The organism is Cupriavidus oxalaticus (assembly GCF_038900635.1).
Lineage (GTDB): Bacteria > Pseudomonadota > Gammaproteobacteria > Burkholderiales > Burkholderiaceae > Cupriavidus > Cupriavidus oxalaticus_B.
The window spans coordinates 225851-283521 of sequence record NZ_JAYMRX010000007.1; the positions used below are offsets into that span (position 1 = coordinate 225851).

Here is a 57671-nt window from a genome sequence, read left to right on the forward strand (position 1 = left end):
CCGACCAGGAATGCCGGATAGCTGCCGGCATTCGCGCACAGGACCGCACCGAGCGCCGCGGCGCCCAGCGCGGCCTGGACATAGCGGCGCCATCCCATGCGTTCCACCATCCAGCGCTGCAGCGCGATCATGACCACCGCCACGCTGGCGTAGGCCGCGGCAACGGTGCTGTATTCCTCGGGGCTGGCGCCGATTTCGCCCATGATCGGAGCGGCGGCAAAGGCGACCATGCCGTTCTGCAGGAAGTCGATCAGCGTCAGTGAGCCGATCGTCAGCAGCAGCTGGCGTGGGGGCTTGGCAGGCGGCATGGCAGAGTCTCCGGTGATGTGGCTGGCTTACAGATTCGCTTCGACAATGCGGCGCACCACTTCATCGGCACGCGCCAGCTCGTCGGCAAACACGGTGGTGCGGTAGTTCTCGCTCTCCGCATCGGCGGCGACCAGCCGCTTGCCGTCGCGGACGCTTGTATCGATCGTGACCTTCATGGACAGGCCGATCTGCAGCGGATGGGCGGCAACTTCGGCAGGTGCCAGCGCGATGCGCACCGGCACGCGCTGCACGACCTTGATCCAGTTGCCGGTGGCGTTCTGCGCCGGCAGCAGCGCAAAGGCGCTGCCGGTGCCGGCATCCTGCCCGACGACACGGCCGTGGAACACCACGCCGTCGCCGTACAGGTCGGTGGTCAGCGTGACCGCCTGGCCCAGGCGCACATCGCGCAGTTGCGATTCTTTCAGGTTGGCCGTGACCCACAGGTGGTGCAGCGGCACCACCGACATCAGCGGCACCCCGGCGCTCACGCGCTGCCCCACCTGGACCGAGCGCTTGGTGACCACACCTCCCGTCGGCGCGGGAATGCGCGTGCGCGACAGCGCGATGCTGGCATTGCGCACTTGCGCCGCGGCCGCCTGCACATCGGGGTGCGAGTCCACCGAGGTGCGCTCGACCAATGCATGATTGCGCTTGAGCTGCTCGCTCGCCATGGCCAGCGACGCCTTCGCGGTGCGCACGGCCTGCCTGGCATGGATGAGTTCCTCGCCGGAGATGGCGCCGCTGGCGGCCAGCGCCGTGCGGCGCTCCAGGTCCTCCTGCGCGCGCGCCAGGTCCACCGAGCGCAGCTCCACGTTCGCACGATCCTGGCCTGCGGCGGCGAACTGTCCGCGCACCTGGCGCACGGTGCGCGCCAGCTGGGCCTGTGCCGCGGAGAGAGCGAGCTGCGCATCGACGCCATTGAGTTCGATCAGCGTCTTGCCGGATTCCACCATATCCGTGTTGTCGGCAAGGATCGCAGTGACCACGCCTCCGACCTGCGACGTCACCTGCACCACATTGCCTTCGACATAGGCGTTCTCCGTCGATACCTTGTGGAGTCGGTATTGCACCCAGTAGCCCGCAGCCGCGGCAAGGCAGACCGCGACCAGAAAGCCGGCAACGATGCGCCGGCCCCGCGGCGGGCGCGGCGCGGGCGGCTCTGCCTGGGTGGCGCTGGGGGGATTCGGTTGGCTGGCGGGTGTCATGATGCGTTCCTGGTTGAAGGGGGCGTGGCCGGAGCGGCGCCGATTGCGGGCACGGTGGCTGTGTCGTATCCGCCGCCGAGGGCGCGGATCAGTTCCAGGTGCAGCGAGCGCTGCTGGGTCTCCAGGTCGATCAGCAGCTGCTTCTGCTGCAGGACCTGGCCTTCGGCCGAGAGAACCTGAAGGTAGTTGCCGACCCCGCTGCGGTAGCGCGCAACGGCCAGGTCATAGGCTTCCTGCGTCAGTTGCAGTGCCTGGTGCTGTTCGCCAGCGCGCTCGGCGTGCCAGCGCAGCGACACCAGCTGGTTGACCACGTCGTGCAGCGCGGTGACCAGCGTGGCGTTGTACTGCTCGACCGCGGCGTCATACTCCGCTTGCCTGGCGCCAAGGTTGGCGCGCAGGCGGCCGCCGTCGAAGATCGGCAACGAGAGCGCCGGACCGATGCCGAAGGTGCGGCTGCCGGCCGTCAGGAAGTCGGACAGGCTCAGGCTCTGCAGGCCGGCAAAAGCGGTCAGGCTGATGTTGGGATAGAACTGGGCCTTGGCCGCCTTGATGTCATGGCCGGCGGCCTCGACCAGCCAGCGTTGCGCCACGACGTCGGGCCGGCGGCCGATCAGCTCGGCCGGCAGCGAAGCCGGCAATGCGGTGACAAAGCTGTCGCGAAGCTGCGGGCGGTGGATATCGGCACCGGCGTCCGGCCCCTTGCCCGTCAGCGCGGCCAACTGGTTCTGCGTGAGCGCAATGACCTCGTTGACGGCAGCCAGCCGTTCGCGTGTGGCCGGCAGCGCTGACTCTGCCTGCTTCATGTCGAGCCGCGAGTCGAGTTGTGCCGCCACACGCTGGCGCGTCAGCGCCAGCGTGTTCTCGCGCTGCCGGTAGGTCTGCTCGGTCAGCTCGCGCTGCGCGTAGGCGGCGTCGAGCCTCAGGTAAGTCCGCACCACGGAGGTGGTCAGCACCAGTTCCGCCGCGTCGTAATCGACTCTGGCGGCGTGCGCGCGATCGAGCGCGGCGTCGAATGTCGCCTGGTTCTTGCCCCAGAAGTCCAGTTCGTAGCTGAGGCCGAACAGCACATCGGTGTTCCATCGCCAGCCGCCTGCCAGCGGCGGCGGGGCGGCGCCGTTCTCGCTGTAGCGCTGGCGCGTTGTCCTGCCGCTCAGGTTGCCCTGCGGATACAGCGCGGCTTCCGCGCTGCCTGCCAGCGCCCCGGCCTGGCGCACACGCGCCGCGGCAATACGCAGCGTCGGCTGTCCGGCAAGCGCCGCTTCGACCAGCGCATCCAGCTGCGGGTCGCCAAAGCCCTTCCACCACGCCGGCTTCGGCCATGCCGCGGGCGAGACGGGCGTAACACCCAGCGACTCGGTCGCGGCAAGGCGGTTGGCATCGTCGATGCTGGCCTGCGTCTTCATTCCTTTCATGCTGGCGCAACTCGTCAACAGAAGGATTGCGCCAAGTACGCCAAGGCGCTGCAAGGTCCCGACGGTGGCCTGTGGTTGCATCGCCGGCACCGACCTGTGCGACACGGCCGGCGATCGATGCCTGGCAAGTGGCCTGCGAAGGAAAGCCGCCAGCCGGCTTGCGGTGGCAGTGATCACGACGGACTGGATAGAGAAAAACATGATTAGGAGCGCGGATGGCGCGATCTGTGAGCGCATGGAAGCTGGCGACTGACGCTGATCGATGGAATGCGATGGCGAACCACCGGCGCCGCTTCACTTGTCCATTCGGCCGCAAGCCCTGAGACAAGGGTAGGGGGCGAGCAGCGTAATGCCCATGCTACGGAGGGGTTGCGCCCACCCTACATAGGCTGAGTGCGCTCATACGCGGGTATTAGCCCCGACGGCATGGCGCCACATGCAGAGTCTGGAAATCGACTGGCAATTCAGGAAGCATCATCGAATCTCACATACATGCCTAGGCTAAATATGCCTAGGCAGATAAATACGCAAAAAAAAACCGCTCAGCCTTCGCTCGAATTGGCCAGGATGCGATGGAGCAGGCCGCGCAGGGTCTCGGCCTCGGTTTCGCTAAAGCCGGCAAGCATGCGGCGAAACGAGGATTCGGTACCCTGCCGGGCCTGCGGGAACACCGCCTTGCCTTGCTCGGTGAGCTCAACGATGTAGCTGCGCCGGTCCGCCGGGTTTTCCACCCGGCGAATGATGCCCTTGGCTTCGATCCGGTCCAGCAGGCGCGTCATGGCGCCCGAATCGTAGCCGAGCAGCTTGCAGAATTCGCTGAGTGTGCGGCCTTTGCCAGACACGATGCTGTTCAGGACCACGAACTGCGCCGCGGTGATCTGCAGGGGCGACAGCTCGCGCTCGATGCCGGCAAGCAGGTGATTACGGACTTCGGTGACGAGATAGCCCAGTTCACCGGTACTCAACTCCGCGATGACCGAACGTTTCCTTGCTTGCATGGCTGCCCCTTTGGTTCGACGCAATATAGCTGCCTGGGCAGATAATGTCAATGCAAAGGCGCGGCAAGCGACGGCTACTGCGCGCGGACAAGGCGAAATGCGCTTTGCGTCGCTACGAGGAACTTCCCGCCAGCTGCTTCACGGACTCTTCGGTGCTCCAAAGCGCGTTGGCGATATAGCGGAAGTTGACCAGCGCGGCGAGATAGCCATCGCCTTCGGGCAATTTGGGCCCCGCCACGGCGTCACGTACAAGCACGACTTCGAACCCCTGCTCGAGCAGATCGCGCAGATGGGATTCCACGCATAGGTTGGCGGCCATGCCCGCAAGGATCACCTGATCGACGCGCTGCTTGCGCAATTGCAGCACCAGGTCGTTGGCTTGTGGACCGTACAGCTTGTGGGTCGAGCAGATGATGGAGGTTCGGCGCCGGACACCCTGCGGCGTCCGGCGGCCGTGGCACCGGCTTCAGCTGCGGATGAATGCCAGGAGATCGGCGTTGAATCTGCTTTTATGGGTGTCGGTGAGCCCGTGCGGCGCGCCGGGATAGACGATCAGCTTCGAATTCCTGATCAGTTTTGCCGAAGCGCGCCCGGCGGCATCGATCGGCACAACCTGGTCGTCGTCGCCGTGAATGATCAGGGTCGGCACGTCGATCTTTTTAAGGTCTTCAGTGAAATCGGTTTCGGAGAACGCCTTGATCGAGTCATAGGTGTTCTTGTGTCCGCCCTGCATGCCCTGCGCCCACCACGCGTCGATCAGTCCTTGCGAAGGCTTCGCGTCGGGACGGTTGAAGCCATAGAACGGCCCGGCCGGGACATCCTTGAAGAACTGGGACCGGTTGGCGAGCTGGGCGGCGCGCATGCCGTCGAATACCTCAATCGGCAGGCCGAGCGGATTGGCGGCCGTCTTGAGCATCAGGGGCGGCACCGCCGATACCAGCACGACTTTGGAGATCCGCCGGGTTCCGTGCCTGCCGATATAGCGGGCGACCTCGCCTCCGCCTGTGGAAAAGCCCACCAGAATGGCGTCGGTCAGGCGGAGGGTTTCAAGCACCGTGGCCAGGTCGTCGGCATAGGTGTTCATCTCGTTGCCATGCCAGGGCTGGCTCGAGCGGCCGTGGCCACGGCGATCATGGGCAACGGCGCGATAGCCTTGCGAGGCAACGGACATCATCTGCGACTCCCAGCTATCCGAGCTGAGCGGCCAGCCATGGCTGAACACAACGGGGCGCCCCGTGCCCCAGTCCTTGTAGAAGAGCTGGGTGCCGTCCTTTGTCGTGATGTAGCTGCCTGCCGCCTTGCCAGGTTCCCTTGCGTGACGCGCCTCTTTTGCGGATTCAGCGGCCGTTGCCGGGCCCGGCAGGCCCGCCGCAACCAGCGAGCCAGCGGCCGCGGCGCTGCCGAGAAGCAGATCGCGTCGCGACACGCCCGGATTGGACTTCCGATATGACGGCATGGTGAAAACTCCTATTGGTGACCGCACGCGGCGGCGTTGGACAGTTGCTCGATCGCCTGGGCGCTTGAACGCATATTAATAGCCGACCAGTCGTATATTTAAAAAAGCAAAAAAAATCAATTCAACAACCGCTTGAGCGTGGCTTGCAGAAAGCGGTGGCAGGCGTCGCCATTGCCCTCGACCTTGCTACGCAGCACCGCGCCTTCCCACGCCTCGACAATGATGGCCGCCAGTTGCTTTGAATCGCGGCTTCCGTCCAGCTCCTGGCGAATCATGGCCTCATCCAGGCAGGCGGCGATCATGCCTTCCCAGCGCGCGAGGATTCCCGCCAGCGCTTCGCGGACTTCCGTGCTGGCATTGGACAGTTCCAGGGAAAGATTGCCCACCAGGCACCCGAGCTGGAACCGCTGCGCCGCGTGATCCTCCACGAGCAGCTCGAACAGCCTTTCGATCCTCGCCAAGGGCTTGATGCGAGCGTCGTACATGACCTTTCCATGACGAAGCTCGATCGAGTCCCAATAGGCCTGAACCACTTCCGCGGCAAAGGTCTCCTTGCTTTCGAAGTAGCTGTAGAACGATCCCTTGGGCACATTCGCGGCAGCCACGATGTCCTGCACCCCGGCACCATTGAAACCCAGCCGGTGGATCACATGGCCACCATCGCTCAGCAGGCGGTGGCGGATCTCCGGGTTCGAAGGCCTTGGCATCTCGTTTTCATCGTACAAGTTGGATGGCTGGATCGTAAACGACTGGTCGGTTATTGTCAAAGCGATTCGCTTGCCGTTCCGGTCTGGACGCCTTGGCCCAAACAGCCTTGCGGGCGCGCCATCCGGGTGGCGATTCGGTCGCCGAGGTGTATTCTTGGGAGACGCCTGCTGCTGCTGCGTCGATGCCGCAAAACCGCCGTGGGCTAGGAATGGCCCTCTGAGCGCTTGCCGGCTAATTTGACGGACAAATGCAGCGTCCTCTCGATTCAACAAACGCCAGCAGCCTGCGCCAGGGTGCGGGATCAACCCTTCAGGTGATTTCCAGCAACGATGGGTAACGGCCCAAGCCTTCAAATCTTGTGGGAGGACGGCGAGCTCGCCTTCTGCCGAGGCAGGCGTCCCGGCGATAGCGGCGCCGACAGCGTTCTGATCGTGCGGCCCGCCGCCGACTATCCATCGTCCGCCAGCCTCGATCGCCTCGCTCACGAATTCAGGCTGAAGGATGAGCTCGCTGGCGCCTGGGCGGTGCGCCCGCTGGAGCTTCTGCGCGAAGACGGCCAGAGCTTTCTGGTGCTTGAGGATCCCGGCGGCGAGCCGCTGGTGTCGCAGCTCGGCGCACCCATGGAGACGGGAAGTGTCTTGCGCTTCGCCGCCGGCATCGCCGCGGTGCTGGGCCAGCTCCATCGGCGGGGCCTGGTCCACAAGGACCTGAAGCCTGCCCATATCTTCGTGAACTGCACCGACGGACGGGTGCGGCTCACCGGCTTCGGTATCGCCTCGCGGCTGCCGCGCGAGCGCCAGGCCCCCGAGCCGCCTGAAACCATTGCCGGCACGCTTGCCTACATGGCGCCCGAACAGACCGGTCGGATGAATCGCTCGATCGACTCGCGCAGCGACCTCTATTCGCTCGGCGTCGTGCTCTACCAGATGCTTACCGGTGTGCTGCCCTTTACGGCGGCCGACCCGATGGAATGGGTGCATTGCCATATCGCCAGAATGCCGGTGCCGCCCGGCGAGCGCTGGGCGCCGGTACCGGCGCCGCTGTCGCGGATCGTCATGAAGCTGCTCGCCAAGACGGCGGAGGAGCGCTACCAGACCGCGGCTGCCGCCGAGCAGGATCTGCGGCGCTGCCTTGCTGGCTGGGAGCGCAATCGCCAGATCGAAGCGTTTCCGCTCGGAGAGCACGACACGCCCGACCGGCTGGTCATCCCCGAGAAGCTGTATGGCCGGCAGCGCGAGGTCGATGCATTGCTCGCGGCGTTCGAACGCGTGGTCACGAGCGGCGCACCGGAACTCGTGCTGGTTTCGGGATATTCCGGCATTGGAAAGACCGCCGTCGTCAACGAGTTGCACAAGGCCCTGGTGCCGTCGCGAGGGCTCTTTGCCTCGGGCAAGTTCGACCAGTACAAGCGCGACATTCCGTATTCGACCCTGGTGCAGGCCTTCCGGGGCCTGGTGCGGCCCCTGCTCGGCAAGCGCGACACCGAACTGGCGCGCTGGCGCGGCGAGTTGCTGGAGGCCCTGGAGCCGAATGCGCGGCTCATGACCGACCTTGTCCCCGAACTGAAGCTCATCACGGGCGAGCAGCCGCCGGTGCCGGAGCTTGAGCCGCAGCAGGCGCAAAGCCGCTTTCAGCTCGTGTTTCGCCGGTTCATTGGTGTGTTTGCTCGGCCGGAGCATCCGCTGGCGCTCTTCCTCGATGATCTTCAATGGCTCGACACGGCAACGCTCGACCTGCTGGAGGACCTGCTGACACGGTCGGACCTGCAGTACCTGATGGTGATCGGCGCCTATCGGGACAATGAAGTCGATGCCGCGCATCCGTTGATGCGCAAGCTGCAAACCATCAGGAACGCTGGCGGCAAGGTAGAGGAGGTCGCGCTCGGACGGCTTGCCCTCGAACACCTTGGACAGCTGATCGCGGATTCGGTGTGCTGCGAACCGGCGCGCATCGCGCCGCTGGCCGAGCTGGTGCACGAGAAGACCGCCGGCAATCCGTTCTTCGTGATCCAGTTCCTCTGCTCGCTTGCGGAAGAAGACTTGCTTCATTTCGATCGCGACGCGGGCTGCTGGTCCTGGGAGCTCGACCGCATTCACGCGAAGGGCTACACGGACAACGTCGTGGATCTGATGGTCAGCAAACTGACCCGCTTGCCAGTCGAAACACAACGGGCGGTGCAGCAGCTGGCCTGCCTTGGCAACATCGCCGAGATCACGATCTTGTCGACGGTGCTCGCGATCACGGAGAAGCAGGTCCATGCCGTGCTCTGGGAGGCTGTCCGTCAGGAACTTGTCGGGCGCGTGGACGGCGCTTACAAGTTTGTCCATGACCGCATCCAGGAAGCCGCATACTCGCTGATCCCGAATGCCATGCGCACGGAGGTCCATCTCCGGATCGGTCGCCTGCTGGTCGCACGAACCCCCGCCGAGAAGCGGGAGGAGGCGATATTCGAGATCGTCAATCAGCTTAATCGCGGTACACCGCTGATCACGCAGCAACAGGAACGGGAGCAGCTCGCCGAACTCAACCTGATCGCGGGAAAGCGCGCCAAAGGTTCTACTGCATATGCCTCGGCGCTCAACTATCTCAAGTTCGGGATGGCGCTGATGGCGGAGGATGACTGGCAGCGCCAGCACGAGATTATCTTCGCGCTCGAGTTGAACCGGGCCGAATGCGAATTCCTGACCGGCGAGCTATCGGCCGCAGACGAGCGCCTGGCGAAACTGTCCGGCCACGCCATGACAACGGTCGAACGCGTCATGGTCGCGTGCTTGCACATGGATGTCTGCATGATCCTGGCTCAGAGCCGGCGCGCCATCGGCGTTGGCCTCGATTGCCTGCGGCATTTCGGCATTGCGTGGTCACCCCATCCGGAAGACGAGGAGGTACGGCGCGAATACGAGCGCATCTGGTCAGCGCTTGGAGACCGGACAATCGAAGCGCTCATCGACCTGCCGCTGATGGAGGATCCGGCGGCGCTGTCAACTGTCGACGTTCTGATGAAGCTCTGGACACCGGCCTTGATCACCGATGAAAACCTGGCATCCCAGACGATTTGCAAGGCGGTCAGTCTGAGCCTTGAGCGTGGCAACTGCGATGCTTCCTGTATTGCCTATGTCATTCTTATCCGCTTCGCAGGACCGCATTTCGGCGATTACAAGGCCGGATTCCGATTCGGCCAGCTCGGCTACGAGCTCGTCGAACGGCGCGGGCTAAAACGCCTCGAGGCAAGAACCCTGGTTTGCTTCGCGCTTTTTGTCGTGCCGTGGATGAAACACGCGAGGGTTTGCCGTGACCTGCAGCGCCGCGCCTTCGACGCGGCGATCCGCGTCGGTGATCTCCAGTACGCAAGCTACACGCGCAACGATCTGAATTCGAATCTTATTTTCTCCGGCGAGTCGCTGTCCGAGACGTTAAGCGAGGCCCAGCAGGGCCTCGCGTTCGCTGAAAAGGCGCGGTTCGGCCTTGGCGTTGACTTCATCGCCACCCAAATCGCGCTGATAAGGATGCTTCGGGGGCTGACGCCCGAATTTGGTTGCCTGGACGACGGGCAGTTTGACGAACTTCGGATGGAGCGCCGCTTTTCAGAGAACCCGGACCTGGCGATTGCCGCGTGCTGGTACTGGATCCGGAAACTGCAGGCGCGCTGTATCGCCGGCGACCATGTGGCGGCCATAGACGCCGCGGCGAAGGCGCAAGCGCTGCTCAGGGTCACGGCCTCGTTCCTGGAGGAAGCCGAGTATCACTTCTACGGCGCGCTGTCCCGCGCTGCCTGTTCGGATTCCGCGCCGGCCCACGAACAGCAACAACACCTGGCCGCCCTGGCCGCGCACCACCGGCAACTGAAGGTCTGGGCGGAGAATTGCCCGGAGAACTTCGAGAGCCGGGCCGCGCTGGTGGGCGCGGAGATTGACCGCATCGAAGGCCGCGACCTTGAGGCGATGCGCCTTTACCAGCTGGCCATCCACTCGGCGCGCGCCAACGGCTTTGTGCACGTCGAGGCGCTTGCCAACGAACTCGCTGCACGATTCTATGCGGCGCGTGAATTCGAGGTCATTGCCGAGACCTATCTGCACAACGCTCGCCTCTGTTACCTGCGCTGGCGAGCCGACGGCAAGGTGCGGCAACTCGAGCAAAGGTATCCGCAACTCGGCAAAGCGCTCGCGCCCGGCCCAACGGGCACGATCGCCACGCCGGTCGAGCACCTCGATCTCGCGACCGTGATCAAGGTGTCGCAGGCGGTCTCGGGTGACATCGTGCTGGAAAAGCTGATCGAGATGGTCATGCGTACGGCGCTTGAACAGGCCGGTGCCGCACGAGGTGTGCTGATTCTTCCGGACGGCGGCAATCAACGGATCACCGCGGAAGCCACCACTGGCGGCGAAACTATCGTCGTGGATCTGCGAGAGGAGCCCGTCACCGCGGCGGCGCTGCCGGAGTCCGTCCTCTATTACGTCCTGCGGACCCGGGAGAGCGTCATTCTCGACGATGCCGTGGCCGATCCCGCATTTGCTGCAGACCCTTACATCGCTCAGCATCATGCTCGTTCCATCCTCTGCCTGCCCTTGATGAATCAGGCGAAGCTCACCGGTGCGCTCTACCTCGAAAACAATCTCACTACCCGCGTATTCACCCCCGCCCGCATCGCCATACTGAGGCTGGTAGCCTCGCAGGCCGCGATCGCGCTGGAAAATGCCCATCTGTACCACGAACTCGTGGAGCGCGAAGGGAAGATCCGGCGCCTGGTCGACGCCGACATCATCGGGATCGTCGTCTGGAACGTCGAGGGCGACATCCTTGAGGCCAATGACGCATTTCTTCGCATGGTGGGATACGCGCGCGACGATCTCGTCGCAGGCTACGTGCGCTGGAAGGATCTGACTCCGCCGGAATGGCGCGACGGCGACGAACGAGCGCTGCGAGAGATCAGCGAGACGGAGCGCGCGCGGCCCTTCGAGAAAGAACTTGTCAGGAAGGACGGCAGCCGCGTGCCGGTCATGGTCGGTGCGGCCGCGTTCGAGACGAGCCGGAAGGAAGGCGTGGCTTTTGTGCTCGATCTGACCGAGCGCAAGCAGACCGAAGAAATCGTCCGCGAGAGCGAGCGGCGCTATCGCGAGGTACAGACGGAACTGGCCCATGCCAACCGCGTCGCCGCGATGGGTCAGCTCACCGCCTCGATCGCTCACGAAGTCAGTCAGCCGATCGCCGCGACGGTCACCAACGCCGAGGCCGCGCTGCGGTGGCTTGGCGCCAATCCGCCCGACGTCGAGGAGGTGCGACAGGGGCTCAGCCGTATCATCAACGATGGCAAGCGAGCGGGTGCCGTGGTCGGCCGCATCCGTGAGCTGGTCAAGAAGGCACCGCCACGGAAGGAACCGCTGGACCTCAACAACGCAATCCGCGAGGTGATCGAGCTTACCCGCGGCGAAGCAAGGAGGCACGGCGCCTCGGTGCAAACGCAGCTGGCGGACGGCTTGCCGGTCATCCAGGGGGATCGGGTCCAGTTGCAGCAAGTCCTTCTCAACTTGCTCATCAATGCGATGGAGGCCACCAGCGCTGTCAGCGACGGCGTGCGGGAACTGGTGATCAGCACGGGGCAAGCGGAGGCGGGCGGCGTGCTCGTGGCGGTGAGCGATTCCGGGCCGGGCCTTGCGCCGGATATCGCCGAGCGCATTTTTGCCCCCTTCTACACGACCAAGTCCACCGGTCTGGGGATGGGGCTCTCCATCTGCCGTTCGATCATCGAAGCACACGGTGGCCGATTGTGGGCGAGCGCCAACATGCCACGCGGCGCGATCTTTCAATTCACGGTGCCCGCCCATCCGGCCGTTTCATCGTGAGTCGGCGCGGGACTCTGGTGCGAACCTCTCAGATCACCCCGCTGCGGCAGACCGCAAGTGCAAGCCCGATATTGAGCGTTGCCATCGAAATCCAGCCAATAAACGAAATGACGGCGCCGTAGCGGTACATGGTGCTCTCCACTGGTTGGTCCGGGCGTGATGACTGACAGCGTAGGCGCCGCGGCCATGCAGCAGTAGGGTCGTACCGGACTCCTCAGCGTTTCCTCGTTCGCACCAATGCATCAACGCACCAATGCACTAATGCACCATGCCAGAAGCCGCACCCTGGCGCTATGTCGGATGTGCCTGCTACGTCCGATAGGCCCATTTGCAGTGCCCCAAAGCCGTCTCCGACGCGCCTTCAACCCTATGCCGATATACGTAGGTACTACGAATACCTCTCAATGCATGAGTGAATTGCAACGGCGGCACTGCTACGCTGGATCGCACAGATCACCTCACGATTCCAGCCATGGACCCTTTCGCCAACGAACCCGCTGTCGTCAACGCGCCCGGCGATGACCCGAAGAAGTATCCGCGGCTGGCGGCCGCAGAGATCGCAAGAATTGCCCCCTATGGCAGCGACAGGACGTGGCGCGCCGGCGAATACGTGGTGCGTACCGGTGACCCGGCCAACGGCATGATCCTGGTGCTGGAAGGGCGCGTCCGTATCGTGCAGCGCGATGGCATTGGCAGCAGCGTGGTGATCTCCGAACATGGTCCGGGGAATTTCCTGGCCGATATCGGACAACTTGCCGGCATGCCGGAGCTTATCGACGGCCTGGCCATCGAGGATGTCCGGGCGATCCTGGTGCAACCGGCATGTCTGCGGGCGTTGATGGTTGCGGAAGCGGCACTGGGCGAGATCATCATGCAGGCAATGATGCTGCGCCGTGCCGCGCTGGTCCAGCGCGGGCGCGGCCCCACGCTGATCGGACATGGCAGCGAGCCTGCCATGCTTGAACTCCAGGCACTTCTGCGGCGCAAGCACTATCCCTATTCGGTTCTCGACCTGGACGCCGACGTGGATGCGGCGAGCGAGCTGCAGAGATTTGATGCCAGCGATGCGGATTTGCCCCTGGTCATCTGCCCCAATGGAACGATCCTGCGTCGTCCCGACACCATGCAGGTCCTGTCCTGCCTTGGATTGCTACCTGAATTCGATCGCACCCGGATCTATGATGTCGCCATCATCGGCGCGGGCCCGGCCGGCCTGGCCGCCGCGGTCTATGCCGCATCGGAAGGATTGCGCGTGATCGTGCTGGATGCGCTGTCTCCCGGCGGGCAGGCCGGCGCCAGTGCCCGCATCGAGAATTACCTTGGATTCCCAGCTGGCATATCCGGCCAGGCTCTAGCCGCGAACGCCTTTGCGCAAGCGCAGAAATTCGGCGCGCATATCGCGAGCCCCGTCGAGGTAGCGCAGCTCGAGTGCGGCCCGCTGCATCGGCTGAGGACCAGGGCAGGTGACACGATACAGGCGCGCGCGGTGATCATCGCGAGCGGCGCGGCTTACCGTCGTCCACCCATCCCGAACCGGGTGGCGTTCGAGGGCCGCGGCATCTACTATTGGGCTTCGCCGGTGGAGGCCAAGCTGTGCGCGAAGCAGGAGGTGGTGCTGGTCGGCGGCGGGAACTCCGCGGGCCAGGCCGCGGTGTTCCTGGGCGCGCATGCCGCGCACGTGCATATCGTGATTCGCGGTCCGGGGCTCGAGCAGAGCATGTCCCGCTACCTGATCGACCGGATTGCCGCGCAGCCCAATATTACGGTGCATGCGAAGACCGACGTGGTGGACCTGACCGGCAACGGCAGGCTCGGCGGTGTCGTGTTGCGGCGCCACGATACCGGCCGGCAGGAGATGATGCGGGTTCAGCATCTCTTTCTGTTTACCGGCGCCGAGCCGAATACCTCCTGGTTGGGTAGCTGTCAGGTTGGTGTCGATGAAAAGGGCTTCGTGCTGACGGGCCGGCTGGCCGGCCTGCCGGCCAGCACGCTGGAAACCTGCGTGCCCGGCGTGTTTGCCATTGGCGATGTCAGGTCAGGCTCAACCAAGCGGGTGGCCACCGCGGTGGGCGAGGGCGCCGCCGTCGTGGCGCAGATCCACGGCTACCTGGCTGCCACGCTGGCCGCTGCCTGAGGCCCGTTCAGGCATGGCAGGAGGTCGACACGGTCGCGTGCCGGGGGCCCCGGACCTGCTCCAGGTCGCGAAGAGCTCCGTTTCTCCGTACAAGGCTGAACCACGCCGCCAGCGAAGTCCGGCGCGCCGCACCGGAAAACCGGGTCAGCGGCCGCGGCGCCGGATCCGGATTGGTGCCAGACAGGAAACACCGTGTCGACCCGAGCCGGTCTGGCGGCGCCACATTGCCTTACCTAGCATGAGAGTGGGATCGTTCCACCTTCATCAAGGAGAAGCAGCATGAAAATCGTTGTCATCGGCGGTACCGGCCTGATCGGCAAGAAGGTTGTGGCGCGGCTTGCCGCGCAGGGCCATGACGTCTTTGCCGCCGCGCCGCAGACGGGCGTCAATGCATTGACGGGAGAAGGCCTGGCCGATGCACTGGCCGGAGCGCAGGTGGTGGTGGACGTGGCGAACTCGCCTTCGTTCGAAGACAACGCCGTGCTGCATTTCTTCGAGACCTCGGGCCGCAACCTCGCGGCAGCCGAGAAGGCGGCGGGTGTCAGCCACCACGTGGCGCTGTCCGTGGTGGGCACCGACAAGCTTTCGCAGAGCGGTTACTTCCGCGCCAAGATCGCCCAGGAGGCGCTGATCCGGAACGCCGGCATTCCCTACACGATTGTCCGGTCGGCGCAGTTCCTGGAATTCCTCGGCGGCATCGTGCAATCCGCCGGCGAGGGCGATACGATCAAGCTCTCGCCCGCACTGATCCAGCCCATCGCTTCCGATGACGTCGCGCACGCTGTGGCGGATTGCGCCGTTGCCGCGCCGGCCAATGGCATCGTCGAGATCGCCGGGCCGGAGCGCTTCAAGATGAGCGACCTCGTGCAACGCTATCTGAAGGCAAGCGGCGACGCGCGTACCGTCATGGCCGATCCGGCCACGCGCTACTTCGGCGCAGAACTCCAGGAAGGCACGCTCGTGCCGGAAGGCGAGGCCCGGCTCGGGCGCATCACCTTCGAGGAATGGATGCGCAAGGCGCAACAGAAGTAGGGAAGAGGCAGCGGCCGCCACCGCTGCCATGCGGCGCTGGCCGGCGCGCGCCAGCGGCACCGCACCAGTGGTGGCGTGGTGCCGCAGCCGATGGCCGCCTACTGGCCGAGCTGGCCGAGCTCGGCGTGCCGTCGGTGGATGTCGTGCGTGACGAACGGGTTTTCGTGCGTCGGCATGGCAAGCCACTCGGGATGCCGCAGCGTGCCGCGAATGTCCTCCAGTCCGCTCGCCCAGTGCTCCATCATGGTCAGCGGCCCGAACTGAAAATCCTTGGCGCTGCCTTCAAACGACTTGTCGCGGTAGATCAGCTGGATGACATTGCGGCGGGCGTCGCAGGCATCGGCCGCGGCACGCTGGAAGGCCTCGCTCTGCCGGCGTGCTGGCGGTACCAGTGCCAGCACATCGTTGAGCAGGCGCCGGAAGTTCTGCTGTTCGCTCATATAGTCGGTGATGAAGCGCGTCCGGCTTGAGTACTGGACATCCTTCTGGCGCGCCGCCACCGCCATCAGATTCTCGGGCAACTGTCCGCGTGCGCTCCACAGGTCGACCTGGAAAATCAGCGCGTTGCGCCTGGGCCTTGCCTTCAGGATCGCGGAAAGCGGCGTGTTGGAAACCAGCCCGCCATCCCAATAGAATTCACCGTCGATCTCCACCGCGGGAAAGCCCGGCGGCAGCGCGCCCGACGCCATGAAGTGCTCGGCGCGGAGTCTGGTCTGCGTATTGTCGAAGTAGACGAAATTGCCCGTGCGCACGTTCACGGCCCCTACCGACACGCGCATCTCGGCATGGTGGTTGATCCGGTCGAAATCGGCAAAGCGCTCGAGCGTGGCCTTCAGCGGTCGCGTGTCGTAGTAGCTCGCGCTGTGCGCGCCCGCCGGCTGCGCGAACGGCACAGGCCAGAGGCGAGGGGAGAAGAACCCGCGCTGTCCCTCCACCAGCGCGCGAGCGGCCTCGATGCCATCGAACCAGATACGCAGCGGGTCAGGCCAGTGCTGCGCGGTATCGGCGATCGTGTCGTACGGGACCAGGCTGGGCAGCCAGGGTTGCCGGCAGATATGCTCCCAGAATTCGCGCAGTTTCGTGACGCGATGCTCCGGAGCGTTGCCGGCGAGAATTGCCGCGTTCAGCGCACCAATGGAGATGCCCGCGATCCAGTTCGGCTCGATGCCAGCCTCGGCAAGGCCCTGGTAGACGCCTCCCTGGTAGGAGCCAAGGGCGCCGCCGCCCTGCAGGACCAGTGCCCGTACGGCGTAGCCGCGATCCACTTCGGTCTTGATCGTCGCGGCGCCTGAACTGCCCTGCAAGTCTTGTCTTTCGTAAAACATGGTGTTCTCCTGATGCGCGAGTGGCGTGCCGCCCCGGGTGCGATCACCGGGGCGGACATTCCGCGCTTATTGCATGTACCAGCCGTGACTCACCACGAACGACTGTCCGGTCAGCGCGGCCGACGGATAGGCACACAGGAACAGGGCGGTTTGCGCGACGTCGTCCACTGTGGTGAAGACGCCGTCGACGGTGCCGCCCAGCATCACGCGACGCACCACTTCCTCTTCGCTGATGCCGAGTTCGCGCGCCTGTTCCGGAATCTGCTTGTCGACCAGCGGCGTGCGGACAAAGCCGGGGCAGATCACATGCGAGCGGACATTGCGCTCGCCGCCTTCCTTGGCGACCACGCGCGCCAGGCCCAGCAGCCCGTGTTTGGCGGCCACGTAAGCGCATTTGAGCGGCGAGGCTTCATGGGAGTGGACCGAGCCCATGTAGATGATGGTGCCGCCGCGGTTGTCGCGGTACATATGCCTGAGCGCCGCGCGCGTGGTCAGGAAGGCGCCGTCAAGGTGAATCGCCTGCATGCGCTTCCAGTCCGCGAAGCTGTATTCGTGCACCGGATTGACGATCTGGATGCCGGCATTGGACACCAGGATGTCGACGCCGCCGAACCGGTCCGCCACGGCCTGCGTCGCACGATCGACCGCGGCCTCGTCGGTCACATCCATGGCAACGCCCATGGCATGGCCGCCACGGGCTTCGATCGCTTCGGCGACCCTGCGGCTGGCGTCCTCGTTCAGGTCAGCGACGGCCACTGCCGCGCCTTCGCTGGCCAGCAGTTCTGCGATGGCCTTGCCGATGCCGCTGGCGGCGCCGGTCACGATCGCGGCTTTGCCTTGAAGCTTCATGTTCTTTCTCCGGGAGTGGTGGGATGGGGTACCAGGTTGCTGCGCGATGCCTGTCACGATTGCAGGTAGTCGTGGACGACCTCGCCGAGCCCCAGCGTCAGGTCGGCGATGTAGTGCTTCGCGCCAATGACTTCGAGTACCGGCAGCGATGCAACCGGCGCCAGTGCGTGGGGGAAGAGGGACAGCGCCGCCGGGCCGGTCCATGCGCCCTTGACATCGACGTCCTTGAGGAAATAGCAGACCAGCTCGCAGACGCGGGCCGTGCCATCCACATGCGGCAGGATCTTGAGCAGGAAATTGGGCGTATTGGCGAGCGCGTCCCGGACCGCGTTCCTGTCGATTGCCTGGTGCTTGTAGCCCATCGTGCCGGTCGCCACCCGGACCGGGCCATAGTCGAGCGTGCCCAGCAGCGTATCGGTCTCGACGGCGAGCCGCGGGCTGGCCAGCTTCTTCGGGAATCCCCACAACTCGCGCCCGGCGGCCAGCGGCGGATGGTCATCGAGGAACATCGCGTGGGTGTAGGTGCCGCGCCGCCCCTGGTACATGACCGGGATCACCTGGCCGGATTCGGTGTAGTCGCCGAAGCCGGTCGAATCGGGCATGCGGATGAACTCGTAGTGCACCACCGGCTCGGCGATTTCCAGCGGCTCCGGCACGACGGCGCGCAGCAGGTCCGGGTCAGTGCGGTACGAGATGACAAAAAACTCCCGATGAAGAAAGCGATACGGCCCCATCGGGTAGGCCGGGCTGACTAGCGGCGTGGCAAACGCTCGCTCCCGGATGGTCTTGACGTCCATGGTGCTTGAGCCTCCTGAGGCGATACCGTGCCGTGTTTCCACTGTCCCCATGACAGCGGTGCAGCTCGGTCCGACTTATTCTGGAAGGTCAGGCGGGGTGAAACCATTAAACGTGGGTATCGATGAACACCCATGACGGAGTGGGCCGTCATACCAAGTATCGGGTGACTCATGCCTGAGTAGTACGGGATGGGGCTGAGGGATGAGCCGCCGGTTCCTCGCCTGTGTTTGCGGCTTCGGTCATTGCCGTCAGGCTTATCGTGTCCATCCAATGGAATGCCCGATCGCGGAGCGGGCTGGCGCCCGCCCCTCGACGGCATCAGAGTCCTTTGGTGAACGAGTCCGGCTCGCCGGCGCGGGCGCCGTCGGTGTACGGGTCGTACGCACGGATGCGCGCACCGTCCGTGAATGGATCGGGCTTGCGCGCGGGCGACGCGGACACACCTGTCCGGTCCATGCCGGCGACGACGGCCTCTGCTGCGTGGGCATGGCCGCCCGACAGCGCGGCAGCAACAGTCAGGGTCGTCGACGCGACAACAAGGATACGGGCGAATTGGGAAATCATGATTAGCTCCTGGATTCCGGTAAGGAAGAACACTCGTTGCGGCTTCGCTGGATTGAGTGCGTTGCCGTTGGGTTCAATGTAGGAGCCAGCTACCCGACACACTAGGGCGATGAGTAGCGATTCAATGACAACCGTTGGTTGATAATGGGACTGACGGCCAATGCAAAGCTCAACCAGCTGTCGCGCCAGGCGCTCTCAGCGCGATAGCAAATGTGGCGCCGCTTCCGGTTGCACGGGGTTCGGCCCAGATCCGTCCCGAGTGCATTGCGATAATGGATTGACTTAGCGACAGCCCGATTCCCATGCCCCAGGGCTTTGTGGTGTAGAACGCCTCGAAGACATTGGCATCCGCCGGCAAGCCGACTCCGTTATCACTGATCTGCAAGATGACCTCGGCGCCCATGGCGCAGGTGGAAACGCGGAGTACTCTGGGATTCGACCGGACCTCCGCCATCGCCTCGAGCGCATTCCGTACCAGGTTCACGAGAACTTGCTGAATCTGTATATGGTCCGCTCGTACAATGGGCAAGATCGGGTCAAAGCTTCTCTCTGTCACGATGCCGAGCCTGGACAGCTCTCTTGCAAGCAGGAACAGGACTTCGTCAGCCGCTTGATTCAGGTCGACGTCGACCAGTTCCATCCGATCGCGCCGGAACAACGATCGAAGGTTCGAGACAATCTGCGCGGCCGCTTCTGCATCCCTTGAAATGCGTTGCAGGGTAATGATCGCCCGGTCCACATTCGGAGGTTCGGCGGAAAGCCAGCGCCTGCACGCATCGCTGTTCGTCACGACCGAGGTCAACGGATGGCTGATCTCGTGGGCAATGGCGGCTGACAGCTCGCTGATTGCCGCCAGCTGCGAGGCATGAGCCAGCCGCGCATTCATTGCGCCCAACTGGGCTTCCATTCGCCTCAGATCATCCAGGTCGGTGAGCGTGCCAAACCATCTGCTGATGCTGCCATCGCTTTCACGCTGTGGAATGGCGTGGAACAGAAACCAGCGATAAGTGCCATCGAACTTGCGCAGCCGCTGCTCGAACGAGCAAGGCTCACCGGTTTCCAATGCCTTGGACCATTCGCGCGCGGTACTTTGAATATCATCCGGGTGTACGGCATCCGATTGCTTCCAACCCTGCAATTCGTCCAGGGACCTGCAGAAATAGAGCAGCAGCGTCCGATTGACGAACTCGACTTCACCCGTCGGCGTCGTTGTGAAAAGCAAGCCGGGAACGCTGTCCAGAATGATCCGGTATGCCTCCGCGCTGGCCCGCAATTCCTGCGTCGCGCGGTGGCGATGCTCGATCTCGGTATTTGTGGCATACCACTTGACTATGTTGTCATTCCCATCCAGCAGGGGGTGAACCCGTATCACGAACCAGCGGTACTCGCCATCCGCGCGACGCATTCGCAGTTCATATTCAAAGGGCTTGCACACATAGAGCGCTCGCTGCCACCACATCACCAGGGCAGGCCGGTCGTCGGGGTGAACCGCATCGGTCCAACCTCTGCCGAGTGCGGCGGAAGCCGAAAGACCGGTATAGGCAAGCCAGTAGCAATTGAAGAAATCGGCTTCGCCATTGGCTTCACACGTCCAGGCCTGCAGCGGAATGTTATCGATAATCGCCTGCAGCGTATCCGCCGAGGTGCGCCATGGCACGATGTCATCAGCAGACTCGCGGCGGATGTGATGGTCGTCGGTCATGCCCCTTTTCTCCTTGCATCGGCAACCGAAAAGCCGCACTGGACGGATTGCGCTTGCCGCTGCAAGCTCATCATGACTCGCGCCGTTGAGGCACGACGGGTATGTCCAGCATATCCGCCATCCTCACCAGGTCCGGCAGGGATCGCGCCTGCATCTTGCACATTACCCGCTGTCGGTGGATCTGCAATGTCACCATACTGATGCCCAGCTCGGATGCTGCCTGCTTGTTCAACAAACCGCTGGTGACAAGTGGCAGCACTTCTCTTTCACGTGGCGTGAGTTGGGCAAAGCGATCCTGGATCTCCTGTCGCGCGCGCCTCAGCACCCTCCGCTGATCGTCGAGCTTCAGGGCGGCTGCTACCGCCTCCAGCAATTGCGCCTCCCTGAACGGCTTGGTTATGAAGTCGACGGCTCCCGCCTTGCATGCCCTGACCGAGCGCGGCACATCGGCAAAGCCCGTCACGAAAATAATGGGCGGATGGCTACCACAGTCGAGTTGGGATTGAAGGTCCAACCCGCTGATATCGGGCAGTTCCACATCGAGGATCAGGCAGGAGCGCAGGTCAGCCCTGGCGTGAGCGAGATAGTCGCCAGCACATGCAAAAGTGGTGACGCAAAAGCCGGCCGACAGCAGCAATTCCGCGATGGCCTCGCGAACTCGGAAATCGTCGTCCACCACATAGATCGAAGTGTTCCCGGTCATTGCCGCCCCCAGATCTTGCGGCAACTGCCGCGTCACAACGCCCACGTCAGATTTCCGTTAAGAAGATCCGATAATCGGATGAGGACTCAGTGGACACGGCAACGGATGCAAGCAGGACAATTTGAGTGATGGTTAGTGCCCTTGAGATCTCCCGAGTCATGATACTGCAGCCGCTCATTTGCCATCAAGCGTCCAGGCAATTCACCTCAGCGTCGACCCGGGCGTATGGCAAACGAGTGCGCTCACCCGAGCCGGTTCAGCATGGCCGATGCCGTACGAAGATCCGCCGTGTCAAATCCTTCCTGGAAGCGTTCATACACGGGCTCGATGATATCGAGCGCTTCCTTGCCGGATCCCGATTGTTCCAGCAGTACGGCGAGGCTCATCGCGCATCGGAGTGACAGGGAAAGGGCACCCTGCTCATCCGCCATGCGCAGGCCCGCGCGCATCAATCGAGCTGCCGCCGCGACGTCGCCGCCGCTGCGCAGACGTTCCCCCTGAATCCTGAACAGTTCGGGCGTGCTCCACGGTACAACGCCAGTCCGACCCCGCTCGAAATCCACCTCGCAGGCCAGCGCGGCGTCGAGCGTGCACAGCGTGTCCCGCAACGAACGCGGCCAGCCGCCCGACACCTCCGCGGTGTCGACCTCACCGCGGCGCCGGCCGAGAACCAGCCGATAGCCCTCCCCGAAATAGCCCCAGAACGTCAGTGAATACTCCCTGGCCCGGCTTTGCAGCAGCCTGGTGTAGCGCTCGGCACGATCGATATCGCCGGTCCAGAACGCAACGGGCCCGCAGCCAACCGAGATGGCGAAGCACAGCGAGAGTGAATGGTTGATGCCCTGGGCGCGTTCAACCGCCCCCTCGGCATGGTCGAGTGCCTGTTCGGGATGCCCTTGTACCCACAGGATCCGCGCCAGCGTCATCAGCGCGGCCACACGCTGGTCGAACTGGAACCCGCTGCGGCGCGCACTGGTGTTGATGCTCAAAGGCTGACTGAGTACACGTTGGGCGTGGAGGCGCGCCTTGGCATGCTGGCCCGTGAAGTGCATGCTCAATGTCATCATCCGGTCGTGAATAATGGCGTCCGCCGGATTGTCGGTGCGGGCCGCGAGCTCGCCGAACTCGTGCGCCCTGCGCACGGTCGCGGCATAATCGCCACGGGAATTGCTGACCAGCCACAATCCCCAAAGCGCATGGAGCTGGTCGGGAATCGAGGCTGCCCGCCGCGCGACTTCGAGGCCTCGTTCGAATGTCGCGATGGCGGCGGGCGCAGCGCCGCGAATGTTCCATAGCGCATGCCCGTGCGCTTCGCGCATGGCGATCTCCCGCGCCGGGTCAAGCGCGCCCGTATCCGGCAGCAGCTCAAGCAGCCGCTCGACCAGATCGAGATATTCGGCCATATGGGAAAGCGCATACCAGAGCGGTGCGGACGCACCCGCGAGCGCGGCGCCCAGCCTGGCATCGCCGGCCGCCGACAGGCTCCAGTGCAGGGCCAGGCGAAAATCCTCAAGCAGATAGGCGTGGCGTGCGAGCCAGTCGCCACGCGCCTGGTGCGGCCGCATGCGCTCGGCCTCATCGGCCAGGCTCACCATATGCATCGCATGACGACGGGACACGGCCGCGGACTCTCCCTGCTCCGCCATCTGCGCCAGGCCATACTCCCGCATCGTTTCCAGGAGCCAATACTGCACGGATTCACCGCTGATATCCGACATGAGCAGCGATTTGCCCACCAGGTTATAGAGATACTCTTCCGTGTCTGCGCTGACCAGCCCCTGTGTCACGGCGCGGGCTGCGTCGGATGTGAATCGGCCGCGGAAGATCGAGAGGCTGCGCAGCAGTCGGCGCTCTTCGTCGGGCAGCAGCGCGTAGCTCCAGTCCAGCGCCGCCCTTAGTGTCTGGTGGCGCGGCAACGCGGTGCGGCGCCCGCGCGTCAACAACGCCAGCCGGTTGCCAAGCTGCGCCGCCAGGCCGCGCAGGCCGAGCCGGTCCACCCCCGCGGCCGCGAGCTCCAGCGCCAGCGGGATGCCGTCGAGCGCCCGGCATATTCTGACCAGCGCCGGGATGTCTGCTTCGCACAGCTCGAAGGAATCCTGGCTTGCGCGCACGCGTTCGACGAACAACTCGGCGGAAGCAAAGCCCAGGGCTTCCTGGATATCGAGCCTGTCGAGCGTGGGAGGTACCGGCAACGCGCCGAGCCGATGCACCCATTCGCCCTGGATGCGCAGCGTCTCCCGGCTCGTCGCCAGCAGATGGACCTCGGGAGCGCCGGTCAACAGGGCCTCCGCGAGTTCGGCGGCAGCCTCAATGACATGCTCGCAGTTGTCGAGAACGATCAGGATGCGGCGGTTCCTGAGGTATGCGAGCAGGCTGCGCAGCGATGCCGACTCCAGCGCGGGGACGCCGAGCGCGGCGGTGACCGTATTCGTCACCAGCGCGGGGTCGTTCAGCGGAGCAAGATTGACGAACACGGTTTGCCGGGCAAACGAATCGGACAGCTGGCGCGCTGCAGCCAGCGCCACCGTGGTCTTGCCCATGCCGGCGGGCCCCGTGACGGTCACGCAGCGCCGCAGGGGCAGCTCGCGGATCAGGTCGGCCACCACCTCGTCACGGCCAATCACGCGTGCGAGCTGAGCCGGCAGCGGCAACGCCAGCGGGAGGTCCGATGTGACGCTGGCCGGCGCAGCCAGCGGACTGGCTGGCGCCGCCGGCACGGCAGGCATGTCCGTCCTGTCCATGGTCGCGCCGGCACCGGGTGCCGATGCGCTCTCATGCGCCGCCTCGGCGAACTGCGAGACCTCCGCGACAAAGCAGTAGCCTTGAGCCGGCACATTCACAATGTACCGCTGGGACTCCCGCCCATCGCCCAGCACCTTGCGCAGCCCGGCCAGATGGACGCGCAGCGCGCCGGGCTCGATCACGACATTCGGCCAGACGCGGGCGATCAACTCTGCATTGGAGACCACCTCGCCGGCGCGCTCGACCAGCGCCACCAGCAGATCGAAGGCCCGGCTGCCCAGCCGCACCGGCACGCCGCTCTCCAGCAGGACACGCTTGCGGGGAAGAAGGCAGAACGGGCCAAAGTTCAGCGTGGCTTCAGATGACATGATCGTTTCTCATCCCGGCCTTTGCAGTCCCGGCTTTACCACCGGACGCCGCATCGGCGTCAGCCTCTGGCATCCAGTGACACCACCACTCGCCAGCGCAACCGGGAATTGACGCCGCCAGAGCATTGCACCCTCGACTCGATTGCTCCGCGTTGCGAGGGTACCGTAGCCGGGGCTTGCTTCGGAATCATAGATTTCTATTACCCCGGCCGGGTTGCACCTGGTATCCGGCCCCTGGCCCGTGGCTCTGAAGCAGGCCATTGTCTGGAACCCTTCCGGTTGCCTGCGCGCGTGCCGGCATCTCCCCTTGTTCAACCGGCGCCGCGGCCGTCCCAATTCCGAAGGCAGCATGGTCGGCACCACACGGATCCAACCAGTTAAGAGTTGTTAAGTCTTCATCCGGCTCTGCGTGGCTCGCGCCTCCTCCCTCCGCAACGTCTTAGCAACGCATAACTCGCAACCGGCCCGCCTGTCGATCCACACTAAAGGTCACAAGCCAAACATAGCGCGTTGCGATGAGCCACTCTGCCCTGCAAGACCTGTTCGCGCCACTGAAACTGGGGGCGCTGAATCTGGCACACCGGATCGTACTGGACAGTCCGCGCGCACTGCCGCATGCCCCCTTGCCTCGGACGGGCGACACCGGCACGCGCACGGCGGCAGGCGGCCTGACCATCTACGCCGTCGCGGACGAGCAGTGCGCGGAGCATCCACATCCTTTCGCGCATGGCCTGGCGAGCGCTGGCGAAGTCAATGGCTGGCTGCACGCAACACACGCCATTCATGAACGGGGCGGCATGGTCATCGCGCGCATCGGGGGATGCCCCGCGCCCGCTGACATCAGGCTCGACGCCGACCAGATCGACCTGGCCCTCGATGCGTACCGTACCGCCGCGGAGAACGCAAACGATGCCGGCTTTGACGGGGTCGAGCTGGCCGCGACGGCCGGCACCCTGCCGGACCGGCTGTGCCGGTCAGCGGCCGCTGCGCAGGCATCCACGGACGTGGCGACAACGGACTGCCCGGTCGCCACCGAGTTCCTGTGCGACGCCCTGCGCGCAATCCTGGCGGCGTGGCCCGCGGACCGTGTGGGCGTCTGCATGACGCTTCCCTCCACTGCCGAAGAGCTGCGCACGCTGCAGCGCCTGCTGTCTCCGCTGCTGACCGGAGAGCTGGCCTGGCTGCACCTGCACTCGGCCGGGTCAGGACATGCCACGTGCTGCAAACCGTTCACATCAGGCGTGCGCCTGCGCCATGCTGCGCCGCTCATCGTCACCGGACGGTGGACGGCGCAGCTTGCCGCCACCGCCGTGCGCAGCGGCAGGATCGATGCCGCCGGCGTACACGGCGACATGGCCATGCCATCCGACGAACTGGTAGCGGCATGGCGGGCGCAGCTCGGCGGTTCGGCATGAAGGATGCCACGGCGCCGGTCTGCCTTCACTTGATAAAAACACAAGCGAACCCGGCGAAATAATCGTTTGTCACCGCGCGCCCCAGCAACAACCATCCATGAGAGGACAGCTCATGACCGCAATTGCAAGCCGCTGCACTCTCTTCCCAGCCCTACTTTCGCCGTTCAGGACCGCCAGTGCTCGCGCTGTGCGGTCAAGCCAGATGACAAAGCTGTAATGCAGGTGTTCCGATTGGCAAGGCAGCCAGCCCAAAGTTCGGCGGCGCTGCCGTGCCCGCATTTCCCCACGCTCGGACTTGGAGACAGAGAAAATGGAAGACCCCACCCAAGCACCCTTGGCAGACTCCGGCATCACGCCTGATGGCGCCATAGCCACGGTCACGCGCCGTCGCTTCCTGCAGGCAGTCGGCGCCTCCGGCGCGGGCATCGCGAGCGTCGCCCTGGCACCCAATGCATCGGGGCAGTCCGCGCCCCTGCCGCCCCAACCGCCCGCGCAAACCGGTGCCCCAGGCCATCCCGTCACGCTCAAGGTCAATGGCACCACGCACCGGCTGACGGTGGCTGCCAATGCCGTCCTGCTCGATACGCTGCGCGACCAGCTGCATCTGACCGGGACGAAGAAAGGCTGCGACCACGGCCAGTGCGGCGCATGCACGCTGATCGTGAACGGCGTCACGGTCAACTCGTGCCTGTCGGTGACGGTCATGCACGACGGCGACGACATCACGACGATCGAGGGGCTGTCGCGCGACGGCAAGCTGCACCCGGTGCAACAGGCGTTCTGGGATCACGACGCCTACCAGTGCGGCTACTGTACCGCCGGCCAGATGATGGGCGCCGTGGGCATCCTGCAGGACAAGCGGATCCCGCCCGACGACGCCTCGGTGCGCGAGGCGATGAGCGGCAATATCTGCCGCTGTGGTGCCTACAAGAACATCGTCGCGGCCATCCAGGACGCGCGCGGCAAGACCCGGAGGAACGTCTGATGCGAAACTTCGACTATGCGCGCGCCGCCGATGTCGAGCAGGCGATCACGCTGCATGCGCGCGACGGCGACACGGTCTACCTGGCCGGCGGCACCACGCTGCTGGACCTGATGAAGCTCGACATCATGCGGCCCGCCCACGTGGTGGACATCCACAAGCTCAAGCTCGACAAGATCGAGCCGCTCGGCGACGGCAGGGTGCGCATCGGTGCGATGGTCAGCAACACCGACCTGGCCCGGCACGACCATATCCGCAAGCAGTACCCGGTGCTGTCCCAGGCGCTGTTGTCCGGAGCGAGCACGCAACTGCGCAACAAGGCCACGACCGCCGGCAACGTGATGCAGCGGGTGCGGTGCGGCTACTTCCGCGACGGGGTTTCTGCCTGCAACAAGCGCAATCCGGGCTCGGGCTGCGCCGCCATCGAAGGCCTGAACCGCAATGTGCACGCGGTGCTGGGGGGCAGTCCGAACTGCATTGCCGCGCACCCGTCCGACATGTGCGTGGCCATGGCCGCCATCGGTGCGACGATCCATGTGCAGGGGCCGAAAGGCAGACGCGATATCCCGTTCACGGATTTCCACCTGCTGCCCGGCGACACGCCGTGGAAGGAACACGCGCTGGAAGCCGGCGAGATGATTACGCATATCACGCTCGACGCACCGCTGCCAGGCAGCCGCTCGGCCTACCTGAAGCTGCGCGACCGGACCTCGTACCAGTTCGCGCTGGCTTCGAGCGCCGTGGTGGTCGTGCTCGACGGGAAAACCGTGCGCGATATCCGCGTGGCGCTCGGAGGCGTCGCGACCAAGCCGTGGCGCGCCGCCAATGCGGAGGCCGTGATGCGTGGCAAGCCGGTCTCCGAGGCGCTGATCCGGGAGGCCGCCGCGACGGCCATGGCCGGCGCGCAGTCGTACGGACAGAACGGCTTCAAGCTCATGCTCGGCCAGCAGGCCGTCATGCGAAACCTGTCGCTTCTCACCGCCTGAAGGGAGTTATCGCATGAACAGCACTGCTATCGGCGCATCGCCGCGCCGCATCGATGGCCGGCTCAAGGTGACCGGCACCGCCCTGTATACGGCCGACCGCTCGATGCCCGGGATGCTGTACGCCTATGGGGTCTACAGCACCGTGGCGAGCGGCCGCGTCACCGGCATCGACATGGCCGACGCGCGCCGCGTGCCCGGTGTGGTCGACATCCTGCACAACGGCAATTTCCCAACGCTCTACCGCATCCCGAAGAGCCCGATCTCGGGTGCGACGATCCTGACCGCGTCGATCACCGACGAGCACCGTCTGCCGTTCGAGGACAACACCATCCACTACGGCGGCCAGATGGTGGCGCTGGTCGTTGCCGACACCTACGAGCATGCGCGCGACGCCGCCTTCCGCGTCAAGGTGGCGTACGCGCGCAGCAAGCCGGTCACGGATCTCGAGCACGGCATCAAGGCTAACGGCCTGCGCGATGGCGGCAGGGGGCATGCGCGCGGCACGCCAGCACCGGCCTTCGACCAGTCGGCGGTCAAGGTCGACGCCACCTACCGCACACCGGTCGAGACCCATAACCCGATGGAAATGCATGCCACGCTGGCATGGTGGCAAGGGGGCGACCTGCATCTCTACGAAGCGACGCAGGGCGCCACCGTTCATCGCAATACCATCGCGCAGATCTTCGGGCTTACCCCCGAGCGCGTCACTGTCGATTGCCCGTTCATCGGCTCGGGCTTCGGCTCCAAGCTGTTCCTGTGGCCGCATTCGGTCGCGGCCAGCGCGGCGGCGCAAATGATGCGGCGGCCGGTAAAGCTGGTGGTGCCGCGCGCCTACATGTTCACCACCACCGGACAGCGGCCAGAAACGCGCCAGCGGGTGCGGCTGTCGGCAAGTGCCGATGGCCGCATCACGTCGATCCGGCACGAATCGGTCAACACCACCTCGTTCATCGAGCAGTACGTCGAGAATTGTGGCGGGATGACGCAGAGCCTCTATTCGTGCCCGAACCTCATGGTGAGCCACCACACCACCAATGTGCATCGTGGCGCGCCAACTTCGATGCGGGCGCCGGGCGCGGCGCCCGGCTTGTTCGCGCTGGAATCGGCCATCGACGAACTGGCGCTGGCCTGCCGCATGGATCCGGTGCGGTTCAGGCTTGCCAACCTGTCCACACGCGACGAAAGCCTCAACCTGCCATGGTCGAGCAACCATCTGCGCGAGGCCATCGAGCAGGGCAGCCGCAAGATCGGCTGGGACCGGCGCGATCCGCGGCCCGGCTCGATGAAGGTCGGCAGCGAGATCGCCGGATACGGCGTGGCGGTGTGCAACTGGGACGCCTGGCGTACGCCGGCGGAGGCGCGCGTGCTGTTGCGCAGCGATGGCACCGCGGCCGTGACCTGCGCGGTCCAGGACATCGGCACGGGGATGTACACGATCGTCGCGCAGACGGTCAGCGAACTGACCGGCTTGCCCTTTGAAAGAATCGACGTCAAGCTCGGCGATTCGTCCTTTCCGTCGGCACCGGTTGCCGGCGGCTCATGGGCCACGGCCAGCGTGCTGCCTGCGGTGGCAGAAGCCACGCGCAATGCGATCGGCCAGTTGCGCACGTACGCCACGCAGGAAGGCGCCGCCTTCGCGGGCGCCAGGCCCGAAACGCTGAAGATGCAGAATGGCCGCCTGACCGACGGCAAGCGCGCCGTCGACTACGCCTCGGTCCTCAATGCCCAGCGCTTTGCCAGCGCGGAGGGCTTTGCGCGCACCGGCGGCACACCGACCGACAAGCTGTCCTTCATGTCCTTCGGCGCCCACTTCGTCGAGGTGCGCTGGGATCCCGGCATTTCACGGTTGCGCGTGGCCAGGGTCGTGAGCGCGATCGATGTGGGGCGGGTGATCAACCCGGTCACTGCGCGCAACCAGGTGGAAGGGGCGATCGTGATGGGCATCGGCATGGCCTTGTTCGAGGCCACCGAATATGACGAACGCGACGGCATGCCGGGCAACAACAATTTTGCCGAGTATGCGGTGCCGGTGCACGCGGACCAGCCCGAGATCGATGTCATCCTGCTCAATCACCCCGATCTCGAATTCAATGAATTCGGCGCCCGCGGTATCGGTGAGATCGGCATTACCGGCTTTGCCGCGGCCGTCGCAAATGCTGTGTACCACGCCACCGGCAAGCGGATCCGGGAGCTTCCCATGACGAAGGAGAAACTGATGGCGTGAGCCGGTCTGGTGTGGCAGCCATGGCGCGCCACGTGTTGCATCTGGGCAAATTGACTATTTTGCAGGAGAACAAGATGAAAGCGATTCTTATCGCGGTTGCGGCGCTCGGGACCTCGATTGTCCTGCCCGGGTACGCGCAGAAGCCTGTAGACCCGTACACGCAAGGCGCCAAAGGCAAGCCGGATCCCTTTGCGGATGGCGCGAAGTCCGGGAAATTCGATGCCTATACGGATGGTGCCAGGATCTCGACACGGTCGGACCTGGTTCCCGTAGACAGAAAGCCTGATCCGTTCACCGATGGCGCGAAGACGGGCAAGCCGGACCCGTTCACCGATGGCGCGAGGACGGGCAAGCCGGACCCGTTCACCGACGGCGCCAGGAGCAAGTAGGCACCCGGAAGCCGCCTGCGCTTGTCGAAAGGCACAAGGCGGCGCCCCGCTGGTTGGGGCGGCGCGCGTCACACCTCGCGTATTCGGGGCCACGGCCTGGATCTGGTGACTCTCGGTGTGGCGACTACCGGTGTGGCGACCAGGGCGGCGACCATCGCAGCGCAAGGCTGCGCAACCGAAAGAGGATCGGCAATGAACGACAGACCGGAGCATCCCCCCGAAACGCCGTCACAGGAACTCGCAGCGGACACTGACCGCCATGGCGAGGGCCCCGATGCCGAAGATCCGGTGGTACGCGGCCATCCTCGTTACGAACAGATGTTTCCGGTTCTCACCGATGCCGAGGTCGAAAGGGTGCGTCGCTTCGGCAAATTGTGTCACTACACGGCGGGCGACCTGCTTTATCGTGCGGGCAGCGTCTGCCCCGGTGTCTTTGTCATGCTCTCTGGCAAGGTTCGGATTGTCATCCGCGACCGCGGGAATCAGGACGATGTCATCCACACCTATTCGCAACGCGGAGAGTTCACTTCCGATATCACCCAGCTTTCCAGCAAGCCTGCCATTGTCGATGCGCACGTCCTGGAAGATGTCAAGGCGCTGCTGTTGCGCCCCGATGAACTCGGAGCGCTGGTGATCAAGGAAGCCGATATCGGCGAGAAGATCATGCGCGCGCTGATACTGCGGCGCGTCGTGGCGGTGGAGCGTGGCCGGGGAGCGGTCGTGGTTGGGGCGCCCGGCAATCCGCGCTTGCTGGAACTGCAGAATTTCCTGCGCCGCAATGCCTACCCGAACATTGCGCTCGACGCGGAGCAGGACGCCGAGGCCATTGCGTTCCTGGAGCGCCTGACGCCGCAACCCGACGACTTGCCGCTTGTCGTCTGTCCAAGCGGCGCCGTGCTGCGCAACCCCGATGTGGGGCAACTGGCGTCCTGCCTCGGCCTGCTGCCTGAATTCGATCCCAGCCATGTCTATGATGTGGCCATCATCGGCGCCGGCCCGGCGGGGCTTGCGGCGGCTGTCTACGCGGCCTCGGAAGGGTTGTCCGTCGCCGTGTTCGACTGCCGTGCGCCCGGCGGGCAGGCCGGGACCAGCGCGCGTATCGAGAACTACCTGGGCTTTCCCACCGGCATCAGCGGGCAGGACCTGGCCGGGCGCGCGTTTGTCCAGGCCCAGAAGTTCGGCGTCCATATCGCCATCCCGTGCGAGGTCAAGGCCCTGCACTGCGACAAGTATCCGCGCGTGATAGCGCTTGCCGATGGGCAGCGCATTCCCGCCCGCACCGTGGTCATTGCGACCGGTGCGGAGTACCGGCGGCCTGCCCTGGATGGACTCGCGCATTTCGAGGGGTCCGGTGTCTATTACTGGGCGACGCCGGTCGAGGCGAGGCTATGCCGCAAGGAGCCGGTGGTGCTGATCGGCGGCGGCAACTCGGCGGGACAGGCGGCGGTATTCCTCGCATCGCACGCCGAGCATGTGCACATGCTGATCCGCGGTGCGAGTCTCGAACAAACCATGTCGCGCTACCTGGTGGAGCGGGTTTGCTCGCTGCCCAACCTGACCCTTCATACCAGGATGGAGCTCCATGCGCTCGAGGGCAAGGTGCAGCTCGAACGCGTGCACTACCGCGGCGCCGGTGGCATGGAAGGCAGCATGACCACACATCACCTTTTTGTCTTCATTGGCGCCGAGCCGAACAATAGCTGGCTCATGTCCTGCGGTGTCTCGCTGGATGACAAGGGATTCGTGCTGACCGGATCCGATATCGCCGACCCTCTGCTGAATGCGCTGCCGCTGCAGACCAGCGTCGAAGGCGTCTTTGCGATCGGCGACGTGCGCTCGGGATCGACCAAACGCGTGGCGGCCGCGGTGGGCGAAGGGGCAGCGGTGGTGGCGCAGATTCATCGCCTGCTGGCTGACAAGCGGCAAGCCAGTTGCCGCGTGGGAGCCTGAAGGGGCAGGCCGATTCGCCTTGTCCTGCGGGCATCCGCCACAGGGCGAGCCTGGCGGAGCCAAGGCCCGGCGCCCCGAGAAATTCCATGCAGTGGAATTGTGGGGATGTCGATCGCGCTTGCCGGGCCTAAGCTGTCTCCAACAGATCAGCGCACCCGGAGCGGACCGCTACACCGGCCGCGGGCGCTTCCTCCAGGAGACAAAGCATGCATCCGAGATACCCCCGATTCCTCCGCCGGCTTGCCACGGTAGCCCTTCCGTTGCTGGTAGCCGCCGCCGCGCCAGGGCCCGCGCTGGCCGCCTTCCCCGACAAGCCGATCCGCATGGTGGTGCCATTCGCACCCGGCGGCGGCACCGACCTGCTGGCGCGCGCGATGGGCGTCACCATGAGCTCGGATCTGGGCCAGCCCGTCATCGTCGACAACAAGCCCGGCGGCGGAACCATCATCGGAACCGATCTCGTGGCCAAGAGCGCGCCAGACGGCTACACGCTGGTGGTGGCGACCATGGCCCATGCGGTCAACCCGAGCCTGCACAAGAAGCTGCCGTTCGACACCGACAAGGCTTTCGCGCCGGTGATGCTGGTGGGGCGTTCGCCCAACGTGCTGGTGGTCAGGCCGGACAGCCCGATCAAGACCGTGCAGGACCTGATCGCCGCCGCCAGGGCCAGGCCCGGCAAGCTGAACTATGCGTCGCAGGGCCCGGGCACCTCGGCGCACCTTGCTGGCGAGTTGTTCAAGGCGATGGCCAGGGTCGATATCAACCACGTTCCATACCGTGGCGCCGGCCCGGCCATTACTGACCTGCTTGGCGGGCAAGTCGACGTGATGTTCGCCACCGCGGCCGCGGTCGCGCCGCACCTGGAAAGCGGCAAGCTGCGTGCCGTGGCCGTCACGACCGCGCAGCGCTCGCCGGCGCCGGCGCTGAGCAAGGTGCCGACCATCGCGGAAGCCGGCGTGCCCAATTACGTGGCGGATAGCTGGTACGGCCTGTTCGTGCCGGCCGGCACGCCGCCGGCGGTGATCACGCGGCTGAACGCGGCGGCGAAGAAGGCGGTGCATAGCGACGCGTTCCGCAAGCGTGCCGAGCTGGAAGGGCTTGTCATCGGTGGCGGGTCTCCGGAAGAGTTTGGCCGCTACGTCAGGACCGAAAGCCAGCGCTGGAGCAAGGTGATCAGCGAAGCCGGCATCACGGCCGACTGAGCGCGGCGTGCCAACCGATCGGATACAGGAAACCGGACAGGACCATGGACAACTATTCACTTATCGAACTGAAGATCGAGTCGGGCATCGCGCTGCTCGCATTCAACCGCCCGGACAAGCGCAATGCCATGAGCGACGACATGCGCACGGAATTCATCGATGCGCTCGAGCGCATCGCGGCGGACAAGGCGATCCGAGCACTGGTGCTTACCGGCAACGGCAAGGGCTTCTGCGCTGGCGGTGACGTGGCCGGCATGCAGCGCCGCATGGAGGCGCCGCAAGGTGAAGTCGGCTTCAACGGGTGGAGCCGCCAGCAGCGGGTGCACCACACCGTCAGGTTGCTGCACACCATGCCGAAGCCGACCATCGCGGCGGTCAATGGCGCCGCGGCCGGGCTGGGCGCCGATACCGCGCTGTGCTGCGATTTCGTGCTCGCGTCGGAATCGGCCTCGTTCAGCTGGTCGTACATCCACCGCGGCCTGATCCCGGATGGCGGCGGCATGTATTTCCTGCCACGGCGCGTGGGCCTGTCGGCCGCGAAGGAGCTGGTTTTCACGGGCCGCAAGGTCGAGGCCCGGGAAGCCAGGGCACTGGGCATCGCCGACCGCCTGAGTACAGCGGAAGCGCTGATCGGCGACGCACTGTCCTGGGCGGCGGAACTGAGCCAGGGCTCGGCCACCGCGATCGCGCTGGGCAAGAGCATCATGAACCAGTCGTTTGAACTGCCCGCCGACCAGGTATTCGCGCAGGGCAGCCAGGCCCAGGGCATCTGCTACACCAGCAGCGAGCATCGCGAGTCCGTGCTGGCCTTCCTGAACAAGACTGCCAGCAAGGAGTGACACCATGCACGCCATCGAACGACTAGTCACGCCGCGCAGCGTTGCCGTGATCGGCGCTTCCGCCGATCCCGCCAAGACCGCCGGCCGTCCGGTTTCCTACCTGCGCAAGCATGGGTTCAGCGGCGCGATCTATCCGGTCAATCCCAAGGTCGAATCGATCGACGGGCTGCGCTGCTATCCGGACATCGCCTCGCTGCCGGAAGTGCCGGACGTGGGGATCGTCCTCCTCGGTGCCGAGCGCGCCCATCTGGCGGTGCGCGAGCTCGCGGCGCGCGGCGCGGGCGCGGCCATCGTGCTGGCGAGCGGCTACACCGAGACCGGGGCCGAGGGCGCGCGGCGCCAGGCTGAACTGGTCGAGGCCGCCGGCAGCATGCGCCTGCTCGGACCCAATACCATCGGCCTGGTCAACCTGACCGACAATATTCCGCTGTCGGCGAGCGGCGCGCTGGAGATGGACCGGTTCCACGCCGGCAGCATCGGCGTGGTGTCGCAAAGCGGCGGCATCCTCGGCGCCTTGCTGTCGCGCGCCGCGGCGCGCGGCATTGGCCTGAGCAAGCTGGTTTCGACGAGCAATGAAGTCGACCTGGATCTGGCCGACTTTATCGATTACCTGGCCGATGACGAAGCCACGCGCGTGATCGCGCTGTATGTCGAGAGCGTGCGCCATCCGCAAGCGTTCCGCCGTGCCGCGCTGAAGGCGGCGCGCGCCGGCAAGCCGGTGGTGGCGTTCAAGATCGGCCGCTCCGAGAGCGGGGCGCGTGCCGCGGTATCGCATACAGGCGCGCTGGCCGGCGCGGATCGCATGTACGACGCGTTGTTCGAGCAGGTCGGCGTTATCCGCGCGCAGACCTTCTCCGACCTGCTCGACATGCCCGCGGCACTGTCCAGCGGGCGCAGGCTGCGCGGCAAGCGCATTGCCATCCTGACTTCGACCGGCGGCGCCGGCACGCTGGTGTCCGACAGCCTCGGCATGGCCGGCTTCGAGACGCCGGCGCCGGACGAGGACACCGCGGCGCAGCTGCGCGCGCTGCAGAAGGGCGACCACGCCGCGCTCGACCGCAATCCGATCGACGTGACCCTGGCCGGGCTCCAGCCGGACCTGCTGCGCGCCGCGATCCGGATCCTGCTCGACAGCCCTTCCTATGACGCGGTGTCGGTCATCGTGGGCTCGTCCGGGCTGGCCATGCCGGACCTGATGGCCAATGCCATCCGCGACTGCCTGCCGCACAGCGACAAGCCGTTGCTCGCGTACGTCAGCCCGCACGCGCCGGAAGTCGCATCGCTGCTGAACCGCCGCGGCGTGCCGGCGTTCTCCGATCCGGAAGCATGCACGGCTGCGTTCGGCGCGATGCTGCGCGCGGGCAAGTCCGTCACGGACCTTGAAGCGGGGACTGGCGCGCTGCCCATGCCCGATCTCGGCGCCTGCGGCACAGGTTCGCTTGATGAAGCCGCGGCGAAGGCCCTGTTCGCCGGCTTTGGCGTGCCGGTCGCGAAGGAGGTGGTTGTCATGCATGGCGACGAGGCGCTCGCGGCCGCGCAATCGTTCCATGGCAATGTCGTGCTGAAGGTGCTGTCGTCCGAAATCACGCACAAGAGCGATGTCGGCGGCGTGGCGGTCGATGTCCCGCCGTCCGACGTGGCAGCCAGGCTGCAACAGATGGCCGCGGAGGTGCAGTCCGCCACGGGTATCGAGCCCCGGCGCTACCTGGTGCAGCAGATGGTCAGGGGCGGCGTCGAGGTCATTCTCGGCATGCACCGGGATGCGCTCGGTACCGCGATCCTGCTTGGCATGGGCGGCGTTACTGCCGAACTGTTCAGCGATACCACGCTGCGGATGCTGCCCCCCGGCCAGGGGCTGACACGCGAGGCCGCGCTGGAGATGGTCCGGCGCCTGAAGACCGCGCCGCTGCTGCACGGCTATCGCGGCCGGCCCAGGGCGGATGTGGAGGCGCTGGCCGGTGCCATCGTCGCGTTCTCGCGCATGGTCGCCACGCTTGGCGACAGGCTGGTCGAGGCGGAAATCAATCCGGTCTTTGTCTTGCCGGAAGGGCAGGGCGTGGTGGCTGCCGACGGTGTGGCGGTACTGGCCGATCGCGACAACCGTTAGCCGGCAATGGATGTTGCGCTGGTGGCTTCCGTCGAAGGCCGCGGCATCGGATAGCATTGCCGGCAGCAGTACGCCGGCATGCTTGTGCGCCTGGCGCTCCGATCAGCAGCGAGCCTGTTCCATGCCAGACACCATCCTCAGCAGCGGGCGGGTCAAGCCCGGCCAGGGCAAGGCGACGCCCAACCGCTCGCTCGAACGCGGCATTGCCGTGCTGCGCGCGTTCCGCGCGGGCTCGTCAATGCTTGGCAACAGCGAGATTGCCGAGCGCACGGGCCTGTCCCGCTCGACTGTCAGCCGCCTGACGCAGTCGTTGATCGAGACCGGCATGCTCGAGTACATCCCGCAGTTCCGGGCCTATCGGCTCGGTGTGCCGGTGCTCAGCATGGCTCATGCGATGCGCGACAGCTCGCAGGTGCTCAAGGTCGCCACGCCGCTGATGACCGAGGTCGCCATGCGGCACAGGATCAATGTCGGACTCGCGGTCGCCGACGGCGACGAGATGGTCTATCTGGAGTCGTTTCGCTACAACCGGCGACAGTCGCTGCGAACTGTGGTGAGCGGGCAGCGCATCCCGATGGCATTGACCTCGCTCGGGCGCGCCTGCCTTGCCACGCTTGCACCCGATGCCTTCGGCGCGATGATGACGGTCATGTCCGACAAGCACCGGGGCCGGGGCTGGCCTGAGTTGCGCCGTGAAATCGAGGCCGCGGTCCGGTCTGTGCGGGAGAAGGGTTACTGTGTCGCGTCCTGGCAGCCCCAGGTCGTTGCCATGGCGACGCCCATGCGCTTTGGCGGCTATGGCGTCCACGTATTGAACGTGAGCGTATCGACGCAGCAAGGCGCCGGGGCCGTCGAAGCCGCGCTGGCCGGACCCCTGATGGAGCTTGCGGCGGCGATCCAGACGCGGATGCTGCGGCTGGAGAGTGAGCGATCCGGCTAGGAGTGAGCGATCCGGCTAATCCTCGCCGGGCGCGGCCTTGGCAAACATCGACATGTGCCGCGTGATATGGCTCAGCAGTTCGAGCGCCGCCGCCGGCAACGGCCGGCCGGCCTTCACCATCAGCCTTGCCTGGGTGCCCATGAACAGGGGGTGATCGATCGGCACGACGGCGAGCGTGCCTGCCGCGATCTCGCGATAAGCGGCAAATTCACCGATCAGCGTCATGAAATTGTTGTAGCCGACGAACTGCTTCAGGGCCGTCAGCGAATTGCTCACAAGCGTGGCCCGGATCGAGATGTTCTCGGCAAACTCGACCATGCTCAGCGCATGCCCGACGCCGAATGATGGCGGCATGATCGCGAGCGGATAGGCCTGCAAATCCTGGAGGCTGGCCGCGCCGCCGCGCACGGCGAGCGGATGGTCGGGGCGGACCAGCAGGACCACCGGCTGCGCCGCGCTCGCGCGGTACTCGATGCGCGGATGGGGTGGCGGATTGTACGCCAGCCCGATATGTGCACGGCTTTCCGCGACTTCCTGCAGCACGCCGTCCACCGCCAGGATGTCCATGCGGATATCGAGCCGGGGATACCGGGCGCAGAACTGTGCAAGGACCTCGTTGACCAGGAGGTCGACATAGCCTTCGCTTAGCACCAGCCGGACCTCGCCTTGCTGCAAGCCCTTCAGTGAATGCAGCTGGTCTTCGAGCTTCTCCTGGTGCGAACGATAGCCCCGCCAGAACTCGAGCAGGTGCGCGGCTGCCGCAGTCGGCTTGAGGCCGCGCGGCTCGCGCTCGAACAGCGTCGCGCCGAGCTCTTCCTCGAGCAGCCTGATCTGCCTGGTGATCACGGATGGCGAGGTATTTAGGCCTTCCGCGGCCCCACGGATGGTGCCGTGAGCCACGACCTCCCGGAAGTATCGCAATCGCTGCTGGTTGATCTCTCGCATTTCCAAAGGCTCCGCTTCGCTTCTGACCGCTGACGATACAGGAACCCGGATGCCCTGGTGCGGCACCTGCTGCACTCCGCGGAAAGCGCGTTGCCCAGAAGGGAACGAACCGTGGACTTAGTTGCTCTTTGCCGCCAACTTCCTGGCTGCCAGACTTCAGGCCACAAAACGTGCAAGCGACACGCAACCAAAGGAGACAGGCAGCATGCTGGCAATTCCCACCTCGAGCGCCGTTGACAACACTTCCGCGCTGTATAGCAAGATCAACTGGCGCCTGCTGCCATTCTTGCTGGTCTGTTACCTGTTCGCCTATCTGGACCGGGTCAATGTGGGCTTTGCCAAGCTGCAGATGCAAAGCGACCTGGGCTTCTCCGACGCCGCATACGGCGTGGGCGCGGGGATTTTCTTCATTGGCTATGTGCTGTTCGAGTTGCCCAGCAACCTGATGCTGCCGCGAGTCGGCGCGCGCAAGACGTTCAGCCGCATCCTCGTGCTGTGGGGGATTACCTCCGCCTGCATGCTGTTCGTGCGCAACGTGCCGATGTTCTACGCCATGCGCTTCCTCCTTGGCGTCTTCGAAGCGGGATTCGCCCCGGGCATGATCTACTACCTGTCGTGCTGGTACGGTCCGCAACGCATGGCCCGCGCCATCGCGATCGTATTCCTGGCGGGGCCGATCGGCGGCATCGTCGGGGGCCCGGTGTCGGCGTGGCTGATGACCGCGCTCGCCGGCCAGGGCGGCCTCGCGGGCTGGCAGTGGATGTTCCTGGTCGAGGGCCTGCCCTGCATCCTGCTCGGCGTGATGGCATTGCGGCTGGTGCCGGACCGGCCCGCCCAGGCCAGCTGGCTGAGCGAACAGGAACGGCGCCTGCTCGAAGCTGAAGTGAGCCCCGCGGCGGCACACAAGCATTCCTTCAAGGCCGTGGCGAAGGACGTGCGCGTCTATGTGCTGGCCCTCGCCTACTTCTGCATCATCGCGACCATCTACGCCATCAGCTTCTGGCTGCCGAGCCTCATCAAGGCGCAGGGCGTGAACGATACGGTGCAGCTTGGCTGGTACTCGGCCATCCCCTACCTGGCCGCCGCCTTTGGCATGGTCTACATGGGCCGCAGGTCTGACCGGCTGGGGGAGCGGCGCTTCCACTGCGCGGTGCCTGCGCTGGGCGCGGCGGTGCTGCTGGCGGCGTCGTTTGCGACGGATGGAAACCTGCTTGTGTCGCTGGTCCTGCTGACCTTCGCCACGATGGGACTGTGGATGGCCTACACGGTGTTCTGGGCCATGCCCGCCGAATACATCAAGGGTCCGGCTGCGGCGGGCGGCATCGCGCTGATCAACACCATTGGCCTGTCGGGCGGTTTCTGGGGGCCTGCTGTCATCGGCTGGACCAAGAGCGCGACCGGCAGCCTCGGTCATGGGGTGCTGCTGATGGCTTCGCTGCCGTTGCTCGCCGCCGTGATCGTCCTTGCCAACAAGCTGCCAGCGAAGCGCTGAGCCGGTGCCGGATGGCATGAATCAAGCTAAAAAGGAGTAGCAATGCGCTTGCATCTTTCAACCTGGGCTGAAATCGAGCAATACCTCGCGCGCAGCCGTACCATCGTGGTCCCGATCGGCTCGAACGAGCAGCACGGACCGACCGGGCTGCTGGGCACTGACTGGCTGTGCCCGGAAATCATCGCCAATGAAGCGGAGAAGGGCGCCGATATCCTGGTGGCACCGACGTTCAATATCGGCATGGCGCAGCATCACCTCGCCTTCCCGGGGACCATTTCGCTGCGCCCCTCGACCTTTATCGCCGCGATCGGCGACTGGGTCCGCTCGCTGGCGGGGCATGGCTTCGAGAAGATCCTGTTCCTGAACGGCCATGGCGGCAACGTGGCATCGATCGACGCGGCGTTCTCCGAACTCTACGCCGAAGCAAGCTTCGCCAGGCGCCGCGCGGGATTCGCGCTGAAGCTGTGCAACTGGTGGGACCTGGAAGGCGTCGGCGAGCTGGCACGCAATCAGTTCCCGACCGGCCACGGCTCGCACGCCACGCCTTCCGAGATTGCGATCACGCAGTGGGCCTTTCCCGACGCCATGAAGTTTGCCGACTATGCGCCGAAGATTGCACCGTCGGGCCCGATCCGCGAAGCGCTGGACTTCCGCGCGCGATATCCGGATGGCCGTATCGGCTCCGATCCGGGACTGGCGACGCCGGAAAAGGGTGCCGAACTGGTCAGGCTGGCCGCGCACAGCCTGGTGCGCGAGCTGGAAGCGTTCGGCCGCGAGCCCATGCCCGCCTGATCCGCTGGCGGCAGGCGGCAGGCGGCAGGCGGTCGAGCGCCGGCCTTGTGCGTGCTGGAAGTCAGCAAGCGCAAGGCCGGCCTCGGCTGTCTGCCAATAGCGCAGTGGCTTTACTTCATTGTTTTGCCTTGCGGTCCGTCGAACGCTCGGCGGCGCGGGCTCAGTCAGCCTTATCGCTACCCGTCAGGGTTTCGCTTCACGCTTCCTGCGGGCCGTGACGGACTCGCCACCAATGCCCCAGTTGTCAGTGGAAAGCTCTTCAATGACAACAACGGTTGTCGCCGGATTCTTCCCGAGCACGTCCCTGAGCAAATTGGTCACGCCTGCTACCAGCTCTGCCTTCTTCTCAGCCGTGGCCTGATCGGTGATCTTGATGTTGACGTAGGGCATGGGGTCCTCCTGACCTTGCTTGACGCACGAATGAGTATGTAGGCCGCACAGCAGCGGAGCAAGCACCTTACCTGGTGCAGGGGGCGCCGCGCACCTTCAAGCTGTCGATGACGGTCGACTTCCGAGCGCCGTGGCGCCCTCCGCGCCCTCCGCGCCCTCCGCGCCCTCCGCGCCCTCAGCAGCGCCTTCGGTGCCGGCGCCCTGCAGCAGGTCCAGCAGCGCCTGCGGCGCATACGGTTTGCGCAGCACCGCCGCGTCGCCCAGCACCTGGTGCTGGGCCGGCGTCAGCGCCAGCGGATAGCCGGTGGCAAACACCACCCGCAGCCGCGGCTGGCGCTGGCGTGCGGCCAGTGCCAGATCCACGCCCGAGCCGCCGGTGCCGCCGTGCAGCGTGACATCGGTCAGCAGCAGGTCGAAGGTGCCGGCGGCAAGCAGTGCCAGCGCCTCGATGTCGCTCTGCGCCTCGGTCACCTCGGCGCCGCAGGCGCGCAGCAGTTCTGCCGTGCTGGCGCGCACCAGCGCGTCGTCGTCGACGCACAGCACGCGTGTGCCCGCATCCGTCGGCGCGGGGCCGGCAGCCGCCACTGCCTCTGCTCCCGCTGCTCCCGCGGCACGCTGTTCCCGGTTGGCCAGCACATGGCGGACCTTGCGCGCCAGCGCTTCATGCGTATAAGGCTTGCTGAGCAGTTCGACGCCGGGATCCAGCCTGCCGCCATGAACGATGATGCTGTCGGTGTAGCCCGAGGTGAACAGCACCCCGATGCCCGGCAGCCGCTCGCGCACCTTGTCGGCCAGTTCGGTGCTGCGCAGCGGCCCCGGCATCACCACGTCGCTGAACAGCAGGTCGATGTGAGTGCCGCGCTCGACAATGGCCAGCGCAGCCTGCGCATCGCGCGCGCGCAGCACGTGGTAGCCCAGGCTGGCAAGCATCTCGACCACCGTGGCGCGCACGTCCTCGTCGTCCTCGACTACCAGCACCGTTTCGCCACCGCCGCGCACGCGGTCCCTATCGGGCTCGGTGTCGGGATCCTCGGCCATGTGCACGCGCGGCAGGTAGAGCTTTACCGTGGTGCCGCGGCCGGGCTTGCTCACGATCTTCACGTGGCCGTCCGACTGGCGGATAAAGCCATACACCATGCTCAGGCCAAGGCCCGTGCCCTGGCCTTCGGGCTTGGTGGTGAAGAACGGCTCGAACACATGTTCCTGCACCTCGGGCGTCATGCCGGCGCCGGTGTCGGTGACCGCCAGCAGCACATACTGCGCCGCCGGCCGCGGCGCGCGTCCGGGCGGCGGCTCTTCCAGCGCCTCGTCGAGCCACGTGTTGCGTGCCTCGATGGTCAGGCGCCCCTGGCCGTGCATGGCGTCGCGCGCGTTGATCGCGAGGTTCAGCAGCGCGTTCTCGACCTGGAACGGGTCGACCAGCGTATTCCACAGGCCGTCGGCCACCACGGTATCGGTCTCGATGCCGTCGCCCAGCGCGCGCCGCAGCATGTCGTCCAGCGTGCGCGCCAGCCGGCCCAGGTTGACCACGCGCGGGGCCAGCGGCTGGCGCCGACCGAATGCCAGCAGCTGCGACGACAGCTTGGCGCCGCGGGCCACGCCGGCCAGCGCATTGCGCAGCCGCGGCGCGGCGTCGGTGTTGCCGGACAGGTCGCGCGCCAGCAGCTGCAGGTTGCCGCCGATCACCTGCAGCAGGTTGTTGAAGTCATGGGCGACGCCGCCGGTAAGCTTGCCGATGGCTTCCATCTTCTGCGCCGTGCGCAGGGCCTCGTCGGCATGGCGCAGCGCCGCCTGGACTTCGAGGTCGCCGGTCACGTCGCGGCCGACGCCGTGGAGATGGCCGTTGGCCGGGTCCACCGTCAGGGTCCAGGCCAGCCAGCGCAACGCGCCGTCAGCGCGCGGCTGGCGGCATTCGAAGCGCACCGGCGTGCCGTCGTGGCGCAGTGCCGCCAGCTGCGCGGTCACCAGCACCAGATCATCGGGATAGATGAACGACAGGTATGGCCGGCCCAGCGCCTCGTGCGGGGCATGGCCAAGCGTGCGGGTCCACGCCGGGCTGACGCGCTGCAGGCTGCCGTCGAAGGCGGCCACGATCAGCAGGTCTTCGCTCAGTTCCCACAGCCGGTCGTGGTCGGTCACAGCCTGCGCGATGCGGCGCTCGAGCGAGGCATTGAGGTCCTGCAGGCGGCGCTCGGTGGCGCGCCGCAGCTCTGACAGGCGCAGGTTGCTGGCCACGCGGGCCAGCAGTTCGCGGGCCGAGAAGGGCTTGACCAGGTAATCGTCGGCGCCCGAGCCCAGGCCGCTGACGCGCGCTTCCTCGCCGGCGCGCGCCGACAGCAGCAGCACCGGCGTGTCGCGCAGCGCCGGGTCCGCGCGCACGGCCTGCACCAGGCCGAAGCCGTCGAGCCTGGGCATCATCACGTCCGACACGATCAGCGCGGGCAACTGGCGGCGCGCCACCTCGAGCGCGGCGTCGCCGTCGGGCGCGACTTCGACGCGATGGCCCGCGGCGGCCAGCAGCCGGCGCATGTAGTCGCGCAGGTCGTCGTTGTCGTCTACCACCAGCACGGTGGCGGGGGCCGCTTCGCCGTCCGGCGCAGGCGCATGCCGGTCGTGCCGGTCATGGGGGTCGTATTGCGCGTCCTCCGCCGCCATGGCCATCGCCGGTGCCTCGGCATGCGGCCAGCGCAGGGTCGCATCCACGTAGGCGCGCGCCTGTGCGCTGCTGGCGGCGGGCGCCGGCACCGGATCCGCCGGCTCGTCCCTGGCGGCTGCCACCGGCAGCGTGACGGTGAAGCAGGTGCCCTGGCCCTGCATGCTGTCGACTTCGACGGTACCGCCATGCAGGCGCACCAGTTCCTGCACCAGCGCCAGGCCGATACCGCTGCCTTCGATCGAGCGGCCCTGCGCGCCTTCGACGCGATGGAAACGCTCGAAGATGCGCGGCAGCTCGCCGGCGGGGATGCCGATACCGGTATCGCGCACGCGCAGCACCGCATTGTCCCCCTGAGCCGCGACGCTGACGGTGATGCTGCCGGCAAACGTGAACTTGAACGCGTTGGAGACCAGGTTCAGCACGATGGTCTCCCACATGTCGCGGTCCACCGCCACGGGCTGCGGCAGCGGTTCGCATTCGACGCGCAGCGCCATGCCGGCGCTCTCGACACAGGCACGGAACAGCGAGGCGAGGTCCGCGGTAAAGGCTGCGAGGTCGGTGGGGTGGCGTTGCATGCTGATGCGGCCGGCCTCGATGCGCGAGAAGTCGAGCAGCGCATTGACCAGCTTGAGCAGGCGCATGCCGCTGCGGTGGGTCATCTCCAGCAGCGAGCGTTGTTCGGCGTCGGCGTTGTCGTCACCAGCGCCGGCGCGCCGCAGCAGTTCTTCAAGCGGCCCCAGCATCAGCGTCAGCGGGGTGCGGAACTCATGGCTGATGTTGGAAAAGAAGGTGGTCTTGGCGCGGTCGATCTCGGCCAGCGCCTCGGCACGCTTGCGCGCTTCCTCGTAGGCCTGCGCCGAATGCATCGCCGCGCCGATCTGGCCGGCCACCAGGTTCAGGAAGCTGCGGTAGCGCTCGCCGAACAACCGGTACGGATTCAGCCCCACCACCAGCACGCCGCGATGCGAGGCGCTGCCCGACGGCACCACCGGGATCACCGCGGCCGCATCCGCAGGCACGCCCCATGCGCCGGCCGGCAGCGGCGCGGCAAAGCGCGTTGCCAGCTGCTCGACCAGCGCCGGCTGTTGCTGCTGCAGGACCCCGGCCACCGGCCATGGCGCAGCGTCTTCCAGCGAGATCGTGGCCGGCGCGGCGGGATGGGCAGGTTCGATGCCGCTGGCGACCACGCGCTGCAGCTCGGCGGCGCCGGGCTCGGCAATGTAGAGCAGCGCGAAGACGATGTCGCGCGGGTCCGACGCCAGCGCGCCCATGGTGCGCTCGCACGCCTCGCGCCACGAGCGCGCGTCGGTGGCCGCCGCGGCCACGTCGCGCAGCACGTTCAGTTGCCGCTCGGCCAGTACGCGTTCGGTATCGTCGCTGTTGGCGCAGATGATGCCGCCGGTGCTGCCGTGGTCATTCGGCACCGGGCTGTACGAAAAGGTGTAGTAGGTCTCTTCCGGATACCCGTTGCGCTCCATGATCAGCAGCTTCTGCTCGACGAAACTGCCCTCGGCGCGGGTCATCGCGGTGTCGAGCAGGGGGCTGATTTCCGGCCAGAGCTCACGCCAGACCACCGCGGTCGGCTGGCCCAGCGCGCCGGGGTGCTTGCCCCCGATGATGGATTTGTAGGCGTCGTTGTAGAAGTAATGCAACGCCTCGCCCCAACCGATCCAGATCGGCTGGCGCGAGGTCAGCATGATGCGTATTGCGGTCTTCAGGCTGTGCGGCCACGCCTGCGGCGGCCCCAGCGGGGTGGCGGCCCAGTCGTGCGCGCGGATCAGCGCGCCCATCTCGCCGCCCCCGGCCAGAAAGCCAGGCATGTCTGCGGGGGCACTGCCGCTGGCCGCATCGGGCTCTTGCGGCACGGTGCCGTCGGGTCTGCTCATGGTCGTCTCCCGAGCCGCGCCGGCGATGCGCCGCGCGTGCGTCTCGCAAGACTTTGCCTAGCCTGATGGCGCAATGCAAGCTGCGCCGAGGCCTACAGCGGCGGGCTCACCCAGTACGGGTCGCGCCCATAGTACTCGTGCAGCGACTTGCCCCACTGCGGATCCGCCATGGCCGGCCAGCTGTCCTTGTTGAAGCCGGGCGCGGACTTGATCCGGTCCGCCGTCACGGCAATCCGGAAGCACTTTTCGTCGGTGTCCATCACCAGGGCGTTCCACGGGATGGCGTGCAGCGTATCGCCGATACCGAGGAAGCCGCCGGCTTTCAGCACCGCATAGGCGATGCGGCCATGCGGCACGTCCAGCATGATCTCGGAGATCGTGCCCACGTGTTCGCCGTCGGACGAGTACGCCTTGGTACCGTCAAGGCTGGATGCCGCCATGACTTCGGGACCTGGGCCTTCGCCCACGCCCGAACCGATGATGGCCGCGCCTTGACTGCTGGGAGTTTGGGTTTGCATGTTGGGCTCCTTGTGCCAGTGAAAGCAGGAACTCAGGGCGTGCGCAATGACCATGCCTGCGCCACAAGCGGCGCTACGTCGGCCTGCGCAAGGCCGTCCCATCGCGTTCGGGCACGCGGGAGCGTAATTCTTTCGCGCCCGGTTGCAAAAAAGCGCGCCGGGACGGCCGCGTTCAGAACTGGTGGCGCATCCCCAGCATGACGCCCACGCGCGTGCTGCTGTCCACGCCGGCGGCCGGGGTGCCGGCCCAGTATTCGGTCTCGCGGCCGACCGCGCCGCCGCGTGCATGCACGGCGTCCGCTTCCAGGTACACGCTGGTGCGTCTGGACAGCGCGTAGTCGGCCACCACGGCAATGCTGTCGGCGTTGCCGCTGCCAAGCAGGGCCGGCACGTCCTGGAACTGCGTGGTCACATTGCCGCCCTGCCAGTAGCGGTAATAGGCGCCCGACAGGTGCAACGCCGGCGTGAGCTGGTAGCCCAGCCCGGCAAAGGCGATGTTGAAGCGCGCATCGCCGGCCGATTCACGCCGGCCCATATGGCCGAGGTATGCGGTGGCCTTGCCGAATGCGTACGAACCGCCGACTGAATAGTTGCGCACGGTATTGCTGCCGTCGTCGCTCTTGCGCTGGTCATAGGCCACGCCCAGCGCGAGCGCACCCTGCTGGTACAGCATGCCGCCGCCCAGGGTGGTGCCGCGGGACAGGCTGCCGCGCTGCTCGCCCACGCCGTAGTCCAGCTGCACGGTCAGCGGGCCGATAGCGCGCTTGTAGACCACGCTGTTGTCGATGCGATAGTCCTGGAAAAAGATGTCGCCGCCGATATACAGCGGATCGGACCAGAAATTGCCCCAGCCCTGCGCCAGCGGGTTGAAGGCCCAGCCGATGTTGTTCAGCGCGTTGTACTGGCGCCCGACGGTCAGGCTGCCCCAGTCGCCGCTCAGCCCGACAAAGACCTGGCGGCCGAACAGCGCGTTGTAGCTCGCGCGGCCGTCATCGCTGCCGATGCCGGCCTCGAACTGGAACAGCGCGCGGTTGCCGCCTCCCAGGTCTTCGTCGCCCTTCAGGCCGAAGCGGCTGCCGACCAGGCCGCCGGAGACCAGCGCGGCCTGGTCGTTGTGGTGTCCGTCGAGGTTGGACGTATAGCGCACGGCGGAGCTGACGATGCCGTACAGGGTCACGCCTGGCTCGGCGTGGGCAGAAGGGGCGGCAGCGGACAACAGTCCGGCCGCCAGCAGCCAGGGGCTGGCTGTCTTGCGCATGGATTTCCTCCGGAAAGCGGATTCCGGCCGGGCTGGTGCGGCACCGGCATGGATCCGGGCAGGCCAGCGGGCCTGCGGGTTCCAGTCGCGCGCGGGAGCGCGCGGGTCGTCATCGGGCGCGCGCATGGGTACGCGCGGCCCGGGCGAAGGGCGAAGCGGGCGGCGAAGCCAGGAGGCGGCGAATGCCGGCAGCGGGGCCGGGCAAGCCAGGTGCGGCACTGTCGGGCAGCGCCACGGGGGCGGCCCGAAGGCCTTGGGGCAGGTTCGCCGGCGCCCGCTTCGCGGTCGCTCCGGCATGTGCCGGCGTGACGTATCAGGCTGGTTCCGGGGTGGCCCCGGAGCGGCGAACAGGCGTTAGTTTACCCTGTCCGCGCGGCCGGCCCGGTAAAGTGCCGTACCGGGCGCCGCGCTGGCGGGTTGCGTCAGCCTTCGGAAGGGTCGACCGGCATGTCGCGCGACAGGCCCAGGATCCAGCCGCGGAATGCCGCCAGTGCCTCCGATTCCGGCCGGCCCTCGGGATGGGCGAAGTAGTAGCCCTGGTGCTCGTCCAGCATGCCGGCCAGCGGGGTCACCAACTGGCCGGTCTGCAGCTCGCGCTCGATCAGCAGCCGCGGCGCCAGGCCGATGCCGAGTCCCGCGGCGGCGGCGGCCGTCATCATCGTGAACAGCTCATAGCGCGGCCCGCGCGAGGCCGCCAGGCTGAAGTCCCAGCCCTGCGCCGCGTACCAGTCGCGCCAGGCGTTGGCGCGCGTGCTCAGGTGCAGGTGGCGGCAGCGTGCCAGGCTGGGGGCATCGGTGACGGGATGGCCGGCATGGTCGGCGAGAAAGGCCGGGCTGCACACCGGCACCATGCCGCCTTCGCGGAAGATCACGCCGCCGCGCGTGCCGGGCCAGAACTGGTCGCCGAAATAGATCGCCGCGTCGTACGCGCACTCCTGGAATGAAAACGGCAGCGAGCGCGCCGACAGGTTGACGGTGACGTTGGGATGGCGCCGCGCAAAGTCGGGCAGCCGCGGGATCAGCCACTGCGTGGCGAAGGTGGGCACCACCGCCAGCTCCAGCGTGAAGCCCATGGCGCGGCCGGTGCTGATTTCCAGCGTGTCGCGCTGCAGGTGGTCCAGGTGCCGGCGAATGCGCGCGGCGTATTCGCGCCCGGTCTCGGTCAGCTCCAGGCGCCGCCGCACGCGCGTGAACAGCGCCACGCCCAGGCGCTGTTCGAGTTGCGCCACCTGCCGCCCCACCGCGCTGTGCGTCAGCGCCAGCTCGGCCGCGGCGCGGGTAAAGCTGCCCAGCCGTGCCGAGGCCTCGAAGGCCTGCAGCGCGCCCAGGTTGGGGATGTCGTTTCTCATGGGACGGCGGGGAAGGAAGTGCGACAGTATAAACAGCGGCGTGGCACCGGAGGTCGTGCGCCACGCGCACAACGTTGTGCGCAATACGCGCTTGTGCGTGGCCGGCGCGGCCCACTATCCTGCCCCGCGGATCGTTGCCATACCGCCCGCCGGGGCCCGCCGGGGCGGAAGCCGGTCCGCGACGCCCATATCCAAGTGCCCATGCCATCCAATATCTCCACGCTCCTCACCGCCAACGTCGGCGCCACCCGCGCCGCGCAACTGATGTCGCTGGTCACGCTGCCGGCCGGCCTGCCCCATGACCCGCAAGGTCGCGCCACCCGGGCAGAAATCGCCCAGGCGCTGAACATGGTGCTGTTCGGCGGCATCCTGGAGCGCGTGCCGACCGGCCGCGCCTACACCGACGAAGTCGCCGCCGCCGGCGGCAAGGTCACCTTCGACCACGGCGCGCTGCGCACGGTCAAGTGGCGTGACAACGGCGCGTTGCCCGAAGGCGAGGCCGCCTTTACCCGCATCCTGCGGCCGCTGGGATACATGCTCAACGGCACCTACCCGCTCGACCGCATCGGCATGACCGGGCGCTCGTACGCGCATGCCGATGCACCCGAGGACATTGCCCAGTTCTTCGTCAGCGAATTCCATCCGGAGCGCTTCAGCGAGGACTTCCGCGCCGCGGTCAGCCGCGTTACCGGCAGTTCCGTCGATCCGCTGACGCCGCGCGCGCAGACGCTGCTGTGGCAACTGGAGCGCGACGGCGCGCTGGCAGTGGCCGACGGCGCCGAACTGGTCGGCTTGCTGGTGCCTTGCTTCGAGCGCCAGCACGCCGCGCCGCGGCTGGCCGACTACGAAGCGCTGCTGCGCGAATCGGCGGAAATGGCGTGGATTGCCACTGAAGGCAATGCCTTCAACCACGCCACCGACCGCGTCGACGACGTGTTCGCACTGGCCGAGCAGCAGAAGCAGCTGGGCCGGCCGATGAAGGACAAGGTCGAAGTGTCGGGCAGCGGACGCGTCAGGCAGACGGCGTTCCGTGCCGATACCGTGCGCCGCACGTTTGTCGGTGCGCAGGGCGAGGCCGTCGAGCGCGAGGTGCCGGGCTCGTTCTATGAGTTCATCACGCGGGAGCGCTTTGCCGAAGCCGAAGCCGTGCCGCAGCGTTATGACCTCGGCTTCGATGCGGGCAATGCGCAGGGGATTTTCAGGATGACCGCGGCGGCGTGCTGAGCGCGAATTCGGGATAGTCGTCGACGCCGCCGATTGCGTGCTCCCTCTCGCGCAAGCGGGAGAGGGAGCGAACCATCGCTACCCCAGCCTCTTCGCCGAAATCACCGCCTCGGCCACGTTGGCCGGCGCCTCGGCATAGTGCTTGAACTCCATGGTGAACGTCGCGCGGCCCTGCGTCAGCGAGCGCAGCGTGGTCGAGTAGCCGAACATCGTCGCCAGCGGCACTTCGGCGCGCACGATCTTGCCGCCGCCACCGGCAATGTCTTCCATGCCGTGCACCATGCCGCGTCGTGACGACAGGTCGCCCATCACGTTGCCGGTGAACTCCTCCGGCGTTTCCACCTCGACCGCCATCATCGGCTCCAGCAGCGCCGGCCGGGCCCGGCGCATGCCTTCCTTGAACGCCATCGAGCCCGCCATGCGGAAGGCATTCTCGTTCGAGTCCACGTCGTGGTACGAGCCGAACACCAGCGTGGCCTTGATGTCGACCACCGGGTAGCCCGCCAGCACGCCCGCCTGCAGCGTTTCGCGGATACCCTTGTCCACCGCCGGGATAAACTCGCGCGGCACCACGCCGCCCTTGATCGCATCGACGAACTCGTAGCCGGCGCCGTGCGGCATCGGCTCGAGGTTCAGCACCACGTGGCCGTACTGGCCGCGGCCGCCGGACTGCTTGATGAACTTGCCCTCCACGTCCTTGACCGGCTGGCGGATGGTCTCGCGGTAGGCCACCTGCGGCTTGCCCACCGACGCTTCCACGTTGAACTCGCGGCGCATGCGCTCGACCAGGATTTCCAGGTGCAGCTCGCCCATGCCCGAGATGATGGTCTGGCCGGATTCCTCGTCGGTGTTCACGCGGAACGACGGATCCTCCTGCGCCAGGCGGTTCAGCGCAATGCCCATCTTTTCCTGGTCTGCCTTGGTCCTGGGCTCCACCGCCTGCGAGATCACGGGTTCGGGGAAGCTCATGCGCTCCAGGATGATGACCTTGTTCGGGTCGCACAGCGTATCGCCGGTGGTCGCCTCCTTCAGCCCGACCGCCGCGGCGATGTCGCCGGCGCGCACTTCCTTGATCTCCTGGCGCACGTTGGCATGCATCTGCAGGATGCGGCCGAGCCGCTCGCGCTTGGACTTGACCGGGTTGTAGACGGTATCGCCGGAATTGACCACGCCCGAATACACGCGGAAAAAGATCAGCTGGCCGACGAAGGGATCGGTCATGATCTTGAACGCCAGCGCCGAGAACGGCTCGTCGTCGCTCGGATGGCGCTCGGCCTCGCGGTCGTCCTCGGTGTGGCCGAGGATGGCCGGCACGTCGGCGGGTGAAGGCAGGTAGTCGATCACCGCATCGAGCATGCTCTGCACGCCCTTGTTCTTGAAGGCGCTGCCGCACAGCATCGGCACGATCTCGTTGGCGATGGTGCGCTTGCGCAGGCCGCGCTTGATCTGCTCTTCGGTCAGCGCTTCACCCGACAGGTAGCGCTCGAGCAATGCCTCGTCGGCCTCGGCGGCGGCTTCGACCATCTTGTCGCGCCAGGCCTGCGCGGTCGGCAGCAGCTCGGCCGGGATCTCCTGGTACTCGAAGCGCACGCCCTGGCTGGCATCGTCCCAGACGACGGCCTTCATCTTGACCAGGTCGATCACGCCCAGGAAATGGTCTTCGGCGCCGAGCGGGATCTGGATCGGCACGGCACGCCCCTTGAGGCGCTCGGCGATCTGCGCGTGCACGCGGAAGAAGTCCGCGCCGACGCGGTCCATCTTGTTGACGAAGGCGATGCGCGGCACAGCGTACTTGTTGGCCTGGCGCCAGACCGTCTCGGATTGCGGCTGCACGCCGCCGACCGCGTCGTAGACCATGCAGGCGCCGTCGAGCACGCGCATCGAGCGCTCGACTTCAATGGTGAAGTCGACGTGTCCCGGCGTATCGATGATGTTGATACGGTGTTCCGGGTAATTGCCGGCCATGCCTTTCCAGAAGGCCGTGGTGGCAGCCGACGTGATGGTGATGCCGCGCTCCTGCTCCTGCTCCATCCAGTCCATGGTGGCAGCGCCATCGTGCACCTCGCCCAGCTTGTGGTTGACGCCCGTGTAGAACAGGATGCGTTCGGTCGTCGTGGTCTTGCCGGCGTCGATATGCGCGCTGATGCCGATGTTGCGGTAGCGCTCGATGGGGGTCTTGCGGGGCACAGTGTTCTCCTGGGTAACACCTCCCGAATAGAGTAGCACCACTGGACCTTTGCCGTTGTCCCTGCCGCCCGCAGGGGAACGCGCACGCGCGGCGCATGGCCGTGCATGCAGCCCGGAGCGCCGGCGTCTGAGGCAAGCCTAGGGGCGAGCTGCAATACCTTGCGGAATCCTCCCATCCTGCGCGCCGCCTTGCCTCCCTATACTGGCCCTGCATCGCGCCGGCCGATGCCCCGACATATCCATTCACTCGAACCGACGCATGACCACCATCCTGATCGTTGACGACCACCCGGCGATGCGGCTGATTCTCAAGACCCACCTGCTGCAGGTGCTCGGCGTCGATGAAGTGCTCGAGGCCGACAACGGGCAAAGCGCGCTCGAGCTGGTGCGCGCGCGCATGCCCGACCTCGTGCTGCTCGATCTCGACATTCCGCGCTCGAGCGGCCTCGACGTGGCGCCGCGCCTGCGGGCGATCCATCCGCAGGTGCGGCTGCTGGTGGTGACGGCGCTCGACCCGGCGGTGTTCGTCAGCCGCGCGTGGCAGGCCGGCGCGCAGGGCTTTGTCAGCAAGACGCAGGACCTGAAGGAAATCCTGCGCGCGGTCGAGTCCGTGCTGGCCGGCTATACCGTGTTTCCCGCGATGGGCCGGGACGGCTCGCGCCATGCGGTTTCCGCCGACGACGAGATGCTGTGCCGGCTTTCCGACAAGGAACTGGTGGTGCTGCAGATGCTGGCGCGCGGCATGTCGTACAAGGCCATCAGCGCCAGCCTGTTTATCAGCAACAAGACCGTCAGCAGCTACAAGGCGCGCATCATGGCCAAGCTGCAGGTGTCATCGCTGGTGGAACTGGTCGACTTCGCACGCCGCTGCCACCTCGCCTTGTAAGCGCCCGGCCGCCGAGCATTGTTCAGACATCGTATGACTGGTGGCGCGCGGAAACGCCCCGCGGGGCGTCGGCCGGTCAGGCCTGCGCGCTGCCGGAGCCAGAGGCCTTGCGCAGCCGCTCCCGGCTGTTGGTCAGGTGCATGCGCATCGCCGCCTTGGCCGCTTCGGGGTCGCGGCGTTCGATTGCGTCGTAGATGTTCTCGTGCTCGAACTGGACGCGCTCCAGGTACTGTTCGCGCTCCGGCGTATTGACCTGCAGCCGGCTGCGCGGGATCAGCATGGTGCCCAGGTGGCCCATGATGTCGGTGAAGTAGCGGTTGCCGGTGGCGCGGGCGATGGCCAGGTGGAAGGCAAAATCGCTGTCCACCGCGTCGCTGCCGGCCCCGGTATTGCGCTTGAGCTCGTCAAGCGCCTGGCGCATGGCGGCCAGCTGGGCGTCGCTGCGGCGCGCGGCGGCCAGTCCGGCAGCCTCCGCCTCCAGGCTGACGCGGAATTCCAGCATCGCCATTACATCGATCGCGGTTCCCAGCGTATCCGGCCCGATGCGGAACGGCGAGGGCGCTTCCGCCGCGCGTGCCAGCACGAACGTGCCGATGCCGTGGCGGGTCTCGACCAGGCCGCTGGCCTGCAGCCGCGACAAGGCCTCGCGCACCACGGTGCGGCTTACGCCCTGCGTCGCCATGATTTCCGATTCGGTCGGCAGCTTGTCGCCGGGCTTGAGCTGGCCCTGGCGGATCTCTTCGGAGAGCGCCTGCACCACTTCTTCGGCCAGGGTGCGGCCGCGGCGGCGCAACGGCACGGCTGCGGCGGCGTTGGGCGCAGCGGTGGCGGAAGGCGGGTCGGACAGGGCAGGGTTGCGTGCGGTAGGCATGGCGGATAACGGGCGGGGTTTCCCGGACTTGACCGGTTCCAGATGGCCTCATTATACTGGGTTATCAGTCATACGATGACCGATAACATAGCAATGCCGGAGACCAGACCCGAATGACCCATCCCGCCACTTCCGCCGCCCCCGCCAACGCCGGTGCGGGCCACACCCCCGTGGTGACAGAACTCACCGTGGTGCCCGTGGCCGGGCACGACAGCATGCTGATGAATCTGTCAGGGGCCCATGGCCCGTACTTCACGCGCAACATCGTGATCCTGCGCGACAGCGCCGGCCACACCGGCGTGGGCGAAGTGCCGGGCGGCGAAGGCATCCGCCAGACGCTGGAAGACGCCCGCCCGCTGCTGGTCGGGCAGCCCATCGGCCAGTACCAGGCCATCCTGAACCGCGTGCGCGCCACCTTCGCCAGCCGCGACGCCGGCGGCCGCGGCCTGCAGACCTTCGACCTGCGCATCACCATCCACGCCGTCACCGCGCTGGAATCGGCGTTGCTCGACCTGCTTGGCCAGCACCTGGAGGTGCCGGTGGCGGCACTGCTGGGCGAGGGCCAGCAGCGCGACGCCGTCGAGATGCTCGGCTACCTGTTCTATATCGGCGACCGCCAGCGCACCACGCTGGACTACCGCACCGAACCCGATGCCGACAACGCCTGGTTCCGCCTGCGCAATGACGTGGCAATGACGCCCGAGGCGGTCGTGCGACTGGCCGAGGCCGCGTACGAACGCTACGGCTTCAACGACTTCAAGCTCAAGGGCGGCGTGCTGCGCGGCGAAGAAGAAATGGAGGCGATCCTGGCGCTGGCCGAACGCTTCCCCAAGGCGCGCATCACGCTTGACCCCAACGGCGCCTGGTCGCTGGCCGAAGCCGTGCGCCTGTGCCGCGACAAGCGCGGCGTGCTGGCCTACGCCGAAGACCCGTGCGGTGCCGAGGATGGCTATTCCGGCCGCGAAGTGATGGCGGAGTTCCGTACCGCCACCGGCCTGCCCACCGCCACCAACATGATCGCCACCGACTGGCGCCAGATGGGCCACGCGGTGCGCCTGCAGTCGGTCGACATCCCGCTGGCCGACCCGCACTTCTGGACCATGCAGGGTTCGGTGCGCGTGGCGCAGATGTGCGCCGAATGGGGCCTGACCTGGGGCTCGCACTCGAATAACCACTTCGATATCTCGCTGGCGATGTTCACCCACGTGGCCGCCGCCGCGCCGGGCCGCGTCACCGCCATCGACACGCACTGGATCTGGCAGGACGGCGAGAACCTGACCAAGGCGCCGCTGAAGATCGAGAACGGCCTGGTGCAGGTGCCGAAGACGCCGGGTCTGGGTGTGGAGCTCGATATGGACGCGCTGGGCCGTGCCCACGCGCTTTACCAGAGCAAGGGCCTGGGCGCGCGCGACGATGCCATCGCCATGCAGTTCCTGATTCCCGGCTGGCAGTTCAACAACAAGGCGCCCTGCATGGTGCGCTGATCCGGACCTCGGTCCGGTCTGGCAGGCATGGCGTGTCGCGATGATGGCGGCGCGCCGGTATCGACAAGACATAGCAGGAGACAACGATGTATCCCTTCCAACGCACGGGCGCGCCGCGCCTGCAAGACTGGCTGCGCGTGGTGGCCGTCGGCTCGGTGCTGACCGTCGCGGCGCTGGCTGCGCTGACGGCGGGCAACGCCCGGGCCGCGCAAGATTGGCCGCAGCGCCCGGTTTCTGTGGTGGTGCCGTTCCCCGCGGGCGGCTCCACCGACACCATCGCGCGCATGCTGACGGCGCCGCTCAACGAGAAGCTGGGCCAGCCGTTCGTGGTCGACAACAAGCCCGGCGCGACGGGGGCCATCGGCGCGACCTTCGTCAAGCGCGCGCCGGCGGACGGCTACACCATGCTGGTGGCGTCGATCGGCGTCTTTGCCGTCAACCCGTTCCTGCAGAAGAACCTGGGCTACGACCCGGTCAAGGACTTTGACCTGCTGACGGTGGCGGTGCGCGCGCCGAACGTGCTGGTGGTCAATCCGCAGTTCCCGGCGAAGAACGTGCAGGAACTGGTGGCGCACATGAAGAAGAACCCGGGCAAGGTCAGCTTTGCCTCGTCCGGCGCGGGGTCGTCTGACCACCTGACCGCGGCGCTGTTCTGGCAGAAGACCGGCACCGACGGCCTGCACGTGCCGTACAAGGGTGGCGCGCCGGCGATCTCCGACCTGCTCGCCGGCCAGGTGGACGTGTCGTTCCAGAACATCAACGCGGTGCTGCAGCACATCCGCACCGGCAAGCTCAAGGCGCTGGCGGTGACGGCGGACAAGCGCCCGGCCGTGCTGCCCAACGTGCCGACCATGGCCGAAGCCGGCGTCAAGGAAGTCGAGGTCTATTCCTGGCAAGGCGTGGCCGCGCCGCGCGGCCTGCCCGCCGACGTGAAGACGCGCCTGCATGGCGCGCTGGTCGGGGCGCTGAACGATCCCAAGATGCGCCAGAAGCTGTCGGAGAACGGCTTCGAGGTAGTCGCGAACACGCCCGAGCAGTTCAGCCAGTTTGAAGCGCAGGAACTGCAACGCTGGAAGACCGTGATCGAGAAGGGCCGCATCGTGCTTGACTGAGCGCAACAAGGCACCGACTCCACCTGACCAACACACTGATAGCGCCGGCCGCCGCACGATCACCGTGCCGTGCCGGCGCATTTGCAACAACAACGGAGACATAGCATGACCCAGGGACGCCGCATCTTCCTCAAGCAGACTTCCGCGCTGGCCGCGGGCATCGCCGCTGGCCCGCTGGCTGGCCTGGCCACCGGCGCGCATGCCGCGCAGCAGGCGTGGCCGACGCGCCCGATCCGCCTGGTGGTGCCGTACACCGCAGGCGGTTCGTCAGACATCATCGCGCGCCTGATCAGCAAGCAGCTGGGCGAAGCGCTGGGCCAATCCGTGGTGGTCGACAACAAGCCGGGTGCCAATGGCAACGTGGGTGCGGCCCTCGTCGCGCAGGCCACCGATAACCACACGCTGATGCTGTGCGATATCGGCGCGCTGGCGATCAGCCCGTCGGTCTATACCAAGCTGACCTTCAATATCGCCAAGGACCTGAAGCCGGTGACGATGCTGGCGTACTCGCCGCACCTGCTGGTGGTGCATCCGTCGGTGCAGGTCAGCAGCGTGAAGGAACTGGTCGAGCTGTCCAAACGCAGCCAGCTGAACTTTGCCGTGACCGCGATCGGCAGCGCGCCGCACCTGGCCGGCGTGGCGGTGGAGCAGGCCACCGGCGCCAAGTGGCAATACGTCCCGTACAAGGGCGGTTCGCAGGCGATTGCCGATACCGTCGGCGGCAGCGCGCAGGTGCTGATGAACGGCATGCTGGCCACGCTGCCGCATGTGCAGTCGGGCAAGCTCAAGCTGATCGCCCAGTCCAAGCGCACGCGCATGCCGCTGCTGCAGAACGTGCCGACCATTGCCGAGCAGGGCGTGCCCAACTTTGAGTCGGGCACGTGGCAGGGCGTGATGGCGCCGGCCAGCATGCCGGATGCGCTGGTGACGCGGATCAACGCCGAGCTGATCAAGATCATCCGCGCGCCGGATCTGCGTTCGCAACTGGTGGCGCAGGGGGCTGAAGTGGTGACGATGACGCCGGCCGAGACCGGCAAGTTCTTCGTTGCCGAGCAGGCGCGCTGGGCGGGGGTGGTGAAGCAGGCGGGGATCAAGCTGGAGGCTTGATACGCAGAGATATTTGCCCCCGACGCCGCGCAGGGGCGCTGCGATGCCATAACGGCCCGCGTGTTGAACGCGGGCCGTTTGTCCTTGCGGCGGCGATTCAAAAGGAAAAGCCCGCACGAGGCGGGCTTGGCTGCTGACAAAGTCAAAGGCTGCGAATGTTGTCTCCCCTCTCCCATCTATGGGAGAGGGGAGCAAACAGCCTGGCATTTTCCCTTTGTCAGCAATCTGGCCCGCACGAGGCGGGGCTCATCACTGCAAGCGTTGCGCTTATCCCTGCAGCGCAGCCGGCAGCAGACCCTGCGGCAGGTTCTGGTAGCAGACCGGACGCAGGAAAC

The 57671-nt window shown here is 66.2% G+C and carries 41 protein-coding genes and 2 pseudogenes (2 of these 43 running past the window's edge); 20 read left to right on the forward strand and 23 right to left on the reverse strand.

Translation table 11 applies throughout. The features are described from left to right. The 7 genes and pseudogenes from VSR71_RS14530 to VSR71_RS14560 form a co-directional block, all read right to left on the reverse strand. Positions 1–308, reverse strand: the 5' end (the start) of a protein-coding gene (locus VSR71_RS14530) for an MFS transporter (protein WP_342914552.1). 1216 nt of this gene lie to the left of the window's left edge; 308 of the gene's 1524 nt are visible here — the first part of the coding sequence; it begins with the start codon at positions 306–308; its stop codon lies beyond the left edge, outside the window. Between the two features lie 27 nt (positions 309–335). Beyond that, entirely contained in the window at positions 336–1514 is a 1179-nt protein-coding gene (locus tag VSR71_RS14535; protein ID WP_342914553.1) for an efflux RND transporter periplasmic adaptor subunit, read from the reverse strand. Continuing rightward, positions 1511–3007: an efflux transporter outer membrane subunit gene (locus VSR71_RS14540; protein ID WP_342914554.1), complete on the reverse strand. Its 1497-nt coding sequence runs from the start codon at positions 3005–3007 to the stop codon at positions 1511–1513. Before VSR71_RS14540 ends, VSR71_RS14535 begins: the two co-directional genes overlap by 4 nt. Before the next feature lie 461 nt (positions 3008–3468). Then, positions 3469–3924 (reverse strand): MarR family winged helix-turn-helix transcriptional regulator, encoded by a 456-nt coding sequence (locus tag VSR71_RS14545; RefSeq protein WP_342914555.1) that lies wholly within the window; start codon positions 3922–3924, stop codon positions 3469–3471. 112 nt (positions 3925–4036) lie between these two features. After that, positions 4037–4342 (reverse strand): annotated as a pseudogene (locus VSR71_RS14550) (isochorismatase family protein); the annotation flags it as partial. 48 nt (positions 4343–4390) lie between these two features. Beyond that, entirely contained in the window at positions 4391–5380 is a 990-nt protein-coding gene (locus tag VSR71_RS14555; protein ID WP_342914556.1) for an alpha/beta hydrolase, read from the reverse strand. A 116-nt stretch (positions 5381–5496) separates the two neighbouring features. Then, positions 5497–6105, reverse strand: coding sequence for a TetR family transcriptional regulator C-terminal domain-containing protein (locus tag VSR71_RS14560; protein WP_342914557.1), 609 nt, complete (start codon positions 6103–6105; stop codon positions 5497–5499). A gap of 312 nt (positions 6106–6417) precedes the next feature. Between VSR71_RS14560 and VSR71_RS14565 the strand changes: the two genes are divergently transcribed. From VSR71_RS14565 to VSR71_RS14575, 3 genes are all read left to right on the forward strand, one after another. Further along, entirely contained in the window at positions 6418–11928 is a 5511-nt protein-coding gene (locus VSR71_RS14565) for a trifunctional serine/threonine-protein kinase/ATP-binding protein/sensor histidine kinase (protein ID WP_342914558.1), read from the forward strand. Positions 11929–12400: 472 nt separating this feature from the next. Next, the gene (locus VSR71_RS14570; protein WP_342914559.1) at positions 12401–14062 is read left to right on the forward strand and encodes an FAD-dependent oxidoreductase; all 1662 of its coding nucleotides are present in this window, start codon (positions 12401–12403) and stop codon (positions 14060–14062) included. Positions 14063–14341: 279 nt separating this feature from the next. Continuing rightward, positions 14342–15094: an SDR family oxidoreductase gene (locus VSR71_RS14575; protein ID WP_342914560.1), complete on the forward strand. Its 753-nt coding sequence runs from the start codon at positions 14342–14344 to the stop codon at positions 15092–15094. A 98-nt stretch (positions 15095–15192) separates the two neighbouring features. On the opposite strand, the gene VSR71_RS14580 is transcribed toward VSR71_RS14575, so the two are convergent. From VSR71_RS14580 to VSR71_RS14610, 7 genes and pseudogenes are all read right to left on the reverse strand, one after another. Beyond that, a complete protein-coding gene (locus VSR71_RS14580) occupies positions 15193–16419 on the reverse strand; it encodes a patatin-like phospholipase family protein (RefSeq protein ID WP_342914561.1) in 1227 nt (408 codons plus the stop codon). Positions 16420–16485: 66 nt separating this feature from the next. Beyond that, positions 16486–17268 carry a 3-hydroxybutyrate dehydrogenase gene (locus VSR71_RS14585; protein ID WP_342914562.1) on the reverse strand — a complete coding sequence of 261 codons (783 nt, stop codon included), beginning with the start codon at positions 17266–17268 and terminating at the stop codon, positions 16486–16488. Positions 17269–17321: 53 nt separating this feature from the next. Then, complete coding sequence (locus VSR71_RS14590; protein ID WP_342914563.1) at positions 17322–18065, reverse strand: acetoacetate decarboxylase; 744 nt, start codon at positions 18063–18065, stop codon at positions 17322–17324. Between the two features lie 319 nt (positions 18066–18384). After that, a pseudogene (locus tag VSR71_RS35310) lies at positions 18385–18531 on the reverse strand (copper resistance protein CopQ); the annotation flags it as partial. Positions 18532–18799: 268 nt separating this feature from the next. Continuing rightward, entirely contained in the window at positions 18800–20332 is a 1533-nt protein-coding gene (locus VSR71_RS14600) for a PAS domain-containing sensor histidine kinase (RefSeq protein WP_342914565.1), read from the reverse strand. Positions 20333–20402: 70 nt separating this feature from the next. Continuing rightward, entirely contained in the window at positions 20403–21080 is a 678-nt protein-coding gene (locus VSR71_RS14605) for a response regulator transcription factor (protein ID WP_342914566.1), read from the reverse strand. A gap of 197 nt (positions 21081–21277) precedes the next feature. Continuing rightward, positions 21278–24145, reverse strand: coding sequence for a winged helix-turn-helix domain-containing protein (locus VSR71_RS14610; protein WP_342914567.1), 2868 nt, complete (start codon positions 24143–24145; stop codon positions 21278–21280). A gap of 515 nt (positions 24146–24660) precedes the next feature. Here VSR71_RS14610 and VSR71_RS14615 point away from each other — a divergent pair. The 10 genes from VSR71_RS14615 (at position 24661) to VSR71_RS14660 (ending at position 37179) form a co-directional block, all read left to right on the forward strand. Next, positions 24661–25560, forward strand: coding sequence for a hypothetical protein (locus VSR71_RS14615; RefSeq protein WP_342914568.1), 900 nt, complete (start codon positions 24661–24663; stop codon positions 25558–25560). Positions 25561–25870: 310 nt separating this feature from the next. Further along, a complete protein-coding gene (locus VSR71_RS14620; protein ID WP_342914569.1) occupies positions 25871–26545 on the forward strand; it encodes a (2Fe-2S)-binding protein in 675 nt (224 codons plus the stop codon). Beyond that, positions 26545–27528, forward strand: a complete 984-nt coding sequence (locus VSR71_RS14625) for a xanthine dehydrogenase family protein subunit M (RefSeq protein WP_342914570.1) — start codon at positions 26545–26547, stop codon at positions 27526–27528. The genes VSR71_RS14620 and VSR71_RS14625 overlap by 1 nt, the downstream gene beginning before the upstream one ends. 13 nt (positions 27529–27541) lie before the next feature. Further along, the gene (locus tag VSR71_RS14630) at positions 27542–29752 is read left to right on the forward strand and encodes a xanthine dehydrogenase family protein molybdopterin-binding subunit (RefSeq protein ID WP_342914571.1); all 2211 of its coding nucleotides are present in this window, start codon (positions 27542–27544) and stop codon (positions 29750–29752) included. 74 nt (positions 29753–29826) lie between these two features. After that, the gene (locus VSR71_RS14635) at positions 29827–30141 is read left to right on the forward strand and encodes a hypothetical protein (protein WP_342914572.1); all 315 of its coding nucleotides are present in this window, start codon (positions 29827–29829) and stop codon (positions 30139–30141) included. 192 nt (positions 30142–30333) lie between these two features. Then, complete coding sequence (locus tag VSR71_RS14640) at positions 30334–32091, forward strand: FAD-dependent oxidoreductase (protein ID WP_342914624.1); 1758 nt, start codon at positions 30334–30336, stop codon at positions 32089–32091. Between the two features lie 206 nt (positions 32092–32297). After that, complete coding sequence (locus VSR71_RS14645) at positions 32298–33293, forward strand: tripartite tricarboxylate transporter substrate binding protein (RefSeq protein ID WP_342914573.1); 996 nt, start codon at positions 32298–32300, stop codon at positions 33291–33293. 44 nt (positions 33294–33337) lie between these two features. Then, positions 33338–34132, forward strand: coding sequence for an enoyl-CoA hydratase/isomerase family protein (locus VSR71_RS14650; RefSeq protein WP_342914574.1), 795 nt, complete (start codon positions 33338–33340; stop codon positions 34130–34132). 4 nt (positions 34133–34136) lie between these two features. Beyond that, positions 34137–36239, forward strand: a complete 2103-nt coding sequence (locus VSR71_RS14655) for an acetate--CoA ligase family protein (RefSeq protein ID WP_342914575.1) — start codon at positions 34137–34139, stop codon at positions 36237–36239. A gap of 121 nt (positions 36240–36360) precedes the next feature. After that, positions 36361–37179 carry an IclR family transcriptional regulator gene (locus VSR71_RS14660; protein WP_342914576.1) on the forward strand — a complete coding sequence of 273 codons (819 nt, stop codon included), beginning with the start codon at positions 36361–36363 and terminating at the stop codon, positions 37177–37179. A gap of 15 nt (positions 37180–37194) precedes the next feature. On the opposite strand, the gene VSR71_RS14665 is transcribed toward VSR71_RS14660, so the two are convergent. Further along, positions 37195–38124 carry a LysR family transcriptional regulator gene (locus VSR71_RS14665; RefSeq protein WP_342914625.1) on the reverse strand — a complete coding sequence of 310 codons (930 nt, stop codon included), beginning with the start codon at positions 38122–38124 and terminating at the stop codon, positions 37195–37197. Positions 38125–38329: 205 nt separating this feature from the next. Between VSR71_RS14665 and VSR71_RS14670 the strand changes: the two genes are divergently transcribed. Both VSR71_RS14670 and VSR71_RS14675 read left to right on the forward strand, forming a co-directional pair. Continuing rightward, entirely contained in the window at positions 38330–39616 is a 1287-nt protein-coding gene (locus VSR71_RS14670) for an MFS transporter (protein WP_342914577.1), read from the forward strand. A 42-nt stretch (positions 39617–39658) separates the two neighbouring features. Next, positions 39659–40408, forward strand: coding sequence for a creatininase family protein (locus VSR71_RS14675; RefSeq protein WP_342914578.1), 750 nt, complete (start codon positions 39659–39661; stop codon positions 40406–40408). A 183-nt stretch (positions 40409–40591) separates the two neighbouring features. Here the strand turns inward: VSR71_RS14675 and VSR71_RS14680 are convergent, their stop codons facing one another. The 5 genes from VSR71_RS14680 to VSR71_RS14700 all read right to left on the reverse strand — a co-directional run bounded on the left by VSR71_RS14680 (position 40592) and on the right by VSR71_RS14700 (position 48465). Continuing rightward, positions 40592–40798 (reverse strand): 4-oxalocrotonate tautomerase family protein, encoded by a 207-nt coding sequence (locus tag VSR71_RS14680; protein WP_342914579.1) that lies wholly within the window; start codon positions 40796–40798, stop codon positions 40592–40594. Between the two features lie 96 nt (positions 40799–40894). Next, positions 40895–45340, reverse strand: a complete 4446-nt coding sequence (locus VSR71_RS14685; protein ID WP_342914580.1) for a response regulator — start codon at positions 45338–45340, stop codon at positions 40895–40897. Between the two features lie 92 nt (positions 45341–45432). Beyond that, the gene (locus VSR71_RS14690) at positions 45433–45858 is read right to left on the reverse strand and encodes a PRC-barrel domain-containing protein (RefSeq protein ID WP_342914581.1); all 426 of its coding nucleotides are present in this window, start codon (positions 45856–45858) and stop codon (positions 45433–45435) included. Between the two features lie 172 nt (positions 45859–46030). Next, complete coding sequence (locus VSR71_RS14695; protein WP_342914582.1) at positions 46031–47116, reverse strand: porin; 1086 nt, start codon at positions 47114–47116, stop codon at positions 46031–46033. A 422-nt stretch (positions 47117–47538) separates the two neighbouring features. After that, positions 47539–48465, reverse strand: a complete 927-nt coding sequence (locus tag VSR71_RS14700; protein ID WP_342914583.1) for a LysR substrate-binding domain-containing protein — start codon at positions 48463–48465, stop codon at positions 47539–47541. Between the two features lie 201 nt (positions 48466–48666). Between VSR71_RS14700 and VSR71_RS14705 the strand changes: the two genes are divergently transcribed. Continuing rightward, the gene (locus tag VSR71_RS14705) at positions 48667–49689 is read left to right on the forward strand and encodes a DUF1338 domain-containing protein (protein ID WP_342914584.1); all 1023 of its coding nucleotides are present in this window, start codon (positions 48667–48669) and stop codon (positions 49687–49689) included. A 78-nt stretch (positions 49690–49767) separates the two neighbouring features. Here VSR71_RS14705 and fusA read toward each other — a convergent pair whose 3' ends face one another. Next, positions 49768–51876, reverse strand: a complete 2109-nt coding sequence (fusA, locus tag VSR71_RS14710; protein ID WP_342914585.1) for an elongation factor G — start codon at positions 51874–51876, stop codon at positions 49768–49770. A gap of 259 nt (positions 51877–52135) precedes the next feature. On the opposite strand from fusA, the gene VSR71_RS14715 reads away from it, so the two are divergent. Continuing rightward, entirely contained in the window at positions 52136–52762 is a 627-nt protein-coding gene (locus VSR71_RS14715; protein WP_342914586.1) for a response regulator transcription factor, read from the forward strand. A gap of 76 nt (positions 52763–52838) precedes the next feature. On the opposite strand, the gene VSR71_RS14720 is transcribed toward VSR71_RS14715, so the two are convergent. Then, entirely contained in the window at positions 52839–53633 is a 795-nt protein-coding gene (locus VSR71_RS14720) for a FadR/GntR family transcriptional regulator (protein ID WP_342914587.1), read from the reverse strand. A gap of 113 nt (positions 53634–53746) precedes the next feature. Here VSR71_RS14720 and gudD point away from each other — a divergent pair, with 113 nt between their 5' ends. The 3 genes from gudD to VSR71_RS14735 all read left to right on the forward strand — a co-directional run bounded on the left by gudD (position 53747) and on the right by VSR71_RS14735 (position 57336). Continuing rightward, positions 53747–55117 (forward strand): glucarate dehydratase, encoded by a 1371-nt coding sequence (gene gudD / locus VSR71_RS14725; RefSeq protein ID WP_342914588.1) that lies wholly within the window; start codon positions 53747–53749, stop codon positions 55115–55117. Between the two features lie 86 nt (positions 55118–55203). Next, entirely contained in the window at positions 55204–56229 is a 1026-nt protein-coding gene (locus VSR71_RS14730) for a tripartite tricarboxylate transporter substrate binding protein (RefSeq protein ID WP_342914589.1), read from the forward strand. A 105-nt stretch (positions 56230–56334) separates the two neighbouring features. After that, positions 56335–57336 carry a Bug family tripartite tricarboxylate transporter substrate binding protein gene (locus VSR71_RS14735; RefSeq protein WP_209761988.1) on the forward strand — a complete coding sequence of 334 codons (1002 nt, stop codon included), beginning with the start codon at positions 56335–56337 and terminating at the stop codon, positions 57334–57336. Positions 57337–57603: 267 nt separating this feature from the next. On the opposite strand, the gene VSR71_RS14740 is transcribed toward VSR71_RS14735, so the two are convergent. Continuing rightward, positions 57604–57671, reverse strand: the end of a protein-coding gene (locus VSR71_RS14740) for an aldehyde dehydrogenase (NADP(+)) (RefSeq protein WP_342914590.1). The gene runs 1459 nt beyond the window's last position; only the last 68 of its 1527 coding nucleotides appear in the window; its start codon lies beyond the right edge, outside the window; its stop codon occupies positions 57604–57606.

Excerpts from the sequence above, each read along its gene's own strand:
- VSR71_RS14570 (WP_342914559.1), top strand. The coding sequence starts at position 12,401 with ATGGACCCTTTCGCCAACGAACCCGCTGTCGTCAACGCGCCCGGCGAT.
- VSR71_RS14660 (WP_342914576.1), top strand. The coding sequence starts at position 36,361 with ATGCCAGACACCATCCTCAGCAGCGGGCGGGTCAAGCCCGGCCAGGGC.
- VSR71_RS14720 (WP_342914587.1), bottom strand. The coding sequence starts at position 53,633 with ATGCCTACCGCACGCAACCCTGCCCTGTCCGACCCGCCTTCCGCCACC.
- VSR71_RS14615 (WP_342914568.1), top strand. The coding sequence starts at position 24,661 with ATGAGCCACTCTGCCCTGCAAGACCTGTTCGCGCCACTGAAACTGGGG.
- VSR71_RS14555 (WP_342914556.1), bottom strand. The coding sequence starts at position 5,380 with ATGCCGTCATATCGGAAGTCCAATCCGGGCGTGTCGCGACGCGATCTG.
- VSR71_RS14685 (WP_342914580.1), bottom strand. The coding sequence starts at position 45,340 with ATGAGCAGACCCGACGGCACCGTGCCGCAAGAGCCCGATGCGGCCAGC.
- VSR71_RS14610 (WP_342914567.1), bottom strand. The coding sequence starts at position 24,145 with ATGTCATCTGAAGCCACGCTGAACTTTGGCCCGTTCTGCCTTCTTCCC.
- VSR71_RS14670 (WP_342914577.1), top strand. The coding sequence starts at position 38,330 with ATGCTGGCAATTCCCACCTCGAGCGCCGTTGACAACACTTCCGCGCTG.
- VSR71_RS14655 (WP_342914575.1), top strand. The coding sequence starts at position 34,137 with ATGCACGCCATCGAACGACTAGTCACGCCGCGCAGCGTTGCCGTGATC.
- VSR71_RS14580 (WP_342914561.1), bottom strand. The coding sequence starts at position 16,419 with ATGTTTTACGAAAGACAAGACTTGCAGGGCAGTTCAGGCGCCGCGACG.
- VSR71_RS14625 (WP_342914570.1), top strand. The coding sequence starts at position 26,545 with ATGCGAAACTTCGACTATGCGCGCGCCGCCGATGTCGAGCAGGCGATC.
- VSR71_RS14680 (WP_342914579.1), bottom strand. The coding sequence starts at position 40,798 with ATGCCCTACGTCAACATCAAGATCACCGATCAGGCCACGGCTGAGAAG.
- VSR71_RS14545 (WP_342914555.1), bottom strand. The coding sequence starts at position 3,924 with ATGCAAGCAAGGAAACGTTCGGTCATCGCGGAGTTGAGTACCGGTGAA.
- VSR71_RS14540 (WP_342914554.1), bottom strand. The coding sequence starts at position 3,007 with ATGCAACCACAGGCCACCGTCGGGACCTTGCAGCGCCTTGGCGTACTT.
- VSR71_RS14735 (WP_209761988.1), top strand. The coding sequence starts at position 56,335 with ATGACCCAGGGACGCCGCATCTTCCTCAAGCAGACTTCCGCGCTGGCC.
- VSR71_RS14715 (WP_342914586.1), top strand. The coding sequence starts at position 52,136 with ATGACCACCATCCTGATCGTTGACGACCACCCGGCGATGCGGCTGATT.
- VSR71_RS14635 (WP_342914572.1), top strand. The coding sequence starts at position 29,827 with ATGAAAGCGATTCTTATCGCGGTTGCGGCGCTCGGGACCTCGATTGTC.
- VSR71_RS14585 (WP_342914562.1), bottom strand. The coding sequence starts at position 17,268 with ATGAAGCTTCAAGGCAAAGCCGCGATCGTGACCGGCGCCGCCAGCGGC.
- VSR71_RS14730 (WP_342914589.1), top strand. The coding sequence starts at position 55,204 with ATGTATCCCTTCCAACGCACGGGCGCGCCGCGCCTGCAAGACTGGCTG.
- VSR71_RS14640 (WP_342914624.1), top strand. The coding sequence starts at position 30,334 with ATGAACGACAGACCGGAGCATCCCCCCGAAACGCCGTCACAGGAACTC.
- VSR71_RS14675 (WP_342914578.1), top strand. The coding sequence starts at position 39,659 with ATGCGCTTGCATCTTTCAACCTGGGCTGAAATCGAGCAATACCTCGCG.
- VSR71_RS14665 (WP_342914625.1), bottom strand. The coding sequence starts at position 38,124 with ATGCGAGAGATCAACCAGCAGCGATTGCGATACTTCCGGGAGGTCGTG.
- VSR71_RS14590 (WP_342914563.1), bottom strand. The coding sequence starts at position 18,065 with ATGGACGTCAAGACCATCCGGGAGCGAGCGTTTGCCACGCCGCTAGTC.
- gudD (WP_342914588.1), top strand. The coding sequence starts at position 53,747 with ATGACCCATCCCGCCACTTCCGCCGCCCCCGCCAACGCCGGTGCGGGC.
- VSR71_RS14565 (WP_342914558.1), top strand. The coding sequence starts at position 6,418 with ATGGGTAACGGCCCAAGCCTTCAAATCTTGTGGGAGGACGGCGAGCTC.
- VSR71_RS14650 (WP_342914574.1), top strand. The coding sequence starts at position 33,338 with ATGGACAACTATTCACTTATCGAACTGAAGATCGAGTCGGGCATCGCG.
- VSR71_RS14630 (WP_342914571.1), top strand. The coding sequence starts at position 27,542 with ATGAACAGCACTGCTATCGGCGCATCGCCGCGCCGCATCGATGGCCGG.
- VSR71_RS14600 (WP_342914565.1), bottom strand. The coding sequence starts at position 20,332 with ATGACCGACGACCATCACATCCGCCGCGAGTCTGCTGATGACATCGTG.
- VSR71_RS14695 (WP_342914582.1), bottom strand. The coding sequence starts at position 47,116 with ATGCGCAAGACAGCCAGCCCCTGGCTGCTGGCGGCCGGACTGTTGTCC.
- VSR71_RS14535 (WP_342914553.1), bottom strand. The coding sequence starts at position 1,514 with ATGACACCCGCCAGCCAACCGAATCCCCCCAGCGCCACCCAGGCAGAG.
- VSR71_RS14705 (WP_342914584.1), top strand. The coding sequence starts at position 48,667 with ATGCCATCCAATATCTCCACGCTCCTCACCGCCAACGTCGGCGCCACC.
- VSR71_RS14575 (WP_342914560.1), top strand. The coding sequence starts at position 14,342 with ATGAAAATCGTTGTCATCGGCGGTACCGGCCTGATCGGCAAGAAGGTT.
- VSR71_RS14700 (WP_342914583.1), bottom strand. The coding sequence starts at position 48,465 with ATGAGAAACGACATCCCCAACCTGGGCGCGCTGCAGGCCTTCGAGGCC.
- VSR71_RS14690 (WP_342914581.1), bottom strand. The coding sequence starts at position 45,858 with ATGCAAACCCAAACTCCCAGCAGTCAAGGCGCGGCCATCATCGGTTCG.
- VSR71_RS14645 (WP_342914573.1), top strand. The coding sequence starts at position 32,298 with ATGCATCCGAGATACCCCCGATTCCTCCGCCGGCTTGCCACGGTAGCC.
- VSR71_RS14620 (WP_342914569.1), top strand. The coding sequence starts at position 25,871 with ATGGAAGACCCCACCCAAGCACCCTTGGCAGACTCCGGCATCACGCCT.